A 57,671-nucleotide genomic window follows, 5' to 3' on the forward strand; every position below is an offset into this window, starting at 1 on the left:
CGCCGGGGTCTCCGTCTCAGATACCGCGGGGGCGTCCTGTGCCGCCCGGGTCCGCCGACTCCGGCGCGACCGACGCCCGCCGGTCTTCTTCGCCGTGTCCTGCTGCTCCTGAGCCTCGGCCTGTGCCTGCTCAGCGACGTCCGGCCCGGTCACGGCCACCGGTTCGACGAACTCCACGGCCTCCACCGGCTGCGGGGACGAGTCCGTCGTCTTTTTCGCCGCCGTCTTCTTCGCGGTGGTCTTCCCTGCCGCCGCCTTCTTGGCCGCCGCCTTCTTCGCCGGGGCCGGCGCGGTCTCCTCCTCCGCAGACGCAACGGTCACGGCATCCGCGGCCGGTTCCGGGGCGTTCTTCCCGGCAGGCGCCTTCTTCGCAGCGACCTTCTTCGCCGGTGCCTTCTTGGCCGGCGCCTTCTTCGCGGCAGTCTTCTTTGCGCCGGCCTTCTTCGCCCGCGCCTTCTCCGGCTCCGCGGCCGCACGCAGCGACGCCAGGACCGTCTCGACATCCGCCTTCGGCAGTGTGGAGGTCGCCTTCTTCCCGCCGTACCCCTGGGAATCCAGGACGGCGATCATCTCCGCGCTCGGCACCCCCAGTGCCTTCGCCAGCGCGTGGACGCGGACCTTCTCCCCCATGTTTTCTGTTGTCACGCCCACGGCAGTCGCCGCGAGCTGCTGGCTGATCTGAGCCACAGTTCTCCTAGTTCCACCACGGGATGCATCATGCCGGTGGGCGCAGCTGTCGCAGCCTCGCACCAGCTCACCGCCCTTCCCGTTGTCGGGGCGGACCGTGGAATATCGGTTGTCAGTGAAGTTTTTCCGATGGCACTCGTCGCACATCGCGTACTTATTCTCTCATACCTGGACCACCCCCGTCCGTTCGCATGCCGGATCAACTCGGGTAGCCTCACTGAAAGTGATGTAGATCACACACGGGGCTTGTCCCCGTCCACCCGTCCCCGAGATAGCGAAGGTGACCCCGATGCCCACCACCGCACCACAGTTCACCGGCCACACCGCCCTGTCGTCCCTCGAAACCGACGGCTGCACCGCCGACGAGGCGCTCACATTCTTCGACACCCTGCCACCGGTCGCCGCCGAGGAGGTCACCGGTTCCTGGCGCGGCGCCGAGATCGCCACCGGCTCACCGATGGATGGCCTGCCGGACCTCGCCGGCTGGCACGGCGTCCGGATCCACAGTGCCGACAGCGCCCACCCGCTGATCATGACGGGAACGCACGGCCGCTACTCGCTCAATCCCGCCCTGCTGCCGTTGCGTACGCCCGACGGACTCGTCCCGCTGCTGCGCCGGCAGCTGACCCGGTCGCTGACCCTCCGGCTGCTGCCGATGCTCGCCACCGAGCAGAGCACCGCCGTGGTCCGGCACATCGAGTACCGCGGCATGGTCTCGGCCGCGGTCGTCTACGATGCCCTGCCGGTCACCGAGTACCTCCGCGCGGTCGACCGCAACACCCTCGTCGGAGCCCTGGACGCCGCCGAACTGCCCACCCCCTGGTTCTTCACCCTGCACCGGCAGGGCGCCCACGGCCGGGACCTGCCTCCGGTATCCTCATAGAATGTGACATCTTCTGCGCAGGACCTTCTCAGCTTCCAGACTTCGTTGCGACCCCCGCGCAGCCTCCGCATCCTCGCCGCCGTCGCTGTGGGTGTGGTCTTCACCCTGGCAACCTCACCACTGTCGCCGGTCTGGATCCTCTTCATCTTCGCCGCCGCGGTCATCCTCGCCGGCCTGTGGACCGGTGCACAGAATCAGGCCCGCGGCCTGCGCGGCAACGGTCATGCCCCGATGCGACCGGACGCCGAGACCTCGGTCGTCCTCGGCGGCGACGTCCCCCTCCCCCGGCCGTGGTGGCGGCAGTGGGACCTCTGGCTCCCCCTCGCCTACGTCACCGTGTGCTTCCTCATCTCCGACACTCTCGGCGCGATCGACTCGCCGGTCGTCAGCTGGATCGCCGCCATCGTGCTCGGCTGCCTGGCGACCGGCGGCCTGCTCTGGTGGTGGGTCGGAACCAACGGCAGCCCGTCCGGCTACCAGCCGCTGTCCACCCTGGTCCGCCGGGCCCCGCAGTGGCGTCCCGCCGACGACGGGGAGGCGGTCGCCGCCGTGCTCTACGCGGTCGACGCCTACCCCCGGGGCCAGCAGCTGCGCCGGGACACCCTCGACACCGCCGCCGGTGCCCTGTTCGATCTCACGCCGGACGCCGTCTCCCGGGCGCTCGGTGAACTCGGCGGACGCGGTGACGTCCTCGTCACTGTCGAACGCGACCGGGACGGCGTCCGGACCCAGTGGCTCAGCCTGACCCCGGCCGGGGTGGACGCGGTCGTCGCGTCCTTCCGGTCCTTCCGCTCCCCCGTCGGCTGATCCCCCCGGCGCCCTTTAGCTGTCGAGGTGCGGGAACCAGATGTTGATCTCGCGCTCGGCGGAGAGCACCGAGTCGGAGCCGTGGACGACATTCTCGCCGACGGTGGTGGCGAAGTCGCCGCGGATGGAACCCGGGGTGGCCGCGGCCACCGGGTCAGTGCCGCCCGCGAGCTGACGCCAGGCCTCGATGGCCCGCTCGCCCTCGACGACGCCCGCGATGAGCGGGGCGCCGGTGACGAATTCGACGAGGCCGTCGTAGAACGGCTTGCCCTTGTGCTCTTCGTAGTGCTTCTCGGCGGTCTCACGGTCGGTGAGGCGCAGGTCGAGCGCGACCAGCTTGAGGCCCTTGCGCTCGATGCGGGAGATGATCTCGCCGACGAGTCCGCGCTGGACACCGTCCGGCTTGATGAGGATGAGAGTGCGTTCAGTCATGGCGGTCAGGGTACCGGATGGCACTGTGATCCCCTATGCTGGGTACCTCATGTCGGGGTCAGGGGGACACCGGCAGGGGACGGAAGAGGGGCACTGATGTACCGGGGCGGGGAGATTGACCGACAGGTAACGGATGCATGGAACGCACCCGGACACCTGACGGCGACCGGGGCACCCGTCGACCGGGCGACCGACGGATACACCGAGGTCAACGGACTGTGGGTGCCGGACGGTGCACTGCGGGACGACGATGACGTCGCCCGCGGCAGGCGCAGCCATCCCCGCGGAATCGGCTACGGGCTCACCGCACTGACCAGGGCGCGCATCCTCGCCCGTCAGCACCCCGACTGGGTCCTGTCCGGCTGGAGCGCCGCGGACGTCTGGGGCCTCCCGTGGTTCTGCGACGACGCGGACACATGTGCCGTCGCACCGGTCACTCCCCGCCGGGCACGGGACGCCACGGACTGCACGGTCCGGCGCCGCACCCCCGCACTCGCTGGGATCGGTACCGTGGCAGTCGACCCGCTCTGCCCGACACTGCAGGTCACGCCGCCGGTCCTCACCCTGATCCACTGCCTGCAGTCGGTGTGGCGCGGCGAGCACTGCTGGGACGTCCCCGGCGGAACCGGACTCAGCGACCGGGGGCTGCGCGCCGTCCAGACCGTGGACGCCCTGTGCACACTGTTCGGCGTGGCGCCGGCAGCGCTTCAGGAGGCCTGCCGGGATCACTTCCGCGCAGCCATCCTGCGCCGGATCGTCGCCGTGGCTGATCAGGGCACGGATTCGCCGATGGAGACGGTGATGCGGTTGAAGGTGTCGGGCATTCTCCGGGCTCTGGTGGCCCGGGGCGCGCTGGCGGATCTTCCCGACCTGACCGCCCAGCTGGTGGTCCACGCCGACGGGGCGACCTCGGACCCGGTCCACACGGGCATCACCGGCAGCGGACGGATCATCGCCCGCCTGGATCTCGGGATCGCGTCACTGCGCCTGGGTCTGCAGTACGACGGCTCGGGGCATCTGGTCAAGGAGCAGCGGGACCGGGATTCCCGGATCACCGCCGATCTGGCGAACCTCGACTGGCACACCCTGCGAATGACCTTCGGTCATCTCACCGACGACCGGTTGCTGTGGAAGACCGTCACCGACGGCATCCGGCTGTGCCTGTCGCGCCTGTGACGGTGGGAAGCGGTTGTGGGATACGCCTGCGGGATGCGACTGTGGGATGCGACGTCGCGCTGTCTCCGCGGCGACCACCGCCGATGAACATTATGCGTCAACATTATGCGTTCTCAACACCACCAACCACCATGAAACTCACTGGTCAAGGAGCTATTTGTCACCTGGAGTGAGCGCTACAGCGCGCATAATGTTTAGCCGGCGTCCGGGTGGCGGGGTCGGCCTTCGAGTGGCGGCCAGATGACCCCCGGAGCGACGGGACCAGGCGGAACGCCGACCTACAGCGCGGCGACGACGGCCTTGCCGAGCTCGACGAGAGCGGTCCGCTGCGCCTCACCGGGAGTGAAGGTGAAGTCCGGGAAGACCTCGGCGAAGGGGAGCTTCACGTCCTCACCGACGAGCTTCATGCCCAGGAAGGTGACGACCGTGTGCCAGTGGCCGATGGCAGAGGAGGCGCCGGTGCTGCCCCAGCCGATGAAGCCGACCGGCTTGCCGGTCCACTCGGCGAACAGGGCGTCCACCGCGTTCTTCATGACGCCGGGGACCGAGCCGTTGTACTCACCGGTGGCGAAGATGAAGCCGTCGTAGCTGCCGACGGTCTTCGACCAGGCGTCGAGTTCCGGCTCCTCGTATTCGCCCTCGTGCATCCGCGGCGGGGTGGCGGAGGTGAACTTGCCGAGGTTCTGCTCGGCGAGGTCGAGGACCTCGAACTCGGCGCCGAGACCGGCGGCGTTGAGGGTCTCGGCGGCCCAGGTGGCGACCTTGATGGAGTTACGGCCTTCCCGGACGGTACCGGCGAAGACGGCGATGCGAGGAACAGAACGGGCGGCAGAACTGGAGGATGTCATGTCCACCAGTTCTACCGCCCGTTAGTTGACGTGTCAACTACAGTCCGGAGTCCTTGTTCTCGTCGACCCAGACGTGCTGCGCGGGCAGCAGTCCGCGCTCCATCCGCTTCTTCAGGTGACCGCGCAGGTAGTACGTGTACCACCACGCCAGGATGAACAGCACCGCCACCACCAGCACGACCGGGTGCACGATCACCCCGAGCACCAGGAACACCTGCAGGACGATGTTCATCACGTCCGCCCACGGCTTGAACTGCAGGAAGCTGGCGACCGTCATGGCCACCGCCAGCACCCCGATGTAGATGAAGTTGAAGGGGGTCGCGTACTCGCCGTCCCACATCTTCCCGATGACCGGGAGAATCAGGAAGACCGCCAGGGCCTCCATGATCATGATGCCGGCCATCATCCCCTTCAGTCCCCGGAACGGGTCGACCTGCGGGGCGTGCCCCTTCCCCAGCGGTCCGACCTCGTCGCCGGTGGAGCGCCTGTCGCGCCTGTTGCCGTCCGTCACATCACTCACCTGCCCCACTTTGCCGCAGCAGGTACCCACTGGTCCAACGCCGCAGGCAGCAGCGCCGGATCAGACACCCGGATGAGGGCGTCCCGGTGCTGCGCGGCGAAGAACCCGCGGTCGACCATCTGGTCCACCATGGCGGTCAGCGGCGACCAGTAGTCGTCGACGTCGACGAGTGCGACCGGCTTGCGGTGGATGCCGAGCACCTGGGCGGTCCACACCTCGAAGAACTCCTCGAGCGTGCCGATGCCGCCGGGCAGCGCGACCATGGCGTCCGCCAGCGAGGCCATCCGGTCCTTGCGCTCGGTCATGGACTCCACGATCTCCAGGCTGGTCAGCCCCGTGTGCCCGGTCTCGCCCTCCATGAGCGCGCGGGTAATCACCCCGTGGACCGGCATGCCGGCGGCCAGCGCGGCGTCGGCCGCGACGCCCATGAGGCCGACCGATCCGCCGCCGTACACCAGCTCGTAGCCGGCCGTGGCCAGCTGCCGGACGACCGACACGGTGCTGTCCCGGTACTCCGGGGAATTTCCGGACGCCGACCCGAGGTACAGCGCCACCCGCTTCACACCGGCGACCGCTGTCACTCCGGTTCCTTCCCGAACAGTGCGCGGGCCTCGCCGGCGGTCACCACCGATCCGGTGATGAGCACCCCGGCCCCGGAGACCATGCCGCCGTCGAAACCGCCGTCGTCCTCGGCAAGTTCCACGGCCAGCTCGACCGCACCCGGCAGGGTGGCCGCGGTGTGGACCCGCTCCTCACCGAAGGCGTCCCGGGCGTACTCGGCCAGGGTGGCCACATCGAGGGCACGCGGGGAGTTGTTGTGCGTGATGACGATCTCGTCGAGCACCGGCTCCAGGGCGGCGAGGATGCCGCGGGCGTCCTTGTCCCCGAGGATCGCGACCACACCGACCAGGCGCCGGAACGAGAAGTCGCGGGAGACCGCGGCCGCCAGAGCATTCGCACCCTGCGGATTGTGGGTCGCGTCGATGAAGATCGACGGGGTGGACCGCACCCGCTCCAGCCGGCCCGGCGAGGTGACCTGCGCGAAGCCGCGCCGGACGGTCTCGACGTCGAGCTGGCGACCGGCGCCGGCACCGAAGAAGGCCTCCACCGCAGCCAGGGCGGTGGCGGCGTTGTCCGCCTGGTAGGGCCCGGACAGCGGCAGGAAGATGTCGTCGTACACCCCGCCGAGACCGCGCAGCGTGAGCTGCTGGCCGCCGACGGCGACGGTGGACTCCACCACGCCGAACTCCTGGCCGAGGCGCGCCACCGAGGAATCGACCTCGACGGCCTGTTTCAGCAGCACCTCCATCGCCTCGGGCTCCTGCTTGCCGATGATCGCCACGTTGTCCGGCGGGGTCAGCAGGTCCTCGGCGTTCCACCGCGACTTGATGATCCCGGCCTTCTCGCCGGCAATCTCGGCGATCGTGTCGCCGAGGTAGTCGGTGTGGTCCAGACCGACCGGGGTCACCACGGCGACATCGGCGTCGATGACGTTCGTGGCGTCCCACCGGCCACCCATGCCGACCTCGACGACGGCGACGTCGACCGGGGCGTCCGCGAACGCGGCGTAGGCCATGGCGACGAGCACCTCGAACTTGCTCATCCGCGGCCCGCCGGCGGCGACGCTGGCGCGGTCGACCATCTCCACGTACGGCTTGATGTCGTACCAGGTGGCGACGTAGTCGGCGGGGTGGATCGGGCGGCCGTCGATCGCGATGCGCTCGGTCGCCAGCTGCAGGTGCGGGCTGGTCGTCCGGCCGGTGCGGCGGTGGAAGGCGCGCAGCAGCGACTCGACCATCCGCACCGTCGAGGTCTTGCCGTTGGTGCCGGCGACGTGGACGGACTGGTAGTTGCGCTGCGGGTTGCCCAGCAGGTCCATCAGTTCCCGGATGCGGTCGAGGGTGGGGTCGATCTTCGTCTCGTTCCACCGCTCGTTGAGCTCGGCCTCGACCTCCGCCAGGGCGGCGAGGTCGGCCTCGGTGACCGGCCGGTGGACCGGCTCCTCGCCGTGGTCCTTGTCGGTGAGGTCGATGGGCAGTTCCAGTCCGGCGGAGCCGAGGTTCACCTCGCCGAAGCTCTCCTGCGGCGCGTCCTGTTCGTTCTGGTCAGCCATTACTTCTCCGGCAGTTCTGCGAGCCGGGCGGTGATCCGGCCGACTTCCTCGGTGGCGATCTGCGAACGCTCCCGGATCCCGGCGACGACCTTCTCCGGCGCCTTGGCCAGGAAGTTGTCGTTGCCGAGCTTCTTCGCGGCGCGCTCGAGCTCCTTGTTGGCCTCGGCGAGGTCCTTCTCCAGCCGCTTACGCTCGGCGGCGACGTCGACGGTGCCGGAGGTGTCCAGCTCCACGGTGATCGTCGCACCCGACAGGCGCAGTTCCACACTGGCGGTCGGGGTGAAATCGTCGTCGGGGGCGGTGACCTTGGCGATCGACCGGACAGCGGGCTCCAGGTCCACGAGGTCGGCGGCGGCCGCGTCGAACCGGGCGGGCACCTTCTGGGCGGGCTTCACGCCCTGGTCGGCGCGGAACCGGCGGATCTCGGTGACGAGCTTGTCGACGTCGGCCAGGCGGCGCACCGCGTCGGTGTCGGTGGCGGCACCGTCGTTGGTGTCCGCGACGGTCGGCCAGTCGGCGATGACCAGGCTGACCGGGTAGCCCTCGGTGCCGTCGGTGAGGGCCTTCCACAGCGTCTCGGTGACGAACGGCATCGACGGGTGCAGCAGCCGCAGCACCGTGTCCAGCACGCGGCCGAGGACCAGGCGGGTGTTCTCCCCGCGGGTCTTCTCCGCCTCCGTGGCGGCGTCCCAGTCACGCGGGATCTGCACCTTGGCGATCTCCAGGTACCAGTCGCACAGTTCGTTCCAGGCGAAGCGGTACAGCGCCTCGTTGGCGACGGCGAACTCGTAGCGGTCGAGGTGGGTGTCCACCAGCGTGCGCAGGCCCTCGAGCTTGTCGAGGATCCAGCGGTCCGCGTCGGTCAGCTCCGCCCGGGCCGGGAAGGCGTCCCGTTCGGACGCCCCGAGCACCCGCGCACCGTTCATCAGCGCGAACTTCGTGGCGTTGAACAGCTTGGTGGCGAAGTTGCGGGAGGACTGTGCCGAATCCTCACCGATCGGCAGGTCGGTACCGGGGTTGGCGCCGCGGGCGAGGGTGAAGCGCAGGGCGTCCGCCCCGTAGTCGCGCACCCAGTCCATCGGGTCGATGCCGTTGCCGAGCGACTTCGACATCTTGCGGCCGTGCTCGTCGCGGACCAGACCGTGGAGGAAGATATCGGTGAACGGCACCTGCGGACGCCCGTTGCGCTGGTCGGCGGTGGTGCCGGGCTCACCCTCGTCGAGGTGTGAACCCTCGATGGTGTCCGCGAAGGTGCCGAACATCATCATGCGGGCGACCCAGAAGAACAGGATGTCGTAGCCGGTGACCAGCACCGACGTCGGGTAGAACTTGCGCAGTTCCGGCGTGTCGTCCGGCCAGCCCATCGTGGAGAACGGCCACAGTGCGGAGCTGAACCACGTGTCGAGCACGTCCTCCTCACGGTGCCAGCCCTCGCCCGTCGGCTTCTCGTCGTCGGGGCCGCAGCACACGACCTCACCGTCGGGGCCGTACCAGATCGGGATGCGGTGGCCCCACCACAGCTGGCGGGAGATGCACCAGTCGTGCATGTCGTCGACCCAGTCGAACCAGCGCGGCTCCTGGGAGGCGGGGTGGATGACCGTGTCGCCCTCGCGGACGGCGTCCCCGGCCATTGTCGCCAGCTCCTCGACCTTCACCCACCACTGTTCGGACAGGCGCGGCTCGATCGGCTCCTTGGAGCGCTCGGAGTGGCCCACCGAGTGGATGTAGGGGTGGATGCGCTTGAGGACGCGCCCCTGCTCCTCGAGTGCCAGGCGCAGCTCCTCACGGGCGGTGAAGCGGTCCATCCCGTCGAAGCGGGTGCCGGTGTTGGCGATGTGGCCGGTCTCGTCGATGACCTCGGGCATGTCGAGGTGGTGGCGCTGGCCCATGGCGAAGTCGTTCGGGTCGTGCGCCGGGGTGATCTTCACCATGCCGGTGCCGAACTCCGGGTCGACGTAGTCGTCGGCGATGATCTCCATCTCGCGGCCCTCGATGAACGGGTGCGGGAGCTTCGTGCCGATGATGTCCTTGTACCGCTCGTCGTCGGGGTGGACGGCGACGGCGACGTCGCCGAGCATCGTCTCGACACGGGTCGTGGCGACATCGGCGTGCGGACCCTTCCCGGTGACATCGCCGTAGCGCAGGGTGACCAGCTCACCCTCGTCGTCGGAGTAGACGACCTCGATGTCGGAGATGGCGGTGCGCAGCACCGGGGACCAGTTGACCATCCGCTTCGCGCGGTAGATCAGGCCGCGGTCGAACAGTTCCTTGAAGATGGTCTGCACCGCACGCGACAGGCCGTCGTCGAGGGTGAAACGCTCGCGGTCCCAGTCGACCGAGTCGCCGATGGCGCGCATCTGGTTCTGGATCACGCCGCCGTACTTCTTCTTCCACTCCCAGACCTTGGCGGTGAACTCGTCACGGCCGTAGTCGAAGCGGTCCTTGCCCTCGGTCTCCTTGAGGGACGCCTCGACCTTGGTCTGGGTGGCGATGCCCGCATGGTCGGAGCCCGGCAGCCACAGCACCTCGTAACCCTGCATCCGCTTGCGGCGGGCGAGGGCGTCCATGATGGTGTGGTCGAGGGCGTGGCCCATGTGCAGCTGGCCGGTGACGTTCGGCGGCGGGAGGACGATGGAGAACGGCTTCTTCTCACTCGTCGCGTCCGCGTGGAAGTAGCCGGCATCGACCCAGCCCTGGTAGAGGGTGGATTCGACGTCGGTGGGGTTCCACTGCTTCGGGAGGCGGTCGGCCCGGTTTCCTGCGGTTGAGGCGCTGCTGCTGGTCTGATCAGTCACGGTGAGACAGTCTAGTGCAGCCACCGGACACGGTCGTGACCGGTGCGCGGCGGGGACAGGGGTTCGTCACGGATCAGCCGACGTTGTCCTCCGGACCGGTTACCATCTCTTCCGCCTCCTTGTGGCGTCCGTCAATGGCCGCGCTGCATGACGGACGGCCGGACGCCACCTGCGTGGCTCCTGCCCCGCCCCGTTATGGAAGGAGGTGAGGCCGATGAGCAAGCACCGGAAACGTCCTGGACAAGGACGGACCCGCCGCGGAAGCTGTCACTTCGTGCGGCGGGTCCTGGAGCGTGTAGTTGCCACAACCATCTCGGACGGTGTCCGTGATGCGATCAGGTGGCTCCTGCAACTCTGACGGCCGGAAGCGGGTGACGTGCGATGGGAGTCCATGTCATCCGCTTCTCCATGTGATGAGGCGGCGCCGTCTCATCACGCCCTACTCTACCCGGCGCACCGGACCGGCTCAACGGGCCGGACTGTCCGGCTTCTGCACGGTCACCCCTCTCGGCCAGGTGATGTCCAGCGTGATTGTCCGGTGCAGAAGGTCTTCCATCGCCGGGCGGTGTTCGGCCGAGTAGCTCCGGGGCCGGACATCCTGCTCCGCATCCGGAAGTAGTACGAGCGGCGGCACCTGCAGCGCGTAGGCCAACCGGTAGACGTTCTCCATTGACAGGTTCGTCACCCGGCCGTTCACGCCGGTGCCGTGTCCACGTTCAATGTTCTGCACCTGGTTCCGGCTGATCCCGGCACGCTCCGCCAGTGCCTCCTGCCTGAGTTCCAGGTCCGTCCGCAGTTTCTTCACCCGGTACGCCACCGCCGCCGCATAGGTCTTCCAGTCGAGGTCAGGGGGCGGCACATACATATGCCCAAAAGTTCCTGCGGTACCCTGAGTTGTCCGCACATTATTTTGTGCTTCATTGGTTTGCCTTCACCCGCCCTCACCTGGAGCAGTCATGCGTACCGATCATCGTCCCGATGAACCGTCGACCCTGACCGTCGATGATCTGCACCCCGGTCAACGTCTCGTCGGGCTCAGCAGACATCCCGTCGACGTTGTCCAGGTTGCGCCGGTCGGCGGCGGGGCAATGTTGACCTACCGGCATCCGGACGGCACGGTCAGCGAGGCCGTTCTTTTCAATGAAGACGTTGCGGCTCTGTCGATCCACGACCCCGCCGACACAGAGCGTTTCACCGGAGACGCCGAACAGTTCCGGCTTGCCGCCGAGGCCTTGCGCATCAGGACCGCGGGGCTGCATGACCCGATGCTCGCCGTCACCTCCAGCGACATCCAGCCCCTTCCCCACCAGATTCGGGCCGTCTACGAGGAAATGCTGCCTCGCATCCCGCTGCACTTTCTCCTCGCCGATGACCCGGGCGCCGGCAAGACGATCATGTCCGGGCTCTACATCAAGGAGCTCATCCTGCGTGGGGATGTTGAGCGGTGTCTCATCGTCTGCCCGGGTGGCCTGGCACCACAGTGGCAGGAGGAGCTCCGGGAGAAATTCGGGCTCCAGTTCCACATCCTCTCTCCCGGTGCCGTGGACGCGTCAGCCTCGGGCAACCCGTTCACCGACCATGACCTGCTCATCGTCCGGATGGACGCCGTGGCCCGTAGCGATGACGAGCTGCTACCGCTGCTCAAGGGGACGCAGTGGGACCTCACGATCGTCGATGAGGCGCACCGCATGTCCGCGTCCTCCGGCTTCCGCGGAGAACTGAAGAAAACCCGCCGTTTTCGGCTCGGTGAACTGCTCCGCGATATCTCTCGCAATCTCCTGCTGCTCACCGCCACCCCGCACAACGGCGACAACGAAGCCTTTCAGGCATTCCTGACCTTGTTGGACCCGGACCGGTTCGAGGGCGCGTTCCAGACCGGTACCGAGGATGTGGACACTACCGGTCTGATGCGCCGCATGGTCAAGGAGGAGCTGCTCACTTTCGATGGTCGTCAGCTTTTCCCGGAGCGCATCGCCATCACCGTCCCGTACCAGCTCAGTATCCCTGAAATGCGGTTGTACGAGGAAGTCACCGACTACGTCCGTACCCAGATGAAGCGGGCAGAGAATGCCCTCACTGACGCACAGGGACGTACCGTCGGCTTCGCGCTCACGGTACTGCAGCGCCGCCTTGCATCCAGTCCCTACGCGATCTACAACTCCCTGAAGCGGCGGAGGGACAAACTGGGGTCCTATCGCGAAGAGCTGGTACGTGCCACGGAAGAAGGCCGTGACCTCTGGTGGAACGGCCACGGGTTCACGGGGCCGACATCCGTCCTGGCTGACCTCTACGACAGCGACGGAATCGACGACTACGCCGCCAACGAGGTGGAGGAGGCCGAGGACGCCGTCGTCATCACCCCGGCAACCGCGGCCCGTACTTTGCCGGAGTTGGACGCGGAACTGGTCGAACTCGGTCACCTGGTCTCCACCGCACACACGGTGGTGCTCAGCGGTGAGGACCGGAAGTGGAGTGAACTTCGGCAGATCATCGAGGACGAGACTCTCACCGACGGGACGACCGGGGAGCGCCGCAAACTCATCATCTTCACCGAGCACCGTGACACCCTGAACTACCTGGTCAACCAGATCCGGACGGTCACCGCCGACCCCGCAGCCGTCGTCACGATCCACGGCGGAACCAACCGGATCGAGCGCCAGCGGCTCACTGCGAACTTCGCGAATGACTCCCGGGTCCAGTACCTCGTCGCCACTGATGCCGCCGGCGAAGGTCTGAACCTGCAGGCCGCGCACCTCATGGTGAATTACGACCTGCCGTGGAATCCGAACCGGATCGAGCAGCGCTTCGGGCGTATCCACCGCATCGGGCAACAGCATGTGTGCCAGTTGTGGAACCTCGTCGCCGACGAGACACGCGAAGGAGCGGTGTACAAGCGACTGCTGGAGAAGATGGAGGTCCAGCGCAGAGCACTGGACCGGCCTGTCTTCGATGTCCTTGGCGATGCCTTCCGTGACAGGTCACTCAAGGACCTCATCATGGATGCAGTCGTCTACATCGACGATCCGGCGCGGCAGGCGGAGATCGACAAGGTCATTGACGACCAAGTCGCCCACGGACTCGATGACCTGCTGGCCGAGCGTGCACTGGCCGAGGAGACCTTCACCCGGGCCGATCTGGACCGGATGCGGGAGGCGATGGACGCCGCCCGTGCCCGAAAGTTGCAACCCCACTACATTGCCCAGTTCTTCGCCCACGCTCTCGAGCACCAGGGTGGGCGTCTCGTCCGCAAGGCGAAGGGCACTGCGGCTATCCGTGCGTTACCGGGCAGGGTGATCGACTGGGCCCGTCAGCACGGCACCCCGGTCGCGGACCGGTACGACCTGGTGACCTTCGATCCGGACGTTGCTGACCGCACAGAACGGGCAGAGTTCATCGCCCCCGGCCATCCGCTGCTGGACGCCCTGGTCGACCTGTCGGTGGCCGATCTCAGCGATGTGCTGGAGACCGGCACGGTCCTTGTCGACCCGAACGACCCCGGAACGGATCCGTGGCTGCTGGCCGCGACTCTGATCGAAGTAATCGACGGCACCGGCACAGCACAGGCGAAAGAGTTCACCTATCTCCGGGTCAACCCCGACGGCACCGACGAGGACGCCGGGCTCGCCCCGTACCTCGACTTTGACCCACTCCCGGAGGAAGTCACCGCCGAGCAGGCGGTAGCCGCTGTCTCAGTTGACAGTGACTGGCTGTCCGGCAATCTCGCTAACCGGATCCGGGACGCGGTCACCGCCTCGCGTCTGCGGCCGGTCCTCGACACCACGAAGGCCCGGATCCTGCCGGAGCTCGACCGGGTGTCTTCCCTCGTACGCCGTCGGTTGTCAGACCAGATGGACTATCTGGCAAAAGCTGCGCTCGATGCTCAGCAACAGCAGCTCCAGTTCGAGTGCGGCGAAGCAAAACGTCCACCCAAACAGTCCCATGCCGCGTTGATGAAGCAGGTCCATGCGTTGGACACCAGGTTGCGGGAGCGAGAGGAACTGTTGGCGAGGCAGCGTCTACTGTCTCCCGTCCCGCCACGGATTGCAGCGAATACCCTGGTCCTACCACAGGGACTGGTGAATCTTCTCACCGGTACCGACCAGGACGAGGTCGACCAGCACGCGCAGGACACCGCCGAGGTGGACCGCCGGGCGGTGGACGCGGTACTCGCTGCCGAACGAGGCCTCGGTCGTGACCCGGTGGAGATGCCACACAACAACCCCGGTTTCGATATCTCGTCACGGTGGCCGGATTCCTCCCGACCATCGGTGGTCATCGAGGTCAAAGGCCGAATTTCCGGGGCAAAGGACTTCGTAGTCACCCACCGCGAGGTGCTCACAGCGAAAAACACCGGCGCAGACCATCGCCTGGCACTGGTGGAGGTAAGTCCGGAAGGACCGGAGCATGACCGGGTCCGGTACCTGGTCGATCACTTCCGGGACTTCGCCGGCGCCGACCGTGACTTCGGGGTGACCAAAGTCGTCTTGAACTGGCCGGAGACTTGGGACCGCGGCGGTGATCCCGTGTAGCACCTCCCGCATGATCCCCACGTCTTGATCCCGGGTGCAGTTCCTGTGCGCCCTTCCAAGCCCATAATGCACATTATTTTGTGCTTTTACTTCACAGAGCGAGCATTCCATGACGTCCACGATCCCCACTCCGCCACCCGAGCAGCGCCGCAAGCTCATTGAGGTCTCCATTCCCCTTGAGAAGATCAATGAGCAGTCCGCCCGGGAGAAGTCGCTGAGATCGGGACATCCGTCCACCTTGCACCAATGGTGGTCACGTAAGCCGACCGCCACCGCACGGGCGGTGCTCTTCGCTCAGATCGTGGACGACCCTGTCTCCCGCCCAGATCTTTTCCCTACCGTCGAGGAACAGGATGCTGAGCGCGAGGAACTGTTCCGGATCATCGAGAACATCTCGAACTGGGACACTGTGAAGAGTGATCCGGAAGGGTGGTTCGACAAGGCCCGGGCGAGGATCATGCTGTACACGGACGGCAATCCTCCAGCGGTCGCCGATCCGTTCGCCGGGGGCGGTTCCATTCCCCTCGAGGCCCAACGTCTGGGACTGGAAGCACATGCCAGTGACGTAAACCCAGTGGCAGTGCTGCTTGAGAAGGCTCTGATCGAGATCCCACCGAAATTCACCGGTCAGCCGCCGGTCCACCCAGGCGCCGCTGAACTACTGAAAGGGCAGGACGCGGATACCTGGCCCGGCGCCACGGGTCTGGCCGAGGATGTGAGTTGGTACGGCGAGTGGATGCTGGAGGAGGCGAAGAAGCACATCGGTCATCTGTACCCTGAGGTCGATCTGGACGGCGGCACGACTGCACCTGCCATCGCCTGGCTGTGGGTCCGGACGGTCACCTGCCCAAACCCCGCCTGTGGAATCGCCGCCCCATTGACGAGTTCCTGGTGGGTGTCGAAGAAGAAGGGCCACGAGGCCTATGTGGTCCCGACCGTAGCAAACAGCACGGTCAGCTACGAGGTCCACCACGGCAGGGAGGGTGGACCCGACAAGAAGTCGGACGGCACCGTCAACGGGCGCACCGGCGCAACCTGCATCGCCTGCGGGTCGTCGATCTCCATGCAGTACATCCGCTCCGAAGGAATGAATCACCGACTCGGCCAGGAAATGATTGCCGTCGTTGCCGCCGGCCACAGACAGAGAATCTACGTCAGCCCCACACCTCCGCAAATAGAATCCGCAGCAATAAATAGGCCATCCAACCTCCCGTCCGGCACAATTTCAGAAAATCCACGCTGGTTCTCCCCGCCCCAGTACGGAATAGAAAATTACTCTGACCTTTTCACCAACCGCCAGGCAACAACACTCACGACACTATGCAGCCTATTGGAGTCTGTTAGCGAAAAAGTCAACAATGACAGCCCCTCCGGCTACGGTATCGAATACGCCTCGGCCATAACGACTTACCTTGCCATTGCAATAAGTAAGCTCACTAACACTTGCGCAATGACAACCACTTGGATGACAGACCGTGGAGCATTTAGGGAAACCTTCTCTAGGCAAGCGCTTCCCATGTCATGGGATTTTGCGGAGTCCAATCCACTAGGCAATCAAGGCGCCAGCTTTCTTGAGAACTTGAGCAAATCCGCTGCCGCCATCACAACTCTTCCTTTGGGCACTGGGACAGCAGACAAAATCAATTCTATCGAAGCTCCACTTACAGGCACTGTCATTTCAACCGACCCCCCGTATTACGACTACATCGGATACTCTGATCTGTCAGATTTTTACTACGTATGGCTCCGCCACGCACTGCGCAACACCTATCCTTCTTTGTTCAACCAGACGCTCTCCCCTAAGTCGACAGAACTTGTCGCTGACCCATATAGGCATCACGGCAAACAGGAAGCCAAGGAGTTTTTCGAACACGGATTCACCAGCTTCTTTAGCCGCGCCCGCCATCAGTCCAACGAAGCCTACCCCACCTCAGTTTATTACGCATTCAAACAGCAGGATTCAAAAACCAAAGAAGGGTCCTCATCAACAGGTTGGGAGACTGTTCTGGAAGGCATAATCCGGTCGGGTTGGCAGATCACTGCGACCTGGCCGATGCGGACTGAAAGTTCTGGTCGAATTCTTGCACGGGGCACCAATGCCATTGCATCCACCATCGCACTCGTCCTGCGTCCTCGCCCAGAAAATGCGCCAAACACGACCCGGCGCGACTTTCTTCGCGAGCTGAAGACCTCCCTGCCTGAGGCGCTGCGTGACCTCCAGCGCGGCGCTGTCGCGCCTGTCGACCTGCCGCAGTCCGCCATCGGCCCGGGCATCGGCCTGTTCTCCAAGTACAGCAGTGTACTCGAAGCAGACGGGCACAAGATGAGTGTCCGCTCCGCCCTCCAGGTCATCAACGAGATCCTCGACGAAGTCCTCAGCGAGCAGGAAGGCGACTACGACGCAGACACCCGCTTCGCACTGTCCTGGTTCCGTAGCTACGGCTTCGGCACCGAGGTCTACGGTAGCGCAGACAGTCTCGCACGCGCCCGGAACACATCTGTCGAGCATCTGCATCGGGCCGGCATCCTCCACAGTGGCCAGGGCAAGGTACGCCTGTACTCCCCCGAGGAACTCCACCAGTTGGACGAGGAAAGCGACACCATCTACGATCCCTCCACCGACAATGAAGTGAGCGCCTGGGAGACAGTTGTCCACCTCGCCAAGACCCTCGAGTACGGCGACGGAGTGGAGGCCACTGGCCGCTTACTCGCTCGCGTCCAGGACTCCATCGACCGGGATCTCTGCAAGCAGCTCGCTTTCCTACTCTTCCAGATCTCCGAGCAACGTGGCGAAGCGAAAACGGCACTGCTGTTCAACCAGCTCGGTACCGCCTGGAATGACATCGCCCGCGTTGCACGGGACACCCCGGATTACGACCGACAGGGTTCGATGTCCAGTAACGACACCTTGTTCTGACCCCACTCCCACACCACGAAAGGCTGACATGGCCCAGAGCAACCGCGACCGGATCAACGCCGGCTTCGAGATCCTCGCAGACTCCCTCAACCGCTTCCTCACCCGCGTCGTCCACATCGACGACAACTCCAGCTGGATCGACATCCTCGAACTCACCGACACCCAACGCTCCGGAAGCCGAGGCCGCCAGGACTACTCCGCCGAGGATCCACAGTGTTCCCTGCGGTTCATCACCGAGGGCACCACCCACAAGTTCCGTCCCGGATGGCGTCCCCTCAGTGAGAAGCTCACCCGGTCTGAAGAAGCGCTGGCCTCCGAACTACGGGAGACCCGGAACCTCTGGGCCCACAATGCCAAGTTCACTGACGACGACGCCTACCGAGCGCTCGACACAATGTGCCGTCTCGCCACCGCGGTGAAGGACACCAAGGCGGCAGAGAAACTCACCGCTCAGCGCAACGGCGTGCGCATCATCCAGGACCGGAAGGTGGAGGCGCAGACCAGCCATTCGGCGGAGATAAACATCAGCGGCGAGAACCTCCAGCCCTGGCGGGAGATCATCACTCCGCACCCGGACGTCGCCAACGGCACCTTCGATGCCTCCGCGTTCGCCGCAGACCTGCGCACCGTCGCCGGCCTGACAAACAACCACCAGGCTCCCGCCGGTCGACACGCCGTAGCCGCCGACGATTCTGCAGAGACGGTCTCTGCCAGCCCCGAGTACACCGACCCCCAGCTGTTCTTCGAACGCACCTACCTCACCGAGGGCCTGCGTGACCTGCTCACCAAGGCTCTCGGCCGGGTCACCGGAGCCAACGATGCCTCCCCGATCATCAACCTGCAGACCAACTTCGGTGGTGGCAAGACCCACTCCATGCTCGCCGTCTGGCATCTCTTCGGCGGACTGGACATCACCCAACTCCCGCAGGACATGCAGGACCTCCTCGGCGGTACCGAAATCCCCACCGGTGTCCGGCGTGTCGCGCTCGTCGGCACCGACCTCGTCCCCTCAGGAAACATGGCCAAACCGGACGGGACCGTCGTCAACACCATTTGGGGCGAACTCGCCTGGCAGCTCGGCGGCGCCGAAGCCTACGAGATCGTCAAGGACGCTGACCGCACCGCCACCAGCCCCGGAACCAAGCTCCGCGATCTGCTCAATGCCTACGGCCCTGCAGTGATCCTCATCGACGAGTGGGTGGCCTACGCCCGCCAACTCGTCAACCGCACCGACCTCGCGGCCGGCAACCTCTCCACCCAGGCGACCTTCGCCCAGGCCCTGAGCGAAGCGGTCGCCGCTACCCCGCACTGCATGCTGCTGGTCTCCATCCCGGCGTCCAACGAAATGCGCCCCGGCCAGTACATCGACGGGATGCTCGACGACGAGGAGGTCGGTGGTGCCGATGGCCGTGAGGCCCTCACCACCCTCCTGCAGGTCATCAACCGTAAGGCTGAGCAGTGGCGTCCTGCCGAAGCGAACGAGAGCTTCGAGATCGTCCGTCGCCGCATCTTCCAGGAGGTGGACGCGGAGAACCCGGAGAAGATCCGCGTCATCGCCGCCACCATGCGCACTTTCTACACGAAGCATGCCGCAAGTTTCCCGGTGGAGGCCGGCCGTCCCGACTACCAGTCGAAGATCGAACGCTGCTACCCCATCCACCCTGAGCTGTTCGACCGGCTCTACCAGGACTGGGCTGCCCTGCCCCGGTTCCAGCGCACCCGTGGCGTCCTGCGGCTGATGAGCACCATCGTCTCCGCACTGTGGCGCGGTGAAAACAACAGCCCTCTGATTCTGCCTTCCGACGTGCCGGTCGGTACTGCATCGGTGACCAACGAACTCACCCAGTACCTCGATGACAACTGGAAATCCATCATCGCCACCGACGTCGACGGTACGGTCCCCCGCGCCATCGATGACAACAGTCCCCTTCTCGGGTCCCGCCACGTCACCGCCCGGCTGGCCCGGACCGTGTTCCTCGGAAGTGCTCCCCGGGACCGTGGTACCGGTATAGACGAGCGCCGCATCGCTCTCGGCACCGCTGTACCCGGCGACAAGATCGGGAACTTCCACAGTGGACTCACTGCCCTGGCGAACCAGTCGACCCGGTTCTATGAGAACGGCAGTGAGTACTGGTTCGACACCACCGCCAACATCACCAGTGTGGTTCGGGACCGAGCGGAGGCACTGAGTATCGAAGACGTCCACCGCGAGATCGCCGACCGGCTGCGCGTCCACGCGGACACCTGGAACCGCAGGAACAATGCGTCGGTGAAGGTCATCAACTCGCCAGCTTCTAGCGGGGACATCCTCGACAGCGAGGATCTGCGACTGATCATCATCCCACCGTCCGACCCGGTGGACAGCAACGGTGCCCTGGGAGCAGCCGGGGAGTGGGCGCGATCCGCGACCAACAACGTCGGGTTAAAGCCGCGCACCTACAAGAACACTGTCGTCTTCCTCGCTGCCGATGCACGGCGGATCGAGTCGCTCGGCGACGGTGTACGGCAGTACCTGGCGTGGAGCAGTGTCCGGGATGACGCTGACACCCTCGACCTCACCGTCTCAACGATCAACCAGGCGAAGGCGCAGGCGGAGAAGCTGAACCATACCGTCGACGACCGGCTCGCCGACAGCTACCAGTGGGTCATCGAGCCCGGGGTCTCCACGGACTCCACCGAGGGATTCGTCTCCCTCACCCAGGAGAAGATCACTGGCGGGTCCGACACAATCCAACGCGTAGTGGACAAATTGCAGCAGTCCGAGGCGTTCGTCAACCAGCTTGCCCCGGCCCGGATCGCCATGGAACTGGAGAAGAACACCAACCGCGCCTGGGCGACGCAAGGACACTACAGCCTCGGCGATCTGTGGGCCATGTACCCGCGCTACCTCTACATGCAGCGGGTGCTCAACCGCCGGGTCATCGAAGAGGGGATCCGAAACGACGGCGGCACCTTCAACCTGGACGACCGGCCGTTCGCCCTGGCGGACGGCCTGGCCGAAGCCGACGGTGGCATCCACTACGAACACCTGCGTTGGCCCGAGGGAGATTCCGGACTGCCCGGTGGTGCCCTCCCTGATTCCCTGCTGATCGTGCACCCGGATGCGGCACGCTCACAGTTCCGGCGGGAGGAAGCGGAGCGCCGGGAGCGGGAGGCTTCCGAAGCTGCCAGGACGGCCGCTGCCATCGCGGGTACCGGAAACGGCACCGGATTCGGTGTGGATCCTGCTACCGGGGTGTCCAATGGAACTGGAACCGATAGCGATGATGTGGACGCCGGTGCAGGCGGTGCTGCAGAAGAATCCCGGGGCACCGACCCCGTCCAGCGGCCGGTCGAGGACAAGAAGACCCGGTTCACTGCAACATTCCGCCTGCCTGTCGCCGGCGGTGTGGCTCGGTACTCCATGATCGACGACGAGATCCTCCACCACCTGAAGTCCCTGGAGTCCTCCGGTGGAGCCGTGACCATCACCCTCGACGTCGAGGCTACGTCCGCCAAAGGCTTCGATGGCCAGACCTGCACCATGATCGATGGCAGCCTCGCCGAGATGAAGGATGCCGAGGGATCGTTCGAGTAGAAGCACTTTTGTCTTCAAATTCAGGACTGCAAGCACTAGTAACCGTCAGCGACAGACATTTTTAGTAAAGGGGCTCTTCGTCTTTCAGAGTGCGTCAACTACTCCGCGCAGCCCTCCCGAGTGGATCAGGGACCTCAAGATGTAGTGGTCCAGGTTCCTGAACCCCAGGGCGATGCCGCGTAGGTGCTCCAGTCGTCCGTTGATCGCTTCGACCGGCCCGTTGGATGCGCCGGTGTCGAAGTACGCCAGGATCGCCGCCCGCTTACGCCACAGGGTTCTCCCCAACGTCGCCAACTCCTTCAACCCCTTCGGCACCCCGGACCTGATCCGTTTGATGGCTCTTCCGGATCGGGAGTGCGTAGCGGGGATGAAGCAAGGCGGATGAGGGACCACAACATGTAGGGGGTTGGGGCCGGGAACGTAGAAGGACCCTGCAGTGACAGGATGAAGGTGTCTAATCAACAACCTCGTCAACCACAGGATCCATGCCCAACCCTACCGTCACCTCCGCTTCTGCCCCGAACCTCGTCGCCGACACCATCTGCCGCACAGCCGAGTTGGGCCTGTCGATCGACAACGCCGCCGACGCCGGCGAGGTCACCCACCTGTTCTGCCACCCCACCGCCATCGACGCTGCATGCCCTGGTTGCCACGAGGTCGGGACACTGCGCGATCACGTCGAACGACGGCTGACCGACCTCCCGATCGTTGGACATCCGTGTGTGCTGCACGTGAGTGTGCCGCGTTACGCCTGCGACAACCCACGCTGCCAGGGCAGCATCTTCCGGGCTGGACTTCCCCGAGCTGCTGGTCGCAAGCAGTCGGTGACCCGGCGGGTGACCCGGTGGATCCTGCAACGCATGGCCATCGACAATATGAGTGTCAAAGCCTGCGCCCGCGCGTTGGGTATCGGCTGGGACAAGACCAATGATCTTGCCGTTGCCGCATGTCGGCACCTGGCCTACGGGGACCCGAACCGTCTCAAACACGTCCGGGTCCTCGGGGTGGACGAACACAAGTGGAAGCACGTCCGCGGTGACGGCTCCCCGGGATTCGTCACCGTGATCTGTGACCTCACCGGGGTCGTGAACGGTACCGGCCCGGCACGCCTGTTGGACATGGTGCCGGGCAGGTCAGCTGACGCGTTGGGCGACTGGCTGGCCGATCGGGACCAGAACTTCCGCGACACCGTCAAGATCACCACGATGGACGGGTTCACCGGCTACGCCACCGCCGCCGAGAAGCACCTCGCCCACGCGCGGACGGTGATGGACCCGTTCCACGTGGTCCACCTGGCAGCGGGCAAGCTCGATGACTGCCGACGGCGGGTGCAGAACGATACGCTGGGCCACCGGGGCAGGAAAGGCGATCCGCTGTACGGCATTCGCCGCACGATGCTGACCCGGATCTCCCTGGTGACCCCGAAACGCGGTGAGCGACTCGATGAGGTGCTCACCGCTGATGAGCATGTGGCGGTCCAGGTCACGTGGCGCTACTACCAGGAGATGATCGCCGCCTACGGTGAGGACCAGCCTCGTGAAGGAAAGAAGCGGATGTTCAAGGTGATGAAAGCACTGGACAAGAAAGTGCCCGATGAGCTCAAGGAGCTGCGCAGTCTGGGCCGGACGTTGAACAAGCGCAGGAAGGACATCCTGGCGTTCTTCGACACCCGGGCATCCAACGGTCCTGTCGAGGCCTTAAATGGCAGGCTCGAGCACCTGCGGGGCATCGCGTTGGGGTTCCGGAACAAGGCCAACTACATCTTGCGGTCACTGATCCACTCGGGTGGACTCCGGGGCGCAATCAACGCACTCTGAAACCGGAAGAGCCGCTTATGCGGCGAAGACCGGTCTCACGGCACCGGTCCCCGCACCCGACCCTGACCTCGCGCCGATCCCCGTACCCGGCTCCGTCGGTCAGCGCCCGACCACGGGCACCACACGCTTCGCGTACGAGCCCTGGGAGGTCGTCACCGCCGGCGGCCCGGAAGTCATCGACGCCCTGCCGAAGAAGGACGCCAAGATGCAGGTACGCGCCGTCGCCGCCGAGATCGCCGAATTCGAGGGGCCGGTCAGCCTCGACCGGCTGGTCACCCTCACCGTCCGCTCCTTCGGCATGAACCGGTGCGGGGCGAAGAAGAAGCAGCAGATCGCCCGGCAGCTGCGTCAGCTCGACCTCACCGTCGACGCCGACGACGTCGTCTGGCCCAGCGACATCGACCCGGCCACCTGGCGCGAATTCCGGCCCACCGGCGCCGACCATGCCGGGGACCGCGACATCACGGACATCAGCCCGGTGGAGATCGCCAACGCCTGGCGCGCCGTCGCCGCGCGGCGTCCGGACGCCGGACGGGAGGAGCTGCAGCGCGCGGTCCTGCAGGTCTTCGGCCGGAAGAAGCTGACCCGCGGCATCACCGCGCACCTCGCCCTCGCCGAAGCGCTGCTGTAGCTGAGCACTCCGGGTGTGCGTCGACTGGTTGGCCGGGCCGGCCGATTCCACCCCCTGGTGACGCACCCGGGCCGCCCTGCCACCCGGCCCGGCCGGCGTCCTACCGCCGCGCGAGCGCCTGCAGGTCCACCCCGCGCAGCCGGGCGAACTCCGCCGTCGACCCGGTGACCAGCACCTCGACCTCCCGCAGTTCCGCCACCGAGGACGCCCCCAGCAGCGCCAGCAGCGTCCGGACCTGCGACAGCCACGCCTCGATCTCCGCGATCAGGGCGTCCAGCCCCGCACTCATCAGCACGTGCAGGAAGTGCCCGGAGACCCCCACCGCCGAAGCCCCCAGGGCCAGCGCCCGGACGACGTCCAGCGGCGACTGCACGCCACCGGAGGCCAGCACCTGCACCTGCGGTGCGGGGTCGGACGCCGAATCCCGGTGCAGCGTGTCCAGCAGACATTCCGCCGCGGTCTGCCCCCAGCCGGACAGGTAGGCGAACTCCTGCCGGTCGCGCCGCCGGTTCTCGATGTCGATGAAGTTCGTGCCGCCGCGGCCGCTGACGTCGATGACGTGCACGCCCTGCTCCGCCACCGCGGCGATGCTGGCCCGGCCGAGTCCGAAACCGACCTCCTTGACGACGACCGGGACGTCCACCCCGGCGACGATCTCGCCGATCCGGTCCGGCCAGCCGCGGAAGTCACGGTCGCCTTCGGGCATGACGAGTTCCTGGGCGGGGTTGACGTGGATCTGCAGGGCGTCGGCGGACAGGAAGCCGATCGCGTCCTGTGCCTGGGCGACCGTCATCTCGGGACTGACGTTGGCGAACAGGAAGGCCTCGGGCGCCACGTCACGCACCACGGCGAAGGAGTGCGCCAGGGTGGGGTCCTTGAGCGCGGGGCTGGCCGACCCGGTGGCCATCGCCACGCCGGTCGCGGCGGCGGCGCGGGCGAGGTCGGCGTTGATCAGCGCGGTCTTCTCCGAGCCGCCGGTCATGGCGTTGATGAAGAACGGTGCGGTCCAAGGGCGTCCGCACACGGTCGTGGACAGGTCCACGTCGTCGACCGCGAGTCCGGGGAAGGACCGGTGGAGGAAGCGGATGTCGTCCCACACCCCGGCCGGGGCGTGTTCCCCGCGCAGTTCCTCGGCCAGTGCCACGTGCTCGTCCTTGCGGCTGCCGCCGCGGGCGTCGCGTGAGATCGCCATGTCAGTCCTCCCCGTCGGGCCGGTGCTCGTGCAGATTGAGCACCCGGATGTCCGCGCGTTCCCACACCGCGAGCAGGTCGTCGATGCGGGCGTCCTCGCTAATGAGCACGATGCCGCAGTCCCCGCCGCCGGCGCCGGAGGTCTTCGCGGCGCCGCCGTGGACCTCGGCGGTCTCGATGAGGCGCCGCAGCTGCGGGGTCTCGATGGTGGTGCCGGTGTGCTCCCCGAGGCCGTGGAGCAGTTCCCGGTTCCGGCGGATGGCGGCCATGATGCCGTCGGTGTCCTCGTGGTCGAGGGCGGCGACGAAGGCTTCGACACACGACCGGGAGCCGTCGAGGAAGCCGGCGTAGGTCCACCCGGCGTCGCCGGACTTGTTGGACTGGACGTCGTCGACCAGCCGCGAGGTGGAGGCCGGCGACCCGGTCCACCCGACGAGCAGCCGGAGGTGGTCCGGCGGCACCACGCGGCGCACCGACAGTCCCGGCCAGTCGGCGGCGACGAGGTCCATCAGCGGGCGGTGTTCCCGCTCCTCCCGCGCCCAGTCGCGGTCGAAGGAGGTGTAGGCGATCCAGCCGCCGAACACGGACGCCGCGACGTCCCCGCCGGAGCCGGAGCGCTGCACCCCGATGCTGGCCAGCAGGGCGAGCTTGAGCTGCGCCATGCGGTCCAGCCCCAGCTGGTAGTGGGTGCACAGGGCCCGCACCGTCGCCACGGTCACCGCGGCGGAGGACCCGAGGCCGAACTTGCGGCCCGAGTCGTCGTCGAGCTCGCTGGTGATGTCGAGGTCGTAGACCTGCAGCTCCACCCCGAGCGCGACCGCGGCCTCCTCGACGACGCGCACGGCGGCGAGGACGAAGCTGAACTGGTCCCGGTCGGGTTCGATGAGCATGTCACTGCCCTGCCGGTACCACTCGAGCCGGCTGCCCGCGTTCTGGTCGGTGGTGATGTGGCCGGTGTCGGCGGCCGCCGGGCTGACCCGCACGGTGATGTACCGGTCGACGGCGATGAGCACCGCCGGGTAGCCGGTCTCGACGACGGCATATTCACCGGCGATGTAGAGCTTGCCGGGGGCGCGGACCTCGGTGATCATGCGGTCGCCTCCCGGGTGACGGTCAGGCCGGGGCCGGCGTAGGCGACGACGGTCCCCAGCCCGGGGGCGGACGCCGCCAGCCGGTCGCGCAGCCACGCGTCGACCTCCACGGCCCGCTCGGCACTGGTGAGCACCTTGACGTTGGGGCCGGCGTCCATCGTCGCCCAGGCCGGCAGGCCGGCCTCCCGGGCGTCCCGCACGGCCTGCAGGGCGGCCCGGCTGGCGTCGGTGAGGTAGTCGACCGGCGGCACCGCCGACCGCATCGTGGCGTGCATCCCGGCGGCGTTGGTCTCGGCGACCGCCCCGAGGCGCGGCAGGTCACCGGCCTCGACGGCCGCCAGGGCCTCGGCGAGGTGCCCGGCGTGCGCGTCGACCCAGGGCCGGTAGTCCGGGGAGGTCTGCACCGTCCGCCGCATGCCCTCGCGGGAGGAGACGGACTTCTCGCCGGCGTCGAGGACGAGCACGACCATCGCGAGCCGCCCGGCCAGGCCGGTGGGGTCGGCCACCGGTTCGGCGTAGGAGCTCTCGTCGTCGGTCCCGGCGTGCCACACGGCCAGGCCGCCGAAGACGGACCGGGACGCCGACCCGGAGCCGCGCCGTGCCAGCCGGGACAGCTCCCGGTCGGACAGGTCCAGGCCGGCGGCCGCGGCGGCGGCACCGGCGAGGGCGGCGAACCCGGAGGCGGAGCTGGCGAGGCCGGCGGCGGTCGGCACGGTGTTCACCGAGGTGACCTCGGCGGCCAGGTCGATGCCCGCCCGCTGACGCACCAGGTCGAGCAGGGCGACGATGCGGGCCATGGCCTTGCCGGTCACCGGTTCCCCGTCGAGGGTGGCGGTGTCCGCGGCCACGGCGCCGAAACGCACGGTCGTCGTCGTGTACAGCGCGTCGAGGGTCAGTGACAGGCTCGGGGTGACCGGGATGATGAGGTCGTCGTCGGCCTTGCCCCAGTACTTGATCAGGGCGATGTTGGCGTGTGCGGTGGCGGTCGCGGCGGGCAGTCCCCGCGCCGGGGTCACCGGGCGCCCTCGCCGGCGAAGGTGCCGGGCTGCGGGGCGTGGACCCAGGTGGCGCGCGCGCCGGCGAGCACGAGGGCCTCCTCGATGCGGTGGGCGGAGTCCTCGTCCTCGGCGAGGGCGATGACGCACCCGCCGCGTCCCCCGCCGGTCAGCTTGGCGCCGAGGGCACCGGCACCGACGGCGGCGGTGACCATCGCGTCGAGCCGGTCGTCGCTGACGCCCAGCCCGGCGAGCAGGTGGTGCGCCTCGGTCATCCGGGCACCCATGTCGGCGATGTCGCCGACGCGCATGTCGTCGACGACCTCCCCGGTGATCGCCCCGAGCCGGTCGAGGACGACGGTGGTCGCCGCCGGGTCGGCGTCGTAGCGGGAGCGGACGTGGGTGACGGTCTCCAGGGTGCTGCCCTCCTCACCGGAGTCGGCGATGACGATCCACGCGTCGAGCGCGTAGTCGAGGTCGGTGGGCTGCCCGGCCTCGAAGTGCACCGGGGTGTCCGCGGAGGTGGCGACGGCGTCCAGTCCGGAGGGGCGGCCGTGGGCGACGGTCTCGGCCTGCTGGGTGAGTTCGAAGATCTCCTGCCGGGTGGCGGGGACGTCGAAGGCGTCGAGCACGCCGCGGATCACCGCACCGGCGGCGGCGGCCGAGGAGCCGAGGCCGCGCTCGGGCGGGAAGTCGGAGTGGGTGGCGATGTGGAGGCCGGCGTCCGGGTGCCCGGCGAAGGCCGAGGCGACCTCGGCGGCGCGGGCGATGCTGGCGAAGCGGGCGGGGGCGACCTGCAGGCGTCCGGTCCAGCCGAGCCCGCTGAGTGTGCTCTCCTGCGCCGTCCCGCCGGTGGGTGTGACGTCGGCGGTCATGCGCAGTGACGTCAGCGGCAGGGCGATGGCGGGGTGCCCGTAGACGACGGCATGCTCCCCGAACAGGATGATCTTGGCCACGGTCTGGCCGTACCCGGTGTGCGGTTCCACATAAACCTTTCTACAGGACGATCTGGACGGTCCAGGGCGAAAGCGTACAACGTCGTCGACTGTGTCACCTACCCGGTGGGGTCTCCGGTGGGGTCGGGGACGGGTCACGGAATATGCTCGACCCTGACGTTTCCCGGCATGTCCCCCAATCCCCCGAGGAGTTTTACGCCCATGAGTATCCAGGCGCCGGCCGCCGACACCCGGCCCGTCCATCCCGTCGACCAGGTCCCGCCGCCCGGCAAGCTCGCGGTGCTCTCCGTCCAGCATCTGCTGGCCTTCTACGCCGGCGCGGTCGTCGTCCCGCTGCTCATCGCCGGGCAGCTGCACCTGGATGCGACGACGACGATCCACCTCATCAACGCCGACCTGTTCACCTGCGGTATCGCGACCCTGATCCAGTCGGTCGGCTTCTGGAAGGTGGGGGTTCGCCTGCCGATCATCCAGGGTGTGACGACCACCGCGGTCACCCCGATCGTCGCCATCGGTCTGGCGGTGAACTCCGACGGCGGGGTGGGCGTCCTGCCGGCGATCTACGGGTCGATCATCATCTCGGGCATCTTCACCTTCCTCGCCGCCCCGTATTTCGCGAAGTTCATCCGGTTCTTCCCGCCGGTGGTCATCGGCACGGTGCTGACGACGATGGGCATCACCCTGCTGTCGGTCGCGGCGAACGACTTCGTCAACCAGGCCGAGGGCGTCCCGGCGACGAAGGATCTCGCCTACGCCGGGCTGACGCTGGCGGTCATCATCGTCATCCAGCGGTTCTTCAAGGGCTTCCTCGGGACGCTGGCGATCCTCTTCGGCCTGCTCATCGGCACCGCGGTGGCCTTCGGTTTCGGCGACGCGGGCTTCGACGAGCTCGGCTCCTCCGACTGGGTGGGCTTCACCACCCCGTTCTACTTCGGGGCGCCGCAGTTCGTGCTCACCGGCGCGATCTCGATGATCATCGTCATGCTCATCACCATGGTCGAGTCCACCGGCGACGTCTTCGCCGCCGGGGAGATCGTCGGACGCCGCACCACGAAGGAGGACATCGCCCGCGCGCTGCGTGCCGACGGCCTGTCCACGACCCTCGGTGGCGTGCTGAACTCCTTCCCCTACACCTGCTTCGCGCAGAACGTCGGCCTGGTGCGGCTGACCCGGGTGCGGTCGCGCTGGGTGCCGGCCGCCGCGGGCGTCCTCATGATCGTCGTCGGGCTGATCCCCAAGGCCGGGGCGATCGTCGCGGCGATCCCCTCCCCGGTGCTCGGTGCGGCGAGTATCGCGCTGTTCGCCAATGTGGCGCTGGTCGGTATCCAGACACTCGGCAAGGTCGACCTGTCCGACAACCGCAATGCGACGATCCTCACCATCTCGATGGGGCTGGGCATGCTGGTGACGTTCAAGCCGGGGATCGCCGAGGTGTTCCCGGACTGGGCACAGGTGTTCTTCGCCTCGGGTGTGACGACCGGGTCGATCGCGGCGATCCTGCTCAACCTGCTGTTCTTCCATGTCGGACGCCGCCGCTCCCCCGATGTCACCCGTGATGCGGCGGGCCGTACCGTCACTCTCGCCGACGTCAACGCGATGGACGCCGCGACCTTCGTCCGCACCTTCGCCCCGCTGTTCAACAATGCGACGTGGCCGCTGGAGCGCGCCCACGCCGCCGGCCCGTTCGACTCGGTCCAGGACCTGCGGGACGCCGTGCAGGACGCCGTCCTCACCGCCCCGCGGGACCGGCAGGACGCCCTGATCCGCGACTATCCGTCGATGGCGGACCTCCTGCTCGACGAGGACGCCCGGAAGCGCGAATCCGGGTTCGCCGGCTCTCTGGCGCTCGAGGAGATGGACGACATGGACGACGTGGAGCAGGAGCAGCTGCGCGATCTGTCGGCGCAGTACCGGAAGCGGTTCGGGATGCCGTTCGTCGCCTGCCTGGGCCGGATGGACTCCCGCAGCCAGATCGTCAGTGAGGGGCTGCGCCGGCTGGAGAACTCACCGGAGCAGGAGCACGTGCAGCTGCTGGGTGAGGTCGTGGAGATCGCCAACGACCGGTTCAGCAACCTCATCGCGGACGCCACCCCGGTCGCGTCCGCGTGGCTGGCGAAGTTCGACCACCTCGCCGACTGACGGTCAGATCCCGAGGGTGAGGCGCACCGCCCCGACCGCCTCGTCGAGGGCCTGCCGGGAGTCCTCCCAGATCGCCGAGGAGTTGACGAAGGGGTGGACCAGGCCGCGGTGCCGGCGCGCCGTCACCGGGACCCCGGCCTCCGCCAGGCGGCCGGCGTACTCCTCCCCCTCGTCGCGCAGCGGGTCATGCCCGGCGACGGCGACATAGGCCGGGGCGAGGCCCGAGAGATCGTCGGCGAACAACGGCGAGACCAGCTCGTCGAGGCGTCCGGCGGCATCCGTGTCGCCGAGGAAGTGACGGTCGTACCAGCGGAAGTGTGCCTCGGTGATGTAGGGGCCGGCGGCGAACTCGCGGCGGCTGGGGTGGGCCGCCATGACCTCGTCGACGTCACGCTGGTCGACGACGGGGACGAAGAGCATCTGCAGGGCCGGCTGCCGGCGGCCCTGCTGCTTCAGCCACAGGGTGACCGCGGCGGTGAGGTGGCCCCCGGCCGAGTCGCCGGCGACGATGACGTGGTCCGGGTCCACCTCGGGGATGTCGCCGTCGAGTGCGGCGGTGACCACCGCGGTGACGTCCTCCAGCGGGGCGGGGAACGGGAACTCGGGGGCCATCCGGTAGTCCACCGAGATGACCCGGACCGCCGCACGGTTGCAGAAGTACCGGCAGGTCGAGTCGTGGCTGTCGAGGGAGCCGGTGACCCAGCCGCCGCCGTGGAGGTAGATCAGCACCGGAGCGGGGCCGTCACCGGCACCCTCCGGGGTGTAGATCCGTACCCGCACCCCGGCGATGACCCGGTGCTCCACCGCCGCGACCGGCAGTGAGGCCGACCCGCCGGAGCCGGCGAGGTAGCCCTGCCGGTCGACGTTGCGCCGGGCGTCCACCGGACCCTGGTCGGCGATGTCGGCCCCGCCGACGACCTTGAGGGACAGCAGGGAGACCGCGACATCCCCGGCGAGCCGGTCGCCGTCGGCGTTGCGGCGGGAGAACAGGGCGCGGACCGGGGCGGGGATCCAGTCGATGGCGCGGGCGCCGCCGGCGAGGACACGGTCGGTGAGGGAGGGACGGAAGTCTTCGACACCGCGGTTGACGGAGTCGGCTGCTGTGGGGGCGGAGATCGTCTGTGTCATGCCTCACACCATAGACATGGTAGTGCTACAAAAGGAACGTTTTCCTCACACCAGCCCGAGTGAGCGCACCGTCGCCGCCTCCGCCTGCAGGTCGGCGACGGTCGCGTCGATCCGGGCGCGCTGGTCAGCGCCGATCTCCAGGCCCTGGACGATCTCCCATTCCCCGTCGACGCTGCGGCACGGGAAGCTGCTCACCAGCCCCTCCGGCACACCGTAGGACCCGTCCGAGGGCAGGGCGACGGACACCCAGTCACCCTCCGGGGTGCCGTGGACCCAGTCGTGCATGTGGTCCACCGCCGCCGAGGCCGCGGAGGCCGCGGACGAGGCCCCGCGGATGTCGATGATCTCCGAGCCGCGGTGGGCGACCCGCGGGATGAACTCGTCGGTGATCCACTCCCCCGGCAGCCGGTCTGCCAGGTGTTCCCCGGTGGCGGCGTCCCGCAGTTCGGTGAGGTCGGGGAACTGGGTGGCGGAGTGGTTGCCCCACACCGTCATCCGCTGCAGTCGGGCGACCGGGACGCCGGACTTCGCCGAGACCTGGGCGAGGGCCCGGTTGTGGTCGAGGCGGGTCATGGCGGTGACGTGGCCGGCGGGCAGGCCGGCGGCGGCGACGATCGAGGCGTTGGTGTTGGCCGGGTTGCCGACGACCAGCACCCGCACGTCGTCGGCGGCGTGCCCGGCGATGGCGCGGCCCTGGGGTCCGAAGATACGGCCGTTGTCGGCGAGGAGTTCGGCGCGCTCGGCCCCCTTCCCGCGGGGCTTCGCGCCGACGAGGAAGGCGGCGTCGGCCCCATCGAAGGCGACGGCGGGGTCATCGGTGACCTCGACGTCGGCGAGCAGCGGGAAGGCGGCGTCGAACAGTTCCATGGCCACGCCGTCGGCGGCCCGGACGACGGCGGGGATCTCCAGCAGCCGGAGCCGGACGGGCGTCCCGGGGCCGAAGACCCCGCCCGCGGCGACGCGGAAGAGGAGGGAGTAGGCGATCTGTCCTGCGGCGCCGGTGACGGTGACGGTGACGGGGGTGTTCATCGGGCAATCACGTCCTTGGTCGGGTGTTGTGCTCGGTGACCGCCAGTGTAGGTGACATATCACCCCCTCTTAGGTGGGGAGAGGCGTCCTGAACTGCCGGGGGTGTCCGAACGGGAACTACGCTGGGAACAGTGCACGATCACATCCGCCCCGACGGGGGTGCCACCCACCCCCATACTGTCCGGATGGCAGTCAACAGCGCAGAGGAGAGGGTGAGATGACAGTGTCCCACCAGGACCGCATCGAGCAGAGGGACCTGCCCGCCACCTTCACCCGCTACGGGTGCTCCCTCGCCGAGTACCGCCTCATCCTCGACACGGCACTGCCGGAACTCGTCGCCTCGGGCATGGACGCCTCGCTCCACGACATCGCCGTCAGCGCCGGCGTCCCGGCCGATCACCCGCTGATCACCGATGTCGAGGTGCTGTACGACGAAGCGCTGCGCTACGCCTTCCGCCTGCTGTGGCCCCGCCCCACCGACATGGATGTCGAGGACCTCGTCCCCGCCGAGGCGGTCCGCACCCTGGTCCGGACCGCCTACCGGCGCCACCGCGCCCACCCGGACGCCGTGCGGCTGGTCCTCGCGGAGAACCTGTTCGGCCACTCCCGCCTCAGCGGACGGTCCGACGTCCTGGAGAACTCACCGGTCGTCCTGCAGATCGACCGGGTGCTCATGCGCGGACAGGACTTCGGCGCGTTCCGCCCCGGGGTCTCCGCCGAGGACGTGTACGTCCTCATCACCTCGCTGTGCGCGTTCCCCGCGGCCCAGGGCACGACGTTCCACGCCCACTACAGCACCGACGTGGACTACGGTCCGACGGTCGAGGGCCTGGAGAAACTGGCCTGCGACGCGGTCCTCGCGTTCCTCACCACCTCGATGCCCACCACCCAGGGCAGTTCGTACACCCATGCCGCCCCCGCGGCCGCGGCCGCGAACTCCGTCTCCGCGTCCCTGTACTCGGCCGGTGACCTGGGTCAGCACCCCGGTACCCCGACCCCCCGCACGCCGGACCCCGCCGACCGCACCCCGGATGACGGCGACCTCGACTCCGGCTTCTACCCCGGCCTGCCCGGCACGGTGGCGCCGTGGAGCGGCGTGGCCGTCGACAGCGACGAGAACTACCGGGAGCTGAAGGACTACCGGGCCCGCATCGACGCCGCGGAGAACACCGCCGACGACGGGCTCGACTCGCTCTACGACGAGGACTGAAGCAGCAGGCCCCGGTCAGGCACTCTCCTGGCCCCGCTCCTCGGCCTCGTCGTGGGTGTAGAGCGTCGGCTCCTCCTCACCCCGCACAGCGGCACCGGTGATGACGACCTCCCCGACCTCGTCGTCGTCGGGCACCGAGTACATCACCGGCAGCAGGACGTCCTCCACGATCGACCGGAGCCCGCGGGCGCCGGTCTCCCGGGCCATCGCCTTGTCGGCGATGGCCCGCAGGGCGCTCTCCTCGAAGGTGAGCGTGACCCCGTCCATCTCGAACAGCCGCTGGTACTGACGGACCAGTGAGTTCTTCGGCTCGGTGAGGATGCGCACGAGTGCGTCCGAGTCGAGGTGGCCGACGTGGGTGATGACCGGCAGTCGGCCGATCAGCTCCGGGATGAGGCCGAAGCGCACGAGGTCCTCGGACTCGACGAACTGGAACGGGTCCGGGTCCTCGTCGGACTTGGCGTGGATCTCGGAACCGAAACCCACGCCGGTGCGTCCCCGCCGCTCACTGATGACCTTCTCCAGGCCGGCGAAGGCCCCGGAGACGATGAACAGCACGTTCTTCGTGTCGAACTGGATGAACTCCTGGTTCGGGTGCTTCCGGCCGCCCTGCGGCGGCACCGAGGCGACCGTCCCCTCGAGGATCTTCAGCAGCGCCTGCTGCACACCCTCACCGGAGACGTCCCGGGTGATCGACGGGTTCTCCGACTTCCGGGAGATCTTGTCGACCTCGTCGACGTAGATGATCCCCTGCTGCGCCTTGGCGACATCGAAGTCCGCCGCCTGCAGCAGTTTCAGCAGGATGTTCTCCACGTCCTCGCCGACGTAGCCGGCCTCGGTGAGGCTGGTGGCGTCCGCGATGGCGAAGGGGACGTCGAGCATCCGGGCCAGCGACTGGGCGAGATAGGTCTTGCCCGAGCCGGTGGGCCCCAGCATGAGGATGTTCGACTTACTGAGCTCCACCTCGTCGTCGGTGCGGCGCGCGGCGGCGGCCGTGGCACTGTCCGACTCGACCCGGATCCGCTTGTAGTGGTTGTAGACGGCGACGGCGAGCGTGCGCTTGGCCTCGTCCTGTCCGATCACGTACTCGTCGAGGAAGGCGGTGATCGCCGCGGGGTGCGGCAGATCCGAGGTGTCCGTCGGGCCACCGGCACCGACGGCGAGTTCCTCGTCGATGATCTCGTTGCACAGTTCGATGCACTCGTCGCAGATGTACACCCCGGGTCCGGCAATGAGCTTGCGGACCTGTTTCTGGCTCTTGCCGCAGAACGAGCACTTGAGCAGTTCGCCGCTTTCCTGCATCGACGCCATAGTCGGTCTGATTCTCCTTCCCCGGTTCTCGGGGACCACATCGGGGACCCGCGGGTGTCCGGCAGGGGCCCGGCTGCACCGGTCCCCGCCCTCCCGCAGGCGCGTTCCGACCATTCTACCCCGACCGGCGGACGCATTCCCGTCAGCGCGGCATGTGTCTCACTCCCCGGCGCCCGGCGGCGGACCCACGACGACGAGGTCGAGCTCCGCGGCCGCACGGGCGAACCCCTCCGCCGGGAAATACATCTCACCGCCCTCCTGCTGGACCACCGCGTCCGTCGGATCATTCATGTACTCGAAGAACTTCTCGAACACCGGCGGATTGAGGATCCCCAGCATCCGGGTGTTGTGCGCGTCATGGGCGAAACTGTGGACCGTGCCCGCCGGCGCCTGCAGGAAGTCCCCCGGCGTCAGCACGATCTCCTGCCCGTTCGCGTGGATCCGCACGATCCCGGCGAGGCAGAAGAAGTTCTCCGAGTGCTCCCGGTGGTAGTGCAGCGGAATGTAGGGCTGCTTCGCCCCGCGGGTGTCCATCGCGAAGAACCGCCCGCCGGTGTTGCGGGACCGCACCGGGTAACTGTTGACCTGCTGGTAGGTCTCGTAGCGGTCACCGCCGCCGCTCTTCGTGACGAAGGCGCGCTCGTCCGCCGGCAGCCGGTCGAAGCGGTCCCCGGGCTGTCCGCCGCGCGGCCGGTCGGCGACCCGCACGCCCAGTGATGCGGCGATCTCGTCGGCGAACAGGTCACCGATGCGCCGCTGCGGGATGCGGGTGAAGATGTGGCTGGCCGTCGCGGTGCCGTGGGTGTCCGCCAGCCGGTGGAGCCAGTCGTCGGTGCAGTACCAGAAGAACGAGTTGACGGCCGCCTCACCGCGCAGGGAGAACTCCGCGTGTTCCGGGATGTTCACGGCGTCCCCCGCGACGACGTGGTGGACGCCGTCAGCGAGCCACACGGTGAGTTCACCCTCCGTCACGTGGAGGAACGAGTAGCCGGGCGCGGTGAGGAACGGGCTGGTCGACCCGCCGGGGAGGGTGAGCCGGTACAGCGCGAACTCACCGCCGGTGTCCGCGAACCGCGCCATGGTCGTCAGGTGCCACTCCCCCAGGTCGGTGTGGAGACCCTCGCCGGCGGAGAGCTTGTAGGGGGCGGGCTCCCCCGGCAGGGCGTCGACGAGCGGGGTGGTCTGCTGAATCTTCTGCCAGTCGGGGCGGTCGGTCTCGGTGGTCATTCGGAGGTCCTTTCCGTGTCGGTTTCCGTGTCGGTGCCGTGGAGGCTGAGGTGTGCGGCGAAGAAGTCCGCGATGAGGTCGAAGGAGGCGGCGCGGCCCCGGGGGTCGAAGGTCCCCCGGTCGTCGACGACCGCCGGGGCCGTCGGCTCCGCCTCCAGCCGGCCGTTGTCCAGCCGGACGCCGGGGCCGAGTTCCTGGACGGTCCCGGGGTTGAGGAAGCCGTGGCCGAACCCCTCGATGAGGTACAGCAGGGACTCCCCGCCGCCGGCGACCAGGTGGTCGTGCAGGGCCCGGGACTGGGCGGCGGGGACGAGCCGGTCCCCGGTGCCGTGGAGGATGAGAAACGGTGGGGCGTCGTGGACCGGCAGCAGGGCGGGGCTCGCCGCCTGCGCCGCGGCGGCCGTCACTGCGGCGGGGCCGCCCAGCAGGTCCTCCTCCGGGGTCGCGGGCATGCCACCGTCGTCACGGTCCGGCAGCAGGCCCCCGATCAGCGCGGGGCCGTAGCCTTCGACGACGCACTGCACCGCGGTGGACTGGTCGCGGTACTCCGGCGCCACGGTCTCGCCCGGCAGGGCGTCCTGCCCGGAACTCAGTGCGGTGAACGCGGCGACGTGACCGCCCGCCGAGGAGCCCCACAGGCCGATGCGCTGCGGGTCGATACCGAGCTCCCCGGCGTGGGCCCGCAGATGGCGCAGCGCCTGCCGCAGGTCCACGACCTGCGCCGGGTGGGGGTACTGCGGTGCCAGCCGGTAGTCGACGGACACCATCGCGAAGCCCCGCGCGGCGAAGTGGCGGTCGAAATCGGGCCGGGCGTGCCGGTCCTGGAGCCGCCACCCGCCACCGTGCAGCCACACGATGACCGGCCAGCCTTCCGCCGGCGCCCGGCCGTCGGGGAGCACCAGGTCATACTGCAGTTCAGGGTGCCCCGGCGAGAATGATTCAGTGATGGTCAAGAGCGTCCTTCCCATAGTCGGTGAGGTACACGGCGGGTAGGTGCCGGACGCACGGGGTCCGGCGTCCGACACTCCTCCGGACGCGATCTGCACACCGTACCGGCCCGCCGTCCTGCCGCCGTCAGGTGGCCCCCGTCACAGGCGTGCGCACACCGCACGCGCGACCGGATGCAGACCAGATACGCAGCGACGGGCCGGCGGTGGGACAATATGGACCATGCGCCGCGCGAAGAACCCCACCATGGCGGAGGTCGCCGCCGTGGCCGGGGTGTCCCACCAGACCGTCTCCCGGGTCATCAACGGTTCCCCCGAGGTCCGCCAGGCCACCCGCGAGCGGGTCGAGGCCGCCATCGACCAGCTCGGCTACCGGCGCAACCGGGCCGCGCGCGCCCTGGTCACCAACCGGTCCGGCCTCATCGGGGTGATCACCGTCGGGGCCGCCCTGTACGGGCCGACCAGCGCCCTGACCGCCATCGAGGAATCCGCCCGGTCCCACGGCTACCTCACCCTGTTCGCCTCCGTCACCGACGACAGTGACACACAGTTCCGCTCGGTGCTCGACGATTTCCTCGACCACGCCGTCGAGGCCGTCGTCGTCATCGCGGCGCGTGAACCGTTGCTCGACCATGCCGCGGCGGCCACCCCCGGCGTCCCGCTCGTCGTCATCGGCCCCCGCCCCGGACAGGTCGCGGACGCCCTGTGCCTCAACATCGACCAGGACGCCGGCGGCCGCCTCGCCGTCGAGCATCTCGTCGGGCTCGGTCACCGGCGGGTCGCCCTGCTGCACGGTCCGGAACGGTCCGTCGACGCCGAACAGCGCCAGGCCGGGGCGCTGGCCGCCTGCGCCGCGCACGGCGTCCGACCCACCGAGTACCGCGGCGACTGGAGTGTGGGCAGCGGCTACCTGACCGGGTCCTCGATCGTCGCGTTGCCGGCGGAGGACCGGCCGACCGCCGTCGTCGCCGCCAACGACCAGATGGCGCTGGGGCTCATGGCCGCGTTCCGGGAGCACGGCACCGACGTGCCGTCCGACATCTCCGTCGTCGGTTTCGACGACGCCCCCGAGGCCGCCTACTACAGCCCGCCGCTGACCAGCGTGCGCCAGGACTTCCGGGCGCTCGGTGCGCTCGTCGTCGATACGCTGCTCGACTGCATCCGCGGCGGGTCTCCGACACCGTCCCTGCTCACCCCGACGCTCACCGTCCGCGCCTCCACCGCCCCACCGGCGGGCCGCACCGCCTAGTCTGGGGTGGCATGACCCTTCTGCACTCCCGCATCACCGGCCACGGCGGCCATCCTGTCGTCCTCCTCGGCGCGCTCGGATCCAGCACCGACATGTGGATCGGCGTGCAGGACGCCCTCGCCGCCGCCGGACGCCGCACCATCGCCCTCGACCTCCGGGGCCACGGTGCCTCCCCGGTCGGCGGGCGGACCCGTGACTCCGCCGGTACCCGCATCGCCGATCTCGCCGGGGACGTCACCGAGACCCTCGACAGTATGGGGATCAGCGGTGCCGACCTCGTCGGACTGTCCATCGGCGGGGCCGTCGCCCAGTATCTGGCGTCCGCCCCGGGGACCCGGGACCGGGTCCGGGCCCTGGTGCTGATGTGCACCGCCCCGACCTTCGGGGACCCCGCCGACTGGACCACGAAGGCCGTCGCCGTCCGCAGCCGCGGCATCACCACCCTGCGGGAACTGTCCGAGGGCACCGTCGGACGCTGGCTGACCGGTGATTTCCGCGTCGCCCGGCCGGCCACCGCGCTGGCGGTCCAGGAGATGATCACCCGGACCAGCGTCGAAGGGTACGCGGCGGCCTGCGAGGCCCTCGCCGCCTTCGACGGCGGCCCGCTGCTTCCGCAGATCAGCTGCCCGACGCTGACGGTCGCGGGGGCCACCGACCCCACCTGCCCGCCGGCCACCCTCGAAGCGGTGAACGCGGCGATCGCCGGGGCCGGCACTCCGACCCGTCATGTCGAGCTGCCGGGCGCCCACCTCCTGCCCGTGGAACACCCCGCCGAGGTCGCCCAGGTGCTCGGCGACTTCCTCGGCGTCACGGCGGGGCGGTAGGCGCGCCGATGGCACTGGACTTCACGCACACCACCCTCGGCCAGCGCGTCCGGTTCGGCGCCGGGCAGGCCGCGGAGAACCTCGCCGCGGAGGTCACCCGGCTCGGTGCCACGTCGGTCATGGTCATCGCCTCGGAGCGGGGTCTGCCGGACGCCCGCCGGGTCGCCGCGGACATCGACGTCGCGGTGTGGCACACCGATGTCGCCATGCATGTCCCGGTCGAGACCGCCGACCGTGCCCGGGAGGTGGCGGCCCGCAACGGGGTGGACCTGCTCGTCAGCGTCGGCGGCGGTTCCGCCACCGGCCTGGCCAAGGCAGTCGCCCTGACGACCGGGATTCCGGTCGTCGCGGTTCCGACGACCTACTCCGGGTCGGAGGCGACCGATGTCTGGGGGTTGACCGAGGACGGGCGGAAGACCACCGGTCATGCCGGGCAGGTGCTGCCGGTGACGGTGATCTACGATGCGCAGCTCGCCCTGTCGCTGCCGGAGGAACTGTCGGTGGCCTCGGGTCTCAATGCCCTCGCCCATTGTGTGGACTCGTTGTGGACGCCCGCGGCTGATCCGGTGAATGCTGCGCTGGCAGGTGAGGGCGCCCGGGTCCTTGCCGAGGGGCTGCCGCGCATCGTCGACGACCCTGGTGACATCGACGGTCGCGATGCGGCGTTCTACGGCGGTTATCTCGCCGCGGTGGCTTTCGCGTCCGCGGGATCAGGGCTGCACCACAAGATCTGCCACGTCCTCGGTGGTTCCTTCGGACTCCCCCACGCCCAGACCCATGCCACGGTGCTGCCCTATGTCCTGGCCTTCAATGCGCCGGACGCCCCGGATGCGGAGCGTCGGCTGGCCGGGGCATTCGGCAGTGAGACCGCGGTCGACGGTCTGCAGCGACTGCGGCGACGGGTGAATGCCCCGCAGCGGCTCGCCGACCTCGGTTTCCGGCACGCGGACGTCCCCCGGGCGGTCGATCTCATCCTGGATGTGGTGCCGGCCTCCAATCCGCGGCCGGTCAGCGCGGCGGATCTCACGGTCCTGCTCAGCGCCGCCTGCGCCGGGGAGGATCCTGCTGTGGTGGCTGCGTAGTTGCGGAGGACGGGCCTCCTATTTTGTCGCGTGGGTGTGTCCCGGTCGTCCGGTTTTCCGGACGCCGGGTCGGCTCGTCAGATGGTGGGTGGGAACACTGTCAGGCGGTGGTGGCGGCCCGGGGGGTCAGGCCGCCTGTGCCGGCCCGCCGGGATCGGTTCCGGTGGCACAGTCGACAACCAACGGGCCCGAGGCCACGGTGGTGGCGGTGACCCCGGCGGGGCCGGCCCAGTGCAGGGTGATCCCGTCGTCGGGGGTGTGCACTTTCCAGAGTTTCCTGGTCTTCAACTGGTGGTGGGTCCGGCACAGGCATGCGCAGTTGCGGATACTCGTCGGCCCGTCACTGTCCGGGTCGGTGAACGGTGAGTTGACGATGTGGTCGAGTTCGCACCGGTCGGCCGGCACCCGGCAGCCGGGGAACCGGCAGCGGGCGTCGCGGCCCACCGCGGTGGCCCGGTGCAGGGTGGTGAACCGGTAGCAGCCGGTGTCGGTGAGATCCTTGATGTCGGGCAGGTCGCGGACCAGGTCGGCGGTGTTGATCAGGGTGGCGGTGGTCGTCGGGGACACCCAGCCGGTGCCGATGACGAACCCGGGACCACAGGCGGGGCCGGTGGGGGCGGTCGGACCGGCCTGTGGGGCAGGGTCCGGAGTCTCCGGACCCGTCCCCGGGCCGGCCGGGCCGGCGGCGGAAGCGTCACCGGCAGGGTTGGTGTCTCCACCGTCGCCGTTGTCCGGGCCGGTGGGGCCGGTGTCCCCACCGTCGGGGCCGTCTGGGCCAGTGGGTCCGTCGGGGCCACCGTTGCCGCCGGGGCCGTCGGTTCCGTCGGTGCGGGGTGTGTAGACGTTGACGACGACCTTCAACTGGTCGCGGTGACCACCCAGGATCTTCAGCATCGCCTCACCCCGGCACCGGATCATCCCCGGCGCCGGCAACGGCTCCGCCAACGTCGCCACCGGCTCCTCCTCCGGCACACCGGTGTCGGCAGGGTTGTCGGCAGGGCCGCCGGCCGGGTTGATGATGTTGTCGACGATCCGGCGGGCCGCCACCAACTCCGCCGACTCCGGCTGCGCCTGGCGTTGCTGCTGCGCCCGGAGGGTCTCCTGCTCAACCAGGAGCTCCTTACGCACCTCCAGCGCCGCAGCGGACAACGGTTCCCACAGTCCGTCGGCGACCGACCGGTCCCCGCACTCCAGAGTGAACCGGGTACCCCGCCGCGTCAGCCCCACCGTCTTGCGCTCGGTCTCCTCGGTGTCGGCGACCGGCACCGGCGCGATGTCGGTGAGGATCCCGTCGGTGGCGTCGCCGAGAGCCGGCACCGACCACACCGTCCCGTCCGGGGTGATCTGCACCCCGAGCCTGGTGGCGACCGCCTCGTCGACGGTGGCGGGCAGCTGCTGCCCGGCGGCGGCGAGGGCGCGGGCGTGCCGGTTGATGCGGGTCCAGATGATCTCGAGGTGTTCGACACTGTAGCGGGAGTCGGTGCGCATACGGTCGAACAGGGCCGGCATCCGCACCGCCAGATCCGCGGCGTGGGCGTAGCAGACGGCTTCGCGGTGGCCGCGGCGGCGGACGGCCTGGGCGGCCGACAGGCGGGCGTCGGCGCCAACGGTGGTGAGGAAGGCGACGAGGGTGAGTTCGGCGGTGTTCACCGGCCCGGCCAACTTCTGCGACAGACTGTTGTAGGTCTCTCCGCTGGTCGGTTCAGTACCGTGCGGGATATGCCGACCACCGCGGGGATGGTCCCCGCCGTCGAGCCGGCTGGTCCTGCCGCTCTCGCCGCCGCGCTTGTCGCTGCTGTTGCCGTGGTTGCCGTGGTTGTCGTCGGTGGGTGGTGTGGTGGTCATGGTCCCCTCCCGGTGATCCCCGCCTGACCTCTCCTGATGTGCTCTACGTCACACAGTACCCCGCCTGCCGGACAGAGTCAACCACCTGTTCGAAATAAGATCGAACACATGGCTGCAACAGATGGCCGCCAGACCACGATCAGGCGACCGTCATCGACGGCCGCCGCCCCGCGCCTCTATCCCCGCAGGTAGTACTCCAGGGCATTGGGGTGCTTCGCCAGCGCAGTGATAGAGACGTCCATGTACGCGAACATCGGGAAGCCCTGCAGGATCGCATGGAGTTCGTCGTGGTCGTCGACATCGAAGACCGAGTAGTTGGCATACTCCCCCACAACCCGCCAGATCGCCTTCATCGCACCCCGTTGCTGGAGGTCGGCAGAGTACGCCTTCTCCCGGGTCTGGAAATCGGCGACCTGGTCGGAGGTCAGACTGTCCGGAAAATGGACGTCCATCCGAGCAAGAAAAAGCATTGTAAGTTCCTGTCCTTTCTGTCACTGTGATTGAACTGCACAGGGCGTCGGAAGGCCCCGGTATCAGTCGCGGGTGAAACGCGAGACCGCCGCGGCGTCCGGCTCCAGGCCGAGCCCGGGCCCCTCCGGCAGCGTCACCCGGCCGTCCGCGTACACCAGGTCAGTGGTGGTGTAGCTCTCCTTGAGCAGCATCGGGCCGAACAGCTCCGAGCCGAAGTTCACCGCCGGAGTGGCACAGGCGAAGTGCAGCGATGCCGCGGTCCCGAAGGGGCCCTCGAGGCTCGTCGCCCCGTGGCAGGCCAGACCGGCGGCCTCTGCCACGGCCGCGGTCTTCACCGATTCGCGCAGACCACCGAGCTTCGTCGTCTTCAGGGCGATGACGTCGGCGGCTTCCTCACGGACCACCGCCAGGGCATCCGACGGCGAGCACACCGACTCGTCCGCCATGACGGGAACCCCGGTCCGGCGGGTGATCTCCCGCAGCGTCGCCAGATCATCGGCGGGCGTCGGCTGCTCGAAAAGCTCGATCCCCGCCTCCGCCAGGGCCGGCAGGTGCCGCAGCGCGGTCATCCGGTCCCACCGGGCGTTGACGTCGATCCGCAGGCCGACCCGCCCGTCGAGTTCGCCGGCGAGCTGCACGATCCTGCCGGTGTCCACCGTCGGATCCCCGGACCCCATCTTCAGCTTGAAGGAGCGGTGGCCGAACTCGGCGATGCGCTCCTCGATCTCCGGCACCGCCTTCTCCAGCGGCAGCACGCCGAGCGCCCAGGTGACCTCGATACTGTCGCGCGCGGCGCCGCCGAGCAGGTCGCGGACCGGGATGCCGAGCGCACGGGCCCAGGCGTCATGCATGGCGACGTCGCAGGACGCCTTGGCGAAGCGGTCGTTGGCGACGACCTTCCCGAAGTCCACGAGAATTCCGGCGAGGTCGGACACCTCCCGGCCCACCATCACGGGGGCGAGATAGCGGTCGACGATGACCTTCATCGTCTCCACGGATTCACCGCCCCACCACGGTCCGCCGGGGACGACGCCCTCACCGTAACCGACCACCCCACCGGCGAGATGCACGGAGACCAGGAGGATCGGTTGGGCGGTGGCGGTCATCGTGGCGAAACCGTGGGGGCGGATCAGCGGGACGTCGAGAATGCGGGTGTCGACCCGTTCGATGGTGAGGTCGGGTGCGGCAGGCACACGGATCCTTTCGTAGCAGGGATAGCAGGGATAGCAGGGAGCAGAGACGGGCAGAGCCCCGCACCGTCCGGAAACGGTGTGGGGCAGGTGCTCGTGGGATGGACTGACGGATCAGTTACCGCGGTCCTCGTCCAGCGCGAAGTTGTAGTTGACCACGACGGAGCCGTCGGCGGCGTCCTCCGGGTGCAGGATGAGCTCCGGCTTGGTGGCGGTGGCGACGTCGTTGTCGACGTACTCGCCGCCGTCGAAGTACAGCTGGGTGGTGATCTCACGGCGGCCCGGGGCGCTGACCCGCAGGTGCAGGTGGGCCGGACGCCACGGGTGGCCGCCGTAGGACTCGATGAACCAGCCGGTGGGGCCGTCGTGGGGGATCATGTACGGGGCGGGACGCAGCGTCTTGATGTCGTACCGGCCCTCATCGTCCGCGATGATCGTGCCGCGCAGGTTCCACTCCGGGATACCCGGGGCGTACTGGGAGTAGTAGCCGTCCTCGTCGGCGTGCCAGATCTCGACGTGGGCGCCGGCGATGCCGTTGCCCTCCAGGTCGGTGACCTGGCCCTTGAAGTGGAGCGCCTGGGCGGCCTTGTCCTTGTCGCGCATCGGCAGCTCGGTCACGGCCGGCAGCTCCGGGGCGTTCGGGACGTAGTAGGGGCCCTCGATGGAACCCTTGGTGCCCTCGTAGTCGTGACGGGCGTAGTTGACGTCCTCGATCTCGTGCTCGAGGAAGACGTCCAGCCACAGCGGCCACTCGCCGTACTCGCCGAGCTCCAGGATCCACTGCTTGAGGACGTTGTACTCGTCGTAGGTGACCTGGTGCTTGTGGATGATGTCGCCGAGCGAGGAGAGGACATCCTTGTAGATGGCGTTCGCCCGCTCGACGCTGGTGTCGGCGTGGGCGCGGTCCTTCTTCTTGAAGGCGTCGGTCGCGGCGTTACCGGAGGCGGCTGCGGTGGGGTCTTCTACTGCCTGGGTCATGTCAGGTGCTCCCTTCTCGGTGTGGGATCTGATGGTGGTCGTCGGTGTGGATGGTCGCTGCCAGCTCCCACGAACTGTTGCTGCGATGGACACAACTGTGTTCCGGATCACCGTCCGCGTCAACTTCGTATTTGGCTACCTCTGCATGAAGTTTTCCCCGATACGCGGCCAATGAGGAACATGTCCGCAGGTCAGATGAGGCACCAGATCCACTCACTTCATAACCCGAACACACCACCCCTAGACAACCCTAGGTACAACCCTAGTGTGATGCGGGTCATTCCGGGCCACACTCATGTCATCGCCGACAGCGTGACCGTCGGCACAATCCACCGCAGGGACGACTACCCGATCTGGAGGAACTACCCCATGACAACTCCCGTCGACACCATCCGACAGACCCTCGACAGGGCACTGGAGAACCACCCGGACGACGGCGTGGTCCGGGTCAACCGGAAGATCTTCACCGACCAGGAGATCTTCGACCTGGAGATGCGCTACATCTTCGAGGGAAACTGGATCTTCCTCGCCCACGAGTCGCAGATCCCGAACCCCGGCGACTACATCACGATGAACATGGGCCGGCAGCCCGTCGTCATCAACCGGGGCAAGGACGGCACAATCAACGGCCTGATCAACGCCTGCTCGCACCGCGGCGCGATGCTCTGCCGCAAGAAGGTGGACAACCGCACCACCATCACCTGCCCGTTCCACGGCTGGACCTTCTCCAACGACGGCACACTGCTCAAGGTCAAGGACGAGCAGCTCGGCGGGTACCCCGACAACTTCAACACCGACGGTTCCCACAACCTGCGGCGCATCCCGAAGCTGGAGAGCTACCGGGGCTTCATCTTCGGCTCACTCAACGATGACGTCGTCTCCCTCGACGAGCACCTCGGCGACACCCGCGCCATGATCGACATGCTCGTCGACCAGTCCCCCGAGGGCCTCGAAGTGCTCAAGGGCACCTCGACCTACACCTACGACGGCAACTGGAAGCTCACCGCGGAGAACGGTGCGGACGGCTACCACGTCACCTCCACCCACTGGAACTACGCGGCGACGACCTCCCGGCGTGACTCGGGCGAGTCCGAGAACGACACGAAGGCCATGAGCGCCGGCGACTGGGGTTCCCAGGGCGGCGGCTACTTCTCCTTCCCGCACGGACACCTCATGCTCTGGCAGTCCTGGGGCAACCCCGAGGACCGGCCGATCTTCGACCAGCTCGACCGGCTCAAGGAACTGCACGGCGAGGAGCGCGGCAACTTCATGGTCGGGGCCTCCCGCAACCTGTGCCTGTACCCGAACGTCTACATCATGGACCAGTTCTCCACCCAGATCCGCCGGCTGGAGCCGATCGACGTCGACAAGACCGCCGTCACCATCTTCTGCATCGCCCCCAAGGGGGAGTCCGCCGAGTCGCGGACGGCCCGGATCCGCCAGTACGAGGACTTCTTCAACGCCACCGGGATGGCGACCCCGGACGACCTGGAGGAGTTCCGGTCCTGCCAGAAGACCTACCGGGCCTCCGCCTTCCCGTGGAACGACATGACCCGCGGCCAGCGGCAGCAGGTCGAGGGCCAGAACGAGGTGGCCCGCGAGCTCGGTCTCAACCACGTGCTCTCCTCCGGCAGCCGCACCGAGGACGAGGGTCTCTACCCGATCCAGCACGGCTACTGGGAGGAGACCATGTCGAAGGCCCTGCTCGCCGAGGAGCTCGGCGAGACCGACATGGACATCCGGCTCGATACCGCCTCGGCCGCCGCAACGGCGTCCTACGCCCGGGAGCGTGCCGCCCGGCGTCAGCAGCAGAAGGACGCCGCCGGTGAGGGCGGCGGACGCCGCACCCGACGCCGCCGGACCCGCGGCTGACCACCCTGACTACCCAGCCGACCTGTCAACAAGGAGAAGAGACATGACCACGGCCATCGCCGAGATCACCCGTTCCGAGGTGGAGGACTTCCTCTACTACGAGGCCCGCCTGCTCGACGACCGCGAGTTCGAGACCTGGCTGGAGTGCTACCGCAAGGACGCCTCCTACTGGATGCCCGCCTGGGACGTCGACGACACGCTCACCACGGACCCGCAGTCGGAGATCTCGCTGATCTACTACCCCAACCGGGCCGGCCTGGAGGACCGGGTGTTCCGCATCCGCACCGACCGCTCGTCGGCGACCTCCCTCCCGGAGCCGCGGACCGGCCACAACATCACCGACGTGGAGATCCTGGAGCGCCGCGACGGTGAGATCGACCTCCGGTACAACTGGCACACCTTCTACTACCGGTACAACCACACCGACTCCTACTTCGGGACGACCTTCCTCACCCTGGACACCAGCGGCGACAGCCCGCTGATCACCGCGAAGAAGATCATCCTCAAAAACGACTACATCCACCACGTGGTGGACATCTACCACGTCTGAGGAGGCACCCCATGTCCCATCGTCTCGCCCTCGCGTTCGAGGACGGCATCACCCGCTTCATCGACTGCGCCGAAGACCAGACCGTGGCGGACGCCGCCTACCAGGCGCGCATCAACATCCCGTTCGACTGCCGGGACGGCGCCTGCGGCACCTGCAAGGCATTCTGCGAATCCGGCGACTTCGACGAAGGTGAGTACGTCGACGACGCCCTCACCGCCGAGGAAGCCGCGGACGGCTACTGCCTGCCGTGCCAGGTCAAGCCCCACACCGACCTCGTCCTGCAGATCGCGACGACCTCGGAGCTGGCCAAGACCGGCGCCGCGACCCTGACCGGGCACATCAGTGAGCTCACCCGCCACTCCCCGAGCACCGTCGGATTCACCGTCACGCTCGACAACCGCGGCGACCTGGAGTTCCTGCCGGGCCAGTACGTCAACATCCGGGTACCCGGCTCCGAGGAGACCCGCTCGTACTCGTTCTCCTCCGGCCCGACCGACGACACGGTCTCCTTCCTCGTGAAGATCACCCCGGGCGGTCTCATGTCGACGTACCTGCAGGACACGGCACAGGTCGGCGACGAACTGACCCTCACCGGGCCGATGGGGTCGTTCTTCCTCCGCGAGCCGCTCGACCCGCTGCTGCTGCTCGCCGGCGGCACCGGTCTCGCCCCGATCCTCGCCATCCTGCGCACCCTCGCCGACGACGAACTCCTCGATGTCCCGGTCCGGCTCATCTACGGGGCGAACACCCCGGACGACCTCGTCCACCTCGAGGATCTGGATGCCTTCCGCGACACGCTGCCCGATTTCGACTACCACACGGTGCTCTCGGACCCGGCGTCCGGCCACGACCGGCTCGGCTTCGTCACCGACCACATGCCCGCCGAATTCCACCACGACGGCGAATGCGACATCTACCTGTGCGGACCCCCGCCGATGGTGAAGGGGGTGCAGAGTCACCTGTCGGACAACGGCATCGACCCCCTGCACTTCTACTTCGAGAAGTTCGCCCCGGCCGCGTCCGCCGCAAAGACCCCGGAGATGGCGTCATGAGCGCCCCGGTCGGACAGAACGTCGGAGACCGCCCCCGCCACATCACCCCGGAACGGTTCTTCGGCCAGGGCGTGATCGTCACCGGCGCCGCGCAGGGCATCGGCTACGCCGTCGCCCACCGCATCGCGCACGAGGACGGCACCGTGCTACTCGTCGACCGTGCCGAAGTGGTCCACGAGGTCGCCGACTCGCTCGCCGACGTCGGCGAAGGATCGGTCACGTCGGTGACCGCCGACCTCGAGACGTTCGAGGGGGCGCAGGCGGTCATCGACGCCGCCCGGGGCAGCATGCGCAGCCTCGACATCCTCATCAACGTCGTCGGCGGCACGATCTGGGCCAAGCCCTATGACCGGTACGGCGTCGACGAGATCGAGAAGGAGATCCGGCGCAGCCTCTTCCCCACCCTGTGGATGTGCCGTGCGGCGATGCCGGTGTTCATCGGCAACGGCGGCGGCACCATCGTCAACGTGTCCTCGGTGGCGACCCGCGGGGTCAACCGCGTCCCGTACGCCGCCGCCAAGGGCGGGGTCAACGCCCTGACCTCGGCACTGGCCCTCGAAGGTGCACCCCACAATGTCCGCGTCGTCGCCGCGGCACCGGGCGGCACCCTCGCCCCGGAGCGCATGGTGCCCCGGGGTCCGGGCCCGGAGGGCGTCACCGAGGAAGGCTGGTACCGCGCCATCGTGGACCAGACCATCGACTCGTCGCTGATGGGCCGCTACGGCACCCTCGACGAGCAGGCGGCACCGATCTGCTTCCTCGCCTCGGAGGAGGCGTCCTACATCACCGGGTCAGTCCTCCCCGTCGCCGGTGGTGACCAGGGGTGACGGCAGGACGCACTGGTAGCCTGACGCCATCATGAGCCAGCTCCCGCACACCACCGGCGTCCTCCGGGGCGTCCCGGACCGCATCCTCGCACTCACCCCGGGTGACGGTCTGCTCATCGTCCTCTCCGGACCGGCCGGGTCCGGAAAATCCCGGTCCGCCCGGGAGCTCGCGGCATCCCTGCCCGGCTGGACCGCGGTCCGGGTCGCCGCCCTCGCCTGGGAGAAGGACGTGCCCTCGTCGCTGGCGCAGCATGTCGCCCAGGTCGCCGGTGCGCCCGGCGCGCTGCGCCGCGGTCTGGACACCCCGGGCAAGTCCACCGCACTCATCATCGATGACGCCCACTGGGCGGACCGGGAATCGCTGCACTCTCTTGTCCAGCAGTCCCGCCGGATGCACTACGGACGCCTGGCGCTCATCCTCACCTGCGCGGACAGTGCCCGGGACGAGGCGGAGAACGACCTGGACACGGTCCGCAGTCTCGCGGACCTCACCGTCACCATCCCGCCGCTGTCGGTGCCGGAGATCCAGGGCTTCGTGCAGTCCGAGGCCGGCGTCCGGCTGGATCTCATGACGGTGCAGCAGGTCTCCCGGGCCACCGGCGGACGCCCGGGGCGGATCCGCGACCTGCTGTCCGCGGTGCCGCCGGAACACTGGACCGGGCACAGTCCCTCCCTGCCGGTGCCGGCGGTCTGGCGCAGCAGCTTCGACCGGCGTACCACCGGACTCTCGGCGGCCGGACGCCGCGCGCTCGATGTCGTCGGTGTCTTCACCGACGAGGCGCCGCTGCCGGTGGTCCTGCCGCTGACCGACGACGACGGACTCTCGGAGGCGACGGAGGCCGGGCTCCTCATGATCCAGCAGTCCGGCCGGTGGCCGTGCCTGGTCTTCTGTGACCCGGCGGACCGGCAGGTGGTGCGGTCCCGGCAGTCACTGCAGATGCTCGCCGGCCTGCACCGCCGGATCGCGGAGGTCTTCCGGGACCACGGCGACGAGGGGGCGGCTCTCGAGCACGCCGCCGTCGCCGACGCCCTGACCGGCGCACCCGGGACCGCCGGGCTCCTCACCCACGCCGACGGTCTCGCCCGGCGCGGCCTGTGGCGGGACGCCGCCCGGCAGTACCAGCTCGCGGCGACCCTCGAGCCCCGGGAGTCGGTGTCCCGGCAGCACCAGGTCTCGGCGATCGAGGCGCTCATCTCCGCCTCCGACATTCCGGCGGCGTCCCTGCTGGCATCCTCACTCGACCGGGGTCGGCGCTCCGCCCACCAGGATTCGATGCTCGGCTACCTCGCCCTCCACGAGGGCCGCCGGACCGAGACGGTGGGACTGCTCACCAGTGCCGCCGACGAGATCCTCGGTGCCGACCGGGACCGGAGGCCGGACAGGACCGACCCGGCGCCGGGGAAGCTGGCGTCCCGCCAGGTGCTGCTCAATCTCGTCGAGTGGGACATCCCCGAGCTGGTGCGCTGGGCGGGCCGGGCGGACCGGTGGTCGACGGAGAAGTCCGGGGACCGCATCGAGTCCGCCGCCATCGGCCTCATCGGGCGCGCGGCGATCTCCGGTGAGCTGCCCGAGGACAGCGTCCCCGCCGGGGAAAGTCCGGTCCAGGCGGACCGCCGGGACATGGCGATGGGGTGGCTGAACCTCGTGCACGACGATCCGTTGTCCGCACGGCAACGGCTGCGCATCCGGTCCACCGAGGAGGGCTCCGAACGGATCGCGCTGTGGAAGGACGCCTGGTTCGCCCGGACCGCGTTCCTGCTCGGCGATTTCGCCGGGGCGGACGCCGCGGTGGAACGCGGCCTCGACCGGTCCGAACGCTACGGCATCCGGTTCATCGAGCCGATCCTGCTGTGGAGCGCCGTGCAGGCCGCGCACCTGCGCGGCGACACGGCACTGGCCGCGCAGTATTCGGCGCGGATCGGGGTGAGCCGGGATTCCTTCGTCATCCAGCGCATCCCCTCGGCGATGAGCCGGATGCTGATGGCCTACAACTCCGGCGAACTCGTCACGGCGGCGCGGGCCGGTGAGGAACTCGTCGAGATGAGCGCCGTCACCGACTTCTCACAACCGGGTTTCTGGCCGTGGGAGGACGTCTACGCGCAGGTCCTGCTGCGGCTCGGGCGTTTCGAGGACGCCGACCGGGTCATCACCGGGGCCGAGGAGACCGCGACGGCGTCCGGACTGGCCTCGCTGCAGGCGAAGCTGCTGGTCCCCCGCGGGAACCTGCTGCTGCACCGGGGTGAGCCGGAGAAAGGGATCCGGTGCCTGGACGAGGCGGTCGAGGCGATCACCCCGCTGGGCATGCCCGCCTACGAGGGCCGGATCCTCTACGAGTACGGGCAGATCCTGCGCCGGCTCGGACAGCGACGGTGGGCCGACGACATCTTCAGCCGTGCCTCGGAGACGTTCGCGGCGATGGGTGCCCGGCATTTCGTCACCCTGTGCGACCGGGAACGGCGGGCCGGCGGGCTCGGACCGCGCCGGACCCGGCCCGGCGACCTCACGCCGCAGGAGGAGCAGATCGCCGGGGTCGTGGCGACCGGCGCGACGAACCGGGAGGTCGCCCGCGAACTCTTCCTGTCCACGAAGACGGTCGAGTACCACCTCACCCGGATCTTCCGGAAGCTGGAGATCCGCAACCGCGGTGAAGTCGCCGCGGCGCTCGGTCGGCGGTGAGGGCGGCACAGTTCGTAGAGTGAAATTTCTTCATGTTTTCCGCGCAGATACGGTAACGTGATACGCACCACAAATACAGGTGTTCGACCAGCGAACACCCCCCCACCACCACAGCGGAGGCACACCACCGTGACCCAGACAGCAACCGGACAGAACCAGGTCAAGAGCTTCGCCCGCGGCCTCGACGTCATCCGGTCCTTCTCCGGAAGCCGGCCCCGGCAGTCGCTCACCGAGGTCGCCGAGGCGACCGGACTCGCCCCAGCAACCGCCCGCCGGTCCCTCCACACCCTCATCTCCGTCGGCTACGCGGGCACTGACGGGCGGGACTACTGGCTCACCCCGCGGATCCTCGATCTGGGTTTCAGCTACCTGTCCTCCCAACCGCTCACCGCGATCGCCCAGCCCCACCTCGAACGACTCTCCCACACCGTCGGCGAATCGAGTTCGCTGTCCGTGCTCGACGGCACGGACATCGTCTACGTCAACCGGATCGCCGTCCGGCGCATCATGACGGTCGCCATCACCCTCGGCACCCGATTCCCCGCCCACGCCACGTCCATGGGGCGGATGATCCTCGCCGGCATGACCCCCGACGAGCTGGACACCCATCTCGACGACGTCGACTGCCGCAGACTCACCCCGAACTCGGTGACCTCGCACGGCCAACTGAAGAAGGTCGTCCGGACGGCCCGGGACCAGGGCTGGTGCGTGGTCGACCAGGAGCTCGAACCCGGTCTCCGGTCGGTCGCCGCCCCGGTGCGGGATGCGACGGGCCGGACCGTCGCCGCGATCAACGTCTCCACCCAGACCGCGATCCATCCGCTGGACAGTGTCCACCGGACATTCCTGCCCGCGGTCATCGAGACCGCCCAGAACATTTCCGCCGATTACGCCGCGGCCTACCGCAGCATCGCCTGAGCGCGGCGCCGCGGGAAATACGGAATCATCAGCCGGAGGGGGCCGGCGATATTGTCATGCGCTTTTCATCCGACGAATTGAACACCCCGGGAAAACCCTGACATTCCCCCAGGGTAACCCATTCACGGAAAGAAATTCTGAGCACGCGCAATAAGGCGTACCTCATTCGCAGGACCGGAGACTTCGTGAAATACGGGAAATTCGTGGAATACCGGATAATTCTGTGGTTTTCCGCCAATTCTTTCGGTACGGTGACGTTCACGAGACAAAACATTGTTCGCATAACGCACAATTACGGAGGAATGTATGACCACGACAGAGAACCGGCCCGCAACCGGAACCGCCCGAAGATTTCCCCGCCTCGCCGTCGAGAACTCCCGGCACGTCCCACCGCGGCTCACCGACATCGCCCGCGACCTCTCCCCCACCACCGTCGGCAACGGTCTGGTGGCCCTGATCTTCTCCGCCTCCGGCCCGGTCGCGGTCATCCTCACCGCCGCCGCCCGCGGCAACCTCTCCGAGACCGAGCTGTCCTCCTGGTTGTTCGCCACGTTCCTCGGCAACGGACTGCTCACGGTGTTCATGACCCTGCGCTACCGCACGCCGCTGGCCTTCTTCTGGACCATCCCCGGCACCGTGCTCGCCGGGGACGCTCTGACGCACATGTCCTTCGGCGAGGTGATCGGCGCCTATCTGCTCACCGGCGTCCTGGTCTTCCTGCTCGGCTGGTCCGGACTGGCGGCACGGATCATGGCCGCCATCCCGCTGCCGGTCATCATGGCGATGGTCGCCGGCCTGTTCCTCCGGTTCGGCCTCGACCTCGTCTCCGCCACCGGCGACGATCCGCTGCTCGGCGTGGTGATGATCGTCGTCTTCCTCGGTCTCACCGCCGTCCCCCGGGTCGCCGCATTCGTCCCGCCGGTCGTCGCGACCGCCGTGGTCGGCGTCCTCGTCGCCCTCGCCACCGGGGCCGTCGGTGACCTGTCCCTGCCCGAGGGGTTCCTCGCCCACCCGACCGTCACCGCACCGGAGTTCTCGGCCGGCGCACTCGCCGAACTCGTCCTCCCGCTCGCCGTCACCGTGGTGGTCGTCCAGAACGGCCAGGGTGAGGCGGTGCTCACCGCGGCCGGCCATCACCCGCCGGTCAACGCGGCGGCGACGGCCAGTGGACTGGCCACCATCCCGTTCGGGCTCCTCGGCGCCGCCCCGACCTGCCTGACCGGGCCCACCAACGCCCTGCTGGTGACGAGCGGACGCCGCAGGGCCCAGTACACCGCAGCGCTGGTGTGCGGCGGCGCGGCGGTCCTCGTCGGCCTGTTCTCCCCCGCCTTCGTCGCCGCGGTCTCCGCCACCCCCACCGCCTTCATCGCGGTCCTCGCCGGACTGGCGATGCTCACCCCGCTGAAGAACGCCTTCCTCACCAGTTTCTCCGGCACCTTCTCCACCGGCGCCCTGGCCTGCCTCCTGGTCACCTTCTCCGACATCACCATTCTCGGGGTCACCGCCCCGTTCTGGGGCATCGTCGTCGGGATGGCCGTCAGCGCCGTGGTCGACCGGACGCCGCGCTGACCGGTCACTCCCCGCCGAGGACGTCGGCGAGCTCGCTGCGGCGGGCAATCGACAGCTTCCGGAAGATCCGGGTGAGGTGGTACTCGACCGTCTTCGGGGAGACGAACAGTTCCGCGGACACCTCCCGGTTGGTGGCCCCGGCCGCCACCAGCTTCGCGATCTGCTGCTCCTGCGGGCTGAGTTCACCGGCACTGCCCTGACGGGCCCCCACCCCGCCGGCCCGGCGCTCCCGGACGGTCAGGTCCACCATCCTCGTCGCCCCCATCGCGCTGAAGATCGACTGTGCCTTCCCGAACAGGATGTCCGCGTCCCGCCGCCGGCCCAGCCGGCGCAGCAGCTGCCCGTACTCGAGGTCGATCCTGCCCTCGTAGAACGGCATGCCCAGCCGTGCCACCGTGTCGGACGCCTCCGCCAGCGCATCGAGCCCCTCGTCGGTCCGCCCCTGCTGGATCAGGATGTTCCCCCGCGGCAGGAGCAGCCGGGCGCGTACCGAGTCGATCCCGGATTCGGCCGCGCGTTCCTCGGCCTCGGCGAGGAACCCGTCGGCCTCCGCCACCCGGCCCAGCCGGACCAGTACCTGACTGTAGACGTCCTCCCAGAGCCAGAAGCCGGGCTGCGAGATATTGGTCTCCTCCCGCAGGGTGCACAGCGCCTGCCCCGCCCGCTCCGCGCCCGCGAGGTCGCCGTTGCCGTGGGCGATGACCAGCCGGGCCATCTCCGCGGGGATGCGCTGGATCATGAAGGCGTCGCTGCCGACGCCCAGCTGCGACAGATAGTGCCGGCACAGCTCCGGGCGGCCCTGCAGGTCCGCCGCCTCCGCGGCCGTCCACAGCAGCAGTGGTTCAAGGAAGGCGATGCCGAGCCGGTGGGCGCGCTCCAGACCCAGTTCCGCCGCGCGCCGCGCCTCCTCGACCTTCCCGAGGACGAGCGTGGTGCGGGCGAGCCAGGCGTCCTTCCACAGGATGGTCCGTTCGGTGACGTCCAGATGGGACCGGGCGCTCAGCCGCTGGTACGCGGTCAGCGGATCATCGAAGATCAGGCTCACCCAGCCGACCGCCACATCACGGCTCTCCGTCTGCGCGAGGTCCTCCCCGGCCGCCGCGACGTCGAGGCGGGGCCGGCCCGAGAGCGCCGAGCGGCCGACCATCGCGATCGCCGCGGACTCGATCCGGTCACCCGAGGTGTACGGGGAGCGACGTTCGGACAGTTCCGCCCACCGCACCAGTGAGGGAATGTTCCACTCCACCAGGCACAGCAGGATCTGCCGGGCGGCCAGCCGGGCGATGTCACCGTCGGCGACAGCGCGCCCGCCGGACATCAGCGCGTCCGAGGCCCGGGACAGCAGGCCGACGGCCTCGCTGCGGCGGCCCTCGTGGATCGCGAGGTACCCCAGCATCGAATCCTGCTGCGGTGACCGACGGCCCCGGTCCAGGGAACCGGCCTGCGCGACCGCCTCGGGGATGTCCGCCGCCGCCAGCAGCGCCTCGACGGCGGCGAGCTGGAGCCGCGCCGCCGTCCCCTGGTCCGGCTCCACCGTGGCCGCCAGCCGGAACATCCGTGACGACGCCCGCCACAGCCCCTGGTAGCCGAGGTCCTCGGCGTAGGTCGCCACCTCCCGGGTGTCGACCTCCCCGGTCGCAGACCTGGCCAGCGTGAGATGGAGCAGCGCCTCCTCCCCGTCGCCGCGTTCCTCGAAGACCTGCGCCGCCCGCCGGTGGATGTCCGCGCCGACCTCCGGGGAGACCTGGCCCGCCACCACGTGCCGGTCGGCACCGTCGACCAGGTCCACGTACTCCCGGCTGCCGGAGCCGACCACCCGGAGGACGCCGGCCGTCACCGCCGCGGACACCGCCGCGAGCGCGTGCCCCGGTCCGGTGTACCCGCCGCACACCTGCCGGACGACCGCGAACGGCACCTCCCGGCCGAGGACCGCGGTCACGGTCACCGCCGTCCGGGCGTTGTCGTCGAGGTCCCGCAGTTTCTGCAGTGTCCGGGCCCGCCAGAGTTCAGGGACGGGAACCACCGGGTCCACGGCGCTCCAGTGGTCGGCGGGGACCGCGGACACGAGTTCCCGGAGCCGGCCCGGCCGGCCGTCGGTGCAGTCCGCCACCCGGCGCAGTGTGGTCGCCCCGAGCTGCACCCCCACCTCGTTCTGCAGGACGGCGCGGATGTCGTCGGTGGACAGCGGCGGGACGGTGACCGTCAGATCCGCCACCGCGCGGATCTCCGCCAGCACCGCGGAGAGGTCCGGCATCACCTCCGCGGCGCACGTCAGGACCAGGGCGCACCGGCCCCGGCGCATCCGGAGCACCAGTGAGGTCAGGTCACGCAACGAGGCGGCGTCCGCCCAGTGCGCGTCGTCGACGATGAGGAGGGTGGACCCGTCCTTCGTGTCGATGCGGCGTCCCAGGTCCGCACCGTGTCCGAGGTGGTCGCGGACGCAGTCGAGCAGGCGGCCCTCATCCCCGGACTCCCAGGGCAGCGCCCGGACCCGGACCGTGGTCCACCCCGGCAACGCGGCGGCGATCTCCCGGGCCACCGTCGTCTTCCCCGAGCCGGCGGGGCCGGTCACCAGGACCACCGTGCCGCCCGGGGTCGGGAGAGATCCGACGAGCTCCGGGATCCCCCACAGGGCCCGGCGGGGTCCGGCGAACAGTCCCCGGTCAGTCAATGTCATGTGTGTGCCTCCCGGCGCGCCTGTGGTCCCGTGGTCCCCTTGTGCCGTGACAACGGTCCGGCACCTGCGCCGTGCGCGGGTGCCGGACCGGGTCGTCGGGCCGTTACCGTCCGTTCTTCAGGTAGATGTTCACGTCGTCACCGTTGAACAGGTCCGGTACCGTCCAGCCGTCGAGGTTGTACTCGGCCATGCAGTCCTCGACCATACCGTTCATCGAGGCGACCGTACCGTTCTCCTTGGCGTTCATGAGGAGCTCGATCCGGACGTTCTCGTGGTTGCCGGAGTAGTTGCGCTCGTAGAGCTCGTGCCGGCCGCCGAACTCGCTGCCGATGGAGTCCCAGAGCAGCTTCATCAGCTTCACCCGGTCGACGGCCTCGATACCGTTCGAGCCGCGGACGTACTTGTCGAGGTACGGGCGGATCTCCGCGTTCTTGAAGTCGAGTGCACCGGACGGCAGGTAGATCAGACCGGCCGCGACGTCCTGCTCGATGATCTCCTTGACCCGCGGGTAGCCCTGTGCCATGAACATCCGGTAGGCCAGGCCGTAGTCCATGTTCGGCAGCAGCGTGCCGTTGGGTCCCTTGTCCGGGTTCAGCATCATGGCGTCCGCGATGCCCCAGAACAGGTTGCGCCAGCCGATCACCTCACCGGCGCGGGCCTGGACGCCGCGGAAGTCCTGGGTTCCGGCGATCTCCAGCGCCTTGAGCAGCAGGCCGGCGATGAAGTCGAGTTTCACCGCCAGGCGTATGCAGCCCTGGAAGGTGAACCGCTGGATGAACCCGGTCTTCGGCATGAAGCCGTTGATCTGGTCCGGGTCGCCGTAGGCGAAGACGTTCTCCCAGGGGACGAGGACCTTGTCGAAGATGAAGATCGCGTCGTTCTCGTCCATCCGGGACGACAGCGGGTAGTCGAACGGGGTCCCGGTCGCCGCCGC

43 protein-coding genes and 2 pseudogenes (2 of these 45 only partly in view) are annotated in these 57,671 nt (G+C 68.5%); 20 read left to right on the plus strand and 25 right to left on the minus strand.

Going from position 1 to position 57,671, the window contains the following annotated elements:
* Nucleotides 1-687 carry the 5' end (the start) of a translation initiation factor IF-2 N-terminal domain-containing protein gene (locus tag FSW06_RS05405; protein ID WP_029449966.1) on the minus strand. Its footprint begins 2,838 nt before the window's first position, so the window shows 687 of its 3,525 coding nt (coding positions 1-687); the start codon lies at nucleotides 685-687; the stop codon falls past the left edge of the window.
* A 289-nt stretch (nucleotides 688-976) separates the two neighbouring features.
* On the opposite strand from FSW06_RS05405, the gene FSW06_RS05410 reads away from it, so the two are divergent.
* The gene (locus FSW06_RS05410; RefSeq protein ID WP_010121739.1) at nucleotides 977-1,570 is read left to right on the plus strand and encodes a GXWXG domain-containing protein; all 594 of its coding nucleotides are present in this window, start codon (nucleotides 977-979) and stop codon (nucleotides 1,568-1,570) included.
* A gap of 3 nt (nucleotides 1,571-1,573) precedes the next feature.
* A complete protein-coding gene (locus FSW06_RS05415) occupies nucleotides 1,574-2,377 on the plus strand; it encodes a hypothetical protein (protein ID WP_139024562.1) in 804 nt (267 codons plus the stop codon).
* A gap of 15 nt (nucleotides 2,378-2,392) precedes the next feature.
* Here FSW06_RS05415 and ndk read toward each other — a convergent pair whose 3' ends face one another.
* Nucleotides 2,393-2,809, minus strand: a complete 417-nt coding sequence (gene ndk, locus FSW06_RS05420; protein ID WP_010121741.1) for a nucleoside-diphosphate kinase — start codon at nucleotides 2,807-2,809, stop codon at nucleotides 2,393-2,395.
* Nucleotides 2,810-2,905: 96 nt separating this feature from the next.
* Between ndk and FSW06_RS05425 the strand changes: the two genes are divergently transcribed.
* Nucleotides 2,906-3,985 carry a hypothetical protein gene (locus tag FSW06_RS05425; protein WP_010121742.1) on the plus strand — a complete coding sequence of 360 codons (1,080 nt, stop codon included), beginning with the start codon at nucleotides 2,906-2,908 and terminating at the stop codon, nucleotides 3,983-3,985.
* 278 nt (nucleotides 3,986-4,263) lie between these two features.
* On the opposite strand, the gene FSW06_RS05430 is transcribed toward FSW06_RS05425, so the two are convergent.
* The 7 genes from FSW06_RS05430 to FSW06_RS14720 form a co-directional block, all read right to left on the minus strand.
* Entirely contained in the window at nucleotides 4,264-4,833 is a 570-nt protein-coding gene (locus tag FSW06_RS05430; protein WP_010121743.1) for an NADPH-dependent FMN reductase, read from the minus strand.
* 37 nt (nucleotides 4,834-4,870) lie between these two features.
* Nucleotides 4,871-5,353, minus strand: a complete 483-nt coding sequence (locus tag FSW06_RS05435) for a DUF4233 domain-containing protein (RefSeq protein ID WP_238526000.1) — start codon at nucleotides 5,351-5,353, stop codon at nucleotides 4,871-4,873.
* Nucleotides 5,350-5,934 (minus strand): LOG family protein, encoded by a 585-nt coding sequence (locus FSW06_RS05440; protein WP_010121746.1) that lies wholly within the window; start codon nucleotides 5,932-5,934, stop codon nucleotides 5,350-5,352. The genes FSW06_RS05435 and FSW06_RS05440 overlap by 4 nt, the downstream gene beginning before the upstream one ends.
* Nucleotides 5,931-7,466, minus strand: coding sequence for a bifunctional tetrahydrofolate synthase/dihydrofolate synthase (folC, locus tag FSW06_RS05445; RefSeq protein WP_010121747.1), 1,536 nt, complete (start codon nucleotides 7,464-7,466; stop codon nucleotides 5,931-5,933). Before folC ends, FSW06_RS05440 begins: the two co-directional genes overlap by 4 nt.
* Nucleotides 7,466-10,261, minus strand: a complete 2,796-nt coding sequence (locus FSW06_RS05450) for a valine--tRNA ligase (RefSeq protein WP_010121748.1) — start codon at nucleotides 10,259-10,261, stop codon at nucleotides 7,466-7,468. Before FSW06_RS05450 ends, folC begins: the two co-directional genes overlap by 1 nt.
* A 466-nt stretch (nucleotides 10,262-10,727) precedes the next feature.
* Nucleotides 10,728-11,126, minus strand: a complete 399-nt coding sequence (locus FSW06_RS05455) for a helix-turn-helix domain-containing protein (protein WP_010121749.1) — start codon at nucleotides 11,124-11,126, stop codon at nucleotides 10,728-10,730.
* Between the two features lie 76 nt (nucleotides 11,127-11,202).
* A complete protein-coding gene (locus FSW06_RS14720) occupies nucleotides 11,203-11,616 on the minus strand; it encodes a hypothetical protein (RefSeq protein WP_238526001.1) in 414 nt (137 codons plus the stop codon).
* On the opposite strand from FSW06_RS14720, the gene FSW06_RS05460 reads away from it, so the two are divergent.
* The 3 genes from FSW06_RS05460 to FSW06_RS05470 all read left to right on the plus strand — a co-directional run bounded on the left by FSW06_RS05460 (nucleotide 11,593) and on the right by FSW06_RS05470 (nucleotide 21,284).
* Nucleotides 11,593-14,790 carry a helicase-related protein gene (locus tag FSW06_RS05460; RefSeq protein ID WP_238526002.1) on the plus strand — a complete coding sequence of 1,066 codons (3,198 nt, stop codon included), beginning with the start codon at nucleotides 11,593-11,595 and terminating at the stop codon, nucleotides 14,788-14,790. The two genes, FSW06_RS14720 and FSW06_RS05460, sit on opposite strands and share 24 nt — an antisense overlap.
* Nucleotides 14,791-14,899: 109 nt before the next feature.
* Nucleotides 14,900-17,707, plus strand: a complete 2,808-nt coding sequence (locus FSW06_RS05465) for a DUF1156 domain-containing protein (protein ID WP_040430679.1) — start codon at nucleotides 14,900-14,902, stop codon at nucleotides 17,705-17,707.
* 28 nt (nucleotides 17,708-17,735) lie between these two features.
* Nucleotides 17,736-21,284, plus strand: a complete 3,549-nt coding sequence (locus FSW06_RS05470; protein ID WP_010121755.1) for a DUF499 domain-containing protein — start codon at nucleotides 17,736-17,738, stop codon at nucleotides 21,282-21,284.
* Between the two features lie 84 nt (nucleotides 21,285-21,368).
* On the opposite strand, the pseudogene FSW06_RS05475 reads toward FSW06_RS05470, so the two are convergent.
* Nucleotides 21,369-21,605, minus strand: a pseudogene (locus tag FSW06_RS05475) (transposase); the annotation flags it as partial.
* Nucleotides 21,606-21,769: 164 nt separating this feature from the next.
* Here FSW06_RS05475 and FSW06_RS05480 point away from each other — a divergent pair.
* Nucleotides 21,770-23,101, plus strand: coding sequence for an ISL3 family transposase (locus tag FSW06_RS05480; RefSeq protein ID WP_029450384.1), 1,332 nt, complete (start codon nucleotides 21,770-21,772; stop codon nucleotides 23,099-23,101).
* Nucleotides 23,070-23,732 (plus strand): DUF3320 domain-containing protein, encoded by a 663-nt coding sequence (locus tag FSW06_RS14470; RefSeq protein ID WP_170233718.1) that lies wholly within the window; start codon nucleotides 23,070-23,072, stop codon nucleotides 23,730-23,732. The genes FSW06_RS05480 and FSW06_RS14470 overlap by 32 nt, the downstream gene beginning before the upstream one ends.
* Before the next feature lie 100 nt (nucleotides 23,733-23,832).
* Here FSW06_RS14470 and fni read toward each other — a convergent pair whose 3' ends face one another.
* From fni to mvk, 4 genes are read right to left on the minus strand one after another with little or no spacing between them, the layout of a single operon-like run.
* Nucleotides 23,833-24,924, minus strand: coding sequence for a type 2 isopentenyl-diphosphate Delta-isomerase (fni, locus tag FSW06_RS05490; protein WP_010121760.1), 1,092 nt, complete (start codon nucleotides 24,922-24,924; stop codon nucleotides 23,833-23,835).
* A 1-nt stretch (nucleotide 24,925) separates the two neighbouring features.
* A complete protein-coding gene (locus FSW06_RS05495; RefSeq protein WP_010121761.1) occupies nucleotides 24,926-26,014 on the minus strand; it encodes a phosphomevalonate kinase in 1,089 nt (362 codons plus the stop codon).
* A complete protein-coding gene (mvaD, locus tag FSW06_RS05500; protein WP_010121763.1) occupies nucleotides 26,011-27,030 on the minus strand; it encodes a diphosphomevalonate decarboxylase in 1,020 nt (339 codons plus the stop codon). Before mvaD ends, FSW06_RS05495 begins: the two co-directional genes overlap by 4 nt.
* On the minus strand, nucleotides 27,027-27,995 hold the full coding sequence (mvk, locus tag FSW06_RS05505) for a mevalonate kinase (RefSeq protein WP_010121765.1): 969 nt from the start codon (nucleotides 27,993-27,995) through the stop codon (nucleotides 27,027-27,029). The genes mvaD and mvk overlap by 4 nt, the downstream gene beginning before the upstream one ends.
* 171 nt (nucleotides 27,996-28,166) lie before the next feature.
* On the opposite strand from mvk, the gene FSW06_RS05510 reads away from it, so the two are divergent.
* Nucleotides 28,167-30,104, plus strand: coding sequence for a solute carrier family 23 protein (locus tag FSW06_RS05510; RefSeq protein ID WP_010121767.1), 1,938 nt, complete (start codon nucleotides 28,167-28,169; stop codon nucleotides 30,102-30,104).
* A 3-nt stretch (nucleotides 30,105-30,107) separates the two neighbouring features.
* Here the strand turns inward: FSW06_RS05510 and FSW06_RS05515 are convergent, their stop codons facing one another.
* Both FSW06_RS05515 and FSW06_RS05520 read right to left on the minus strand, forming a co-directional pair.
* Nucleotides 30,108-31,232 (minus strand): alpha/beta hydrolase, encoded by a 1,125-nt coding sequence (locus tag FSW06_RS05515; RefSeq protein ID WP_010121769.1) that lies wholly within the window; start codon nucleotides 31,230-31,232, stop codon nucleotides 30,108-30,110.
* Nucleotides 31,233-31,277: 45 nt separating this feature from the next.
* Complete coding sequence (locus tag FSW06_RS05520; RefSeq protein ID WP_010121770.1) at nucleotides 31,278-32,261, minus strand: malate dehydrogenase; 984 nt, start codon at nucleotides 32,259-32,261, stop codon at nucleotides 31,278-31,280.
* A 217-nt stretch (nucleotides 32,262-32,478) separates the two neighbouring features.
* Here FSW06_RS05520 and FSW06_RS05525 point away from each other — a divergent pair, with 217 nt between their 5' ends.
* Complete coding sequence (locus FSW06_RS05525; protein WP_010121773.1) at nucleotides 32,479-33,471, plus strand: TetR/AcrR family transcriptional regulator; 993 nt, start codon at nucleotides 32,479-32,481, stop codon at nucleotides 33,469-33,471.
* A gap of 15 nt (nucleotides 33,472-33,486) precedes the next feature.
* Here the strand turns inward: FSW06_RS05525 and clpX are convergent, their stop codons facing one another.
* The 3 genes from clpX to FSW06_RS05540 form a co-directional block, all read right to left on the minus strand.
* A complete protein-coding gene (gene clpX / locus FSW06_RS05530) occupies nucleotides 33,487-34,782 on the minus strand; it encodes an ATP-dependent Clp protease ATP-binding subunit ClpX (RefSeq protein WP_010121774.1) in 1,296 nt (431 codons plus the stop codon).
* Between the two features lie 159 nt (nucleotides 34,783-34,941).
* Complete coding sequence (locus tag FSW06_RS05535) at nucleotides 34,942-36,009, minus strand: cupin domain-containing protein (protein WP_010121775.1); 1,068 nt, start codon at nucleotides 36,007-36,009, stop codon at nucleotides 34,942-34,944.
* Nucleotides 36,006-36,962, minus strand: a complete 957-nt coding sequence (locus FSW06_RS05540; RefSeq protein WP_010121776.1) for an alpha/beta hydrolase — start codon at nucleotides 36,960-36,962, stop codon at nucleotides 36,006-36,008. The genes FSW06_RS05535 and FSW06_RS05540 overlap by 4 nt, the downstream gene beginning before the upstream one ends.
* Before the next feature lie 217 nt (nucleotides 36,963-37,179).
* On the opposite strand from FSW06_RS05540, the gene FSW06_RS05545 reads away from it, so the two are divergent.
* The 3 genes from FSW06_RS05545 to FSW06_RS05555 are packed head-to-tail and all read left to right on the plus strand — an operon-like array spanning nucleotide 37,180 to nucleotide 40,111.
* On the plus strand, nucleotides 37,180-38,205 hold the full coding sequence (locus FSW06_RS05545; protein ID WP_010121777.1) for a LacI family DNA-binding transcriptional regulator: 1,026 nt from the start codon (nucleotides 37,180-37,182) through the stop codon (nucleotides 38,203-38,205).
* Nucleotides 38,206-38,216: 11 nt separating this feature from the next.
* The gene (locus tag FSW06_RS05550; protein WP_010121778.1) at nucleotides 38,217-39,029 is read left to right on the plus strand and encodes an alpha/beta fold hydrolase; all 813 of its coding nucleotides are present in this window, start codon (nucleotides 38,217-38,219) and stop codon (nucleotides 39,027-39,029) included.
* Nucleotides 39,030-39,037: 8 nt separating this feature from the next.
* Entirely contained in the window at nucleotides 39,038-40,111 is a 1,074-nt protein-coding gene (locus FSW06_RS05555) for a maleylacetate reductase (RefSeq protein ID WP_010121779.1), read from the plus strand.
* Between the two features lie 126 nt (nucleotides 40,112-40,237).
* Here the strand turns inward: FSW06_RS05555 and FSW06_RS05560 are convergent, their stop codons facing one another.
* From FSW06_RS05560 to catA, 4 genes are all read right to left on the minus strand, one after another.
* Nucleotides 40,238-41,956, minus strand: a complete 1,719-nt coding sequence (locus FSW06_RS05560; protein ID WP_146881310.1) for an HNH endonuclease signature motif containing protein — start codon at nucleotides 41,954-41,956, stop codon at nucleotides 40,238-40,240.
* Nucleotides 41,957-42,132: 176 nt separating this feature from the next.
* Nucleotides 42,133-42,426, minus strand: coding sequence for a muconolactone Delta-isomerase (catC, locus tag FSW06_RS05565; RefSeq protein ID WP_010121783.1), 294 nt, complete (start codon nucleotides 42,424-42,426; stop codon nucleotides 42,133-42,135).
* Between the two features lie 63 nt (nucleotides 42,427-42,489).
* Nucleotides 42,490-43,620 (minus strand): muconate/chloromuconate family cycloisomerase, encoded by a 1,131-nt coding sequence (locus tag FSW06_RS05570; protein WP_010121785.1) that lies wholly within the window; start codon nucleotides 43,618-43,620, stop codon nucleotides 42,490-42,492.
* Nucleotides 43,621-43,731: 111 nt separating this feature from the next.
* Entirely contained in the window at nucleotides 43,732-44,595 is an 864-nt protein-coding gene (catA, locus tag FSW06_RS05575; RefSeq protein WP_010121786.1) for a catechol 1,2-dioxygenase, read from the minus strand.
* 369 nt (nucleotides 44,596-44,964) lie between these two features.
* Here catA and benA point away from each other — a divergent pair, with 369 nt between their 5' ends.
* From benA to FSW06_RS05610, 7 genes and pseudogenes are all read left to right on the plus strand, one after another.
* Nucleotides 44,965-46,467, plus strand: a complete 1,503-nt coding sequence (benA, locus tag FSW06_RS05580; protein ID WP_029449990.1) for a benzoate 1,2-dioxygenase large subunit — start codon at nucleotides 44,965-44,967, stop codon at nucleotides 46,465-46,467.
* A gap of 43 nt (nucleotides 46,468-46,510) precedes the next feature.
* Nucleotides 46,511-47,017 (plus strand): benzoate 1,2-dioxygenase small subunit, encoded by a 507-nt coding sequence (gene benB / locus FSW06_RS05585; protein WP_010121788.1) that lies wholly within the window; start codon nucleotides 46,511-46,513, stop codon nucleotides 47,015-47,017.
* A gap of 11 nt (nucleotides 47,018-47,028) precedes the next feature.
* Nucleotides 47,029-48,060, plus strand: a pseudogene (benC, locus tag FSW06_RS05590) (benzoate 1,2-dioxygenase electron transfer component BenC); the annotation flags it as partial.
* A 5-nt stretch (nucleotides 48,061-48,065) separates the two neighbouring features.
* The gene (locus FSW06_RS05595) at nucleotides 48,066-48,896 is read left to right on the plus strand and encodes a 1,6-dihydroxycyclohexa-2,4-diene-1-carboxylate dehydrogenase (protein WP_010121791.1); all 831 of its coding nucleotides are present in this window, start codon (nucleotides 48,066-48,068) and stop codon (nucleotides 48,894-48,896) included.
* A 31-nt stretch (nucleotides 48,897-48,927) separates the two neighbouring features.
* Nucleotides 48,928-51,573, plus strand: coding sequence for a helix-turn-helix transcriptional regulator (locus FSW06_RS05600; RefSeq protein WP_010121793.1), 2,646 nt, complete (start codon nucleotides 48,928-48,930; stop codon nucleotides 51,571-51,573).
* A gap of 129 nt (nucleotides 51,574-51,702) precedes the next feature.
* Nucleotides 51,703-52,491 carry an IclR family transcriptional regulator domain-containing protein gene (locus FSW06_RS05605; protein WP_010121794.1) on the plus strand — a complete coding sequence of 263 codons (789 nt, stop codon included), beginning with the start codon at nucleotides 51,703-51,705 and terminating at the stop codon, nucleotides 52,489-52,491.
* Nucleotides 52,492-52,797: 306 nt separating this feature from the next.
* Complete coding sequence (locus FSW06_RS05610) at nucleotides 52,798-54,060, plus strand: benzoate/H(+) symporter BenE family transporter (protein ID WP_010121795.1); 1,263 nt, start codon at nucleotides 52,798-52,800, stop codon at nucleotides 54,058-54,060.
* A 4-nt stretch (nucleotides 54,061-54,064) separates the two neighbouring features.
* On the opposite strand, the gene FSW06_RS05615 is transcribed toward FSW06_RS05610, so the two are convergent.
* Both FSW06_RS05615 and FSW06_RS05620 read right to left on the minus strand, forming a co-directional pair.
* Nucleotides 54,065-56,737: a helix-turn-helix transcriptional regulator gene (locus FSW06_RS05615; protein WP_010121797.1), complete on the minus strand. Its 2,673-nt coding sequence runs from the start codon at nucleotides 56,735-56,737 to the stop codon at nucleotides 54,065-54,067.
* Between the two features lie 103 nt (nucleotides 56,738-56,840).
* On the minus strand, nucleotides 56,841-57,671 hold the 3' portion of the coding sequence (locus tag FSW06_RS05620) for a 4-hydroxyphenylacetate 3-hydroxylase family protein (protein WP_083827103.1). Its footprint extends 693 nt past the window's final position; the window shows 831 of its 1,524 coding nt (coding positions 694-1,524); its start codon lies beyond the right edge, outside the window — the gene reads right to left on this strand; the stop codon is at nucleotides 56,841-56,843.

The organism is Corynebacterium nuruki S6-4, assembly GCF_007970465.1.
GTDB classification, from domain to species: Bacteria; Actinomycetota; Actinomycetes; order Mycobacteriales; family Mycobacteriaceae; genus Corynebacterium; species Corynebacterium nuruki.

Bases quoted from the DNA above. Each gene is read 5' to 3' on its own strand.
- FSW06_RS05480 (WP_029450384.1), top strand. From the start codon at position 21,770: ATGCCCAACCCTACCGTCACCTCCGCTTCTGCCCCGAACCTCGTCGCC.
- FSW06_RS05610 (WP_010121795.1), top strand. From the start codon at position 52,798: ATGACCACGACAGAGAACCGGCCCGCAACCGGAACCGCCCGAAGATTT.
- FSW06_RS05465 (WP_040430679.1), top strand. From the start codon at position 14,900: ATGACGTCCACGATCCCCACTCCGCCACCCGAGCAGCGCCGCAAGCTC.
- catC (WP_010121783.1), bottom strand. From the start codon at position 42,426: ATGCTTTTTCTTGCTCGGATGGACGTCCATTTTCCGGACAGTCTGACC.
- FSW06_RS05515 (WP_010121769.1), bottom strand. From the start codon at position 31,232: ATGACACAGACGATCTCCGCCCCCACAGCAGCCGACTCCGTCAACCGC.
- FSW06_RS05495 (WP_010121761.1), bottom strand. From the start codon at position 26,014: ATGATCACCGAGGTCCGCGCCCCCGGCAAGCTCTACATCGCCGGTGAA.
- FSW06_RS05615 (WP_010121797.1), bottom strand. From the start codon at position 56,737: ATGACATTGACTGACCGGGGACTGTTCGCCGGACCCCGCCGGGCCCTG.
- FSW06_RS05560 (WP_146881310.1), bottom strand. From the start codon at position 41,956: ATGACCACCACACCACCCACCGACGACAACCACGGCAACCACGGCAAC.
- FSW06_RS05535 (WP_010121775.1), bottom strand. From the start codon at position 36,009: ATGACCACCGAGACCGACCGCCCCGACTGGCAGAAGATTCAGCAGACC.
- benB (WP_010121788.1), top strand. From the start codon at position 46,511: ATGACCACGGCCATCGCCGAGATCACCCGTTCCGAGGTGGAGGACTTC.
- benA (WP_029449990.1), top strand. From the start codon at position 44,965: ATGACAACTCCCGTCGACACCATCCGACAGACCCTCGACAGGGCACTG.
- clpX (WP_010121774.1), bottom strand. From the start codon at position 34,782: ATGGCGTCGATGCAGGAAAGCGGCGAACTGCTCAAGTGCTCGTTCTGC.
- FSW06_RS05510 (WP_010121767.1), top strand. From the start codon at position 28,167: ATGAGTATCCAGGCGCCGGCCGCCGACACCCGGCCCGTCCATCCCGTC.
- FSW06_RS05600 (WP_010121793.1), top strand. From the start codon at position 48,928: ATGAGCCAGCTCCCGCACACCACCGGCGTCCTCCGGGGCGTCCCGGAC.
- FSW06_RS05555 (WP_010121779.1), top strand. From the start codon at position 39,038: ATGGCACTGGACTTCACGCACACCACCCTCGGCCAGCGCGTCCGGTTC.
- FSW06_RS05520 (WP_010121770.1), bottom strand. From the start codon at position 32,261: ATGAACACCCCCGTCACCGTCACCGTCACCGGCGCCGCAGGACAGATC.
- FSW06_RS05460 (WP_238526002.1), top strand. From the start codon at position 11,593: ATGCTGCCTCGCATCCCGCTGCACTTTCTCCTCGCCGATGACCCGGGC.
- folC (WP_010121747.1), bottom strand. From the start codon at position 7,466: ATGGCTGACCAGAACGAACAGGACGCGCCGCAGGAGAGCTTCGGCGAG.
- ndk (WP_010121741.1), bottom strand. From the start codon at position 2,809: ATGACTGAACGCACTCTCATCCTCATCAAGCCGGACGGTGTCCAGCGC.
- fni (WP_010121760.1), bottom strand. From the start codon at position 24,924: ATGGCGATCTCACGCGACGCCCGCGGCGGCAGCCGCAAGGACGAGCAC.
- FSW06_RS05595 (WP_010121791.1), top strand. From the start codon at position 48,066: ATGAGCGCCCCGGTCGGACAGAACGTCGGAGACCGCCCCCGCCACATC.
- FSW06_RS05430 (WP_010121743.1), bottom strand. From the start codon at position 4,833: ATGACATCCTCCAGTTCTGCCGCCCGTTCTGTTCCTCGCATCGCCGTC.
- FSW06_RS05425 (WP_010121742.1), top strand. From the start codon at position 2,906: ATGTACCGGGGCGGGGAGATTGACCGACAGGTAACGGATGCATGGAAC.
- FSW06_RS05525 (WP_010121773.1), top strand. From the start codon at position 32,479: ATGACAGTGTCCCACCAGGACCGCATCGAGCAGAGGGACCTGCCCGCC.
- FSW06_RS05550 (WP_010121778.1), top strand. From the start codon at position 38,217: ATGACCCTTCTGCACTCCCGCATCACCGGCCACGGCGGCCATCCTGTC.
- FSW06_RS05470 (WP_010121755.1), top strand. From the start codon at position 17,736: ATGGCCCAGAGCAACCGCGACCGGATCAACGCCGGCTTCGAGATCCTC.
- FSW06_RS05545 (WP_010121777.1), top strand. From the start codon at position 37,180: ATGCGCCGCGCGAAGAACCCCACCATGGCGGAGGTCGCCGCCGTGGCC.
- FSW06_RS05455 (WP_010121749.1), bottom strand. From the start codon at position 11,126: ATGTATGTGCCGCCCCCTGACCTCGACTGGAAGACCTATGCGGCGGCG.
- catA (WP_010121786.1), bottom strand. From the start codon at position 44,595: ATGACCCAGGCAGTAGAAGACCCCACCGCAGCCGCCTCCGGTAACGCC.
- FSW06_RS05410 (WP_010121739.1), top strand. From the start codon at position 977: ATGCCCACCACCGCACCACAGTTCACCGGCCACACCGCCCTGTCGTCC.